The following is a 57671-nucleotide window of genomic DNA, read 5'->3' as shown; positions in this document are numbered from 1 at the left end:
AATGTATTGCATTTAAATATAGCAAATTCCGAAAGAGAGCTATTATATTCATCCAACGTTACGTTATTTGGAGTTTCTCAAGAATTAACCCTTTTTATAGATTCGGGAAATGTGTGTACAGAACCATTATCCAATGATCCTGTTCACTTTGTAGCGGCAGAAATGTTGCAAGAGATATTACCATATGAGTTATTTAAAGCAATTAGTGAATGGGAGTTTGAGGGAAGTGCTAGTTTGGATAAGATACCAAAAGAGTATGTTAGCAAATTACGATTAATACCAATTGCAACGATACAAAAACATAAAACATGGGTTATTGGTATCAAGTATGATCAGTGGTTGGTTGACGGTCAACCGTTACCTAAAGGATATATTGTGATGACGAAAGCAAAAGAAAAGTTTCCACATGAGGCGGATGGAATACTGCAAAGTTCCTCATATTTTCACTTGAAGAAAAGGAGTGTAGGCTAATGCTGATGAAATGGTTCCGTAAAGTTTATTATTGGGTACTATCATTTAGAAGAAAAAGTGTACATTATATTGGCGGCAATGAATCATTACCTAAACCATTATCGAGAGAAGAAGAAAGAGAAATGTTACTCGCATTTATGGATGGCGATGATCATGCAAGAGATGTATTAATTGAAAGAAACTTAAGGTTAGTTGTTTATATTGCGAGAAGATTTGATCAAACAAATACAAATATAGAAGATCTTATAAGTATTGGTTCTATAGGTCTTATAAAGGCAGTAGAAACATTTAATCTAGATAAAGGTATCAAGCTTGCCACTTATGCATCTAGATGTATAGAGAACGAAATTTTAATGCATTTACGAAAGACTAACCGTATGAAGTCAGAGGTTTCTTTTGATGAACCTTTAAATTCGGATTCAGATGGCAATGAACTATTATTATCAGATATTTTAGGAACTAGTGAAGATCTAATCATTGAAGATGTGGAAAAAAAACTAGAGCGCCAACATGTATTCGAAGCAATAAATTTACTTGGAAATAGAGAAAAATATATAATGCAATGTCGGTTTGGGTTAAACGGCAAGGAAGAAATGACTCAAAAAGAAGTTGCTGATCATTTAGGTATCTCACAATCATATATATCCCGATTAGAAAAGAAAATAATATTGGATTTAAAGGAGCTCTTAAACGAACCTATTGCTTAATGGTTGAAATTGGATAGTATCATAAAGAATAATCTTACCTATACCGGACAAACTGACTTAGAACAATTAAAAAGTCCGGAGGAAGATCTATGACGAGAACAAAAGTTGAATTATGCGGCATTGATACATCTAAGCTTCCTTTACTTAAGCATGAAGAAATGAAAGAATTATTTATCCGATTACAAGCTGGTGAAGAATCTGTTAAAGACGAACTAGTAATGTGTAATTTAAGGTTAGTTTTAAGTCTAGTACAAAGGTTTGCTTACAGGGGAGAGCAAGCTGATGATCTGTTTCAAGTTGGTTGCATTGGACTCATCAAGTCTATTGAGAACTTCGATCTAAAGCATAACGTTCGTTTTTCTACGTATGCAGTTCCTATGATTATTGGAGAAATAAAAAGACATTTACGTGATCACCATTCAGTACGAGTATCAAGATCTTTGAGAGATATTGCATATAAAGCTATGAAAGCAAAGGAACAGTTTATAAACGAGCATCTACAAGAGCCAACCTTGGATGATTTATCCAAAGAGCTAGATATTCCGGTGGAAGATATTTTAATTGCTTTAGATGCCATTCAGGATCCAGTGTCTTTGCAAGAACCGATATTCAGTGACGGTGGCGATGCTATTTATATGATGGACCAATTATGCGACAATGATGTATCGGAAGATCAATGGGTCACTTATTTTACTGTGAAAGAAAGTTTTCAGAAGCTAGATACAAGACAAAAGAAAATATTAACGAAGAGAATTTATTATGGTGCAACGCAAACAGAAATAGCGATGGACTTAGGGCTATCACAAGCGCAGATATCTCGATTGGAAAAGAGTGCTTTATCAACTATTCAAAGTCAATTGAATCCATAATATTACTTCAGCAAAGACGTTTTTTTCTTTATAGAAAAAAACGTTTTTCTGTTTTTTGATAAATTTAGAAACGACAATAGTTAATACGTTTTGCAAGTCGCTGGGATGGTTAATATTTCCCGGTTTGCGTGTAAAACATTGACGAAATCATGTTGTTGAATGCGTGTATTCATCCTAACAAAGCTAGTAAAAGAGTTCCCTTATGAGTAAATCCAAACAAAGGTTTCATCATAATGGAATGGGTTTTTTTCCTATTTCGTTCATATACTAAATAAAGGGGGTTAGTGATGAAATTTTCAGATGCACAGCAAAAAGAAGTAATAGAAGCGAAAAGTGGTCAATTATTAGGCTATATCGTGGATGCAGAAATTGATAAAGACACTGGTTTTATTATTTCATTTATAGTAGAGGAAAATGGCGCTTATCCAACTTTTTTTAATAAAAAAAGAGAAACGAAGAAAATAGCAGTACAAAATATAGCGATAATTGGAAAAGATGTTATAATTGTCTCAAAAATATAGTCTTACAATGTTCTTCATTGATAAAACAACTTTTCATTGATACAATAAATATAAACAATTGATGAAAAGTTGGGTTTCGAATGACAAATGTAAAACAAAATTTAGAACAAATTCAACAACGTATGCAAAGTGCTAGCAATCGAGCAAATAGAAAGTTAGAAGATATAACTCTAATTGCAGTTACAAAGGAAGTTTCTGTTAATCGAACAAATGAAGTAATCGAGAATCGTGTTATGCATTTGGGTGAAAATAGACCAGAGGGTTTAAAGAAGAAGTTAGATGCCATTTCTAGTGATGTTCAATGGCATTACATAGGGTCACTTCAAACAAGAAAAGTGAAATCAGTAATTAATCATATAAAATACCTGCATTCATTGGATCGGATGAGCCTTGCAGATGAAATTGAGAAAAGAGCTACCTCTACGAAGGATTGTTTTGTACAAGTAAACGTATCGCAAGAAGAGTCAAAGCATGGTCTTCCTTATGATGAAGTAGAAGCATTTATAGATCAACTCCACAACCATGAAAAAATTCGTGTTATTGGACTTATGACGATGGCTCCTAATACAGAAGATGACACAATCATCCGAAATGTTTTTCAAAAATTGAAGCAACTTCAAAGTAAAATAGCAGCTAAACAAATAGTTAACGCACCTTGTACAGAACTTTCCATGGGAATGTCTGGAGACTATGAAATAGCAATAGAAGAAGGTGCTACCTTTATAAGAATTGGAACAGCATTGGTTGGAAAAGAGAAGGAGGGTATTGAATAGCATGAAAAACTGGATGAAAAATTTCTTTTACTTAGATGAAGAAGAGGAAGCATCAGAAACGCAGCAGTCAAGACCTCAACAACAAAAAACGTCAGATAACAATATAAAGCAACAAACAGCAAAGTCAGTACCTAAAGAACGTAAATTCAATACCACGCCTAAGGAAATAAATACTCCTAATCTTGTTAGTATTCAAAATGTCCAAAAGTCTTCCAAAGTAATATTAATAGAGCCAAGAGTATATGCAGAAGCACAAGATATATCTGAACACTTAAAAAGTAAAAAAGCAGTGATTGTAAATTTGCAACGTATTGACAAGGAACAAGGAATTCGAATTATCGACTTTTTAAGTGGAACAGTGTACGCTTTAGGTGGAGATATACAAAGAATAGGTACGGATATATTCCTTTGTGCACCCGATTCAGTAGAAGTCGATGGAGCAATATCGGATTATTACTATAACGACCTAGATTAACAGAGGAGTAATTATACTATGGCATTAGTTTTAACTTTATTAAGTTTAGGTGTTCGAATTTATTCGTATGCATTAATTGCATATATTTTAATGTCTTGGGTACCTAGCATTCAACAATCGAGTTTCGGGAAGTTTTTAGGTAGAATTTGTGAACCATACTTAGAACCGTTTAGAAAAATTATTCCACCACTAGGAATGATTGATATTTCACCAATCGTTGCAATTTTTGTATTAAACCTAGCAATGACGGGTATATATTATATAGCTAATATAGTTCTCTAACCTCACTTCCGTGGGGTTTTTTACTATAATTGAAAGGGAAATATTATAATGGAAAATGTATTGCAACATTTTAGAAAAGAAGAACAGCCTTTTATTGAGCAGGTTGTAAGTATGATGCGGGAAGTAGAGGACCGATATGCACCTAAGTTAACGGACTTTCTAGATCCTAGGCAGCAATTTATAGTAGACTCGATTCGTAGACAATATGAAGATATTGGTTCTAGCGCTGAAGGTGCATTAGAGGATGCGGAGAGAAGAAGAGTTCTATTGTTTCCTTCCTATTATGTGCCATCGGAAATTGATTTCTCTATGAGAGTAGTTGAGGTCCATTACCCTACTAAATTTGTAACGTTAAAACATAAGGACGTGCTTGGTTCGATGATGTCCTTAGGAATTGATCGGAGTAAATTTGGAGATATACGTGTACAAGATGGTGCCATTCAGTTCGTGGTAGCTTTAGAGGTACTGGATTATGTACGAGCTAATTTTACATCTATTGGAAAAGTGAAAGTTCATATCGATGATGTAGGAAATCCACAAGACTATTTTGTTCAACAGGAGGAATGGATGACTGAGACCTTAACGGTAAGCTCACTCCGTTTAGACACTGTAATTGCCTCAATTTTTAATATTTCTCGTCAAAAGTCTGCATCTCTTATTCAAAGTGGGAAAGTGAAAGTGAACTGGTCCGAGAAAGATCAAGTATCCCTTGAATTACAAGAACTCGATCTCATTTCTATAAGAGGACATGGAAGAGTGAAATTAATCATGATGGAAGGCAGGACAAAAAAAGATAAAATTCGATTACAAATAGGTAGATTAGAACTAAAAAATTAATTTTTATAAGAATATTTCAAATATAGATGTATTCAATCTCGTAGAAATGTATAATGGGAGAAAGAATATAAGTTTAGTAAAGTGAAGGAGATGTTAAAATGCCACTAACACCACTTGATATACATAACAAGGAATTTAGTAAAGGATTTAGAGGGTACAATGAAGATGAAGTAAATGAATTCCTTGACCAAATAATGAAAGACCTTGAAATTTTGACGAAAGAAAAAAAAGAATTAGAAACAAAGCTTAAAACATCAAGCGAACAGGTTGGTCATTTTACTTCGATTGAAGAAACACTACATAAATCCATTGTCGTTGCTCAGGAGGCTGCAGAAGAAGTCCGTCGCAATTCACAAAAAGAAGCGAAGCTGATTGTGAAAGAGGCAGAGAAAAATGCTGACCGAATCGTTAATGAAGCTTTAACGAAAGCTAGAAGAATTGCGATGGAAATAGAGGATCTCAAGAAACAATCAAAAGTTTTCCGCAATCGCTTTAAAATGTTAGTAGAAGCACAGTTAGACTTGATCAATACTGATGATTGGAATCATTTAATGCAATATGATGTGGATACAGAAGTAATTGATCGACTATCTGTAACAGAAGATTAACATTTCTTGACTCATCGCCATACTTTACCTATAATAATTTCATATCATATAATATGCGTAGAAAAAGACGTCTAAATTTGTTTTTGATAAAGCGACCTGAGGATGGTGAGAGCTCAGGAATATAAACTCTTTAGATTATCACTTTGGAGCAAGGGCACTGAACTTTTTAGTAAGTGTCTTCGGTTAGTGCCCCGTTATGGCATTCTAAGCGGCGATTTTTTGAGAAATCGCAAGTAGGGTGGTACCGCGAGCATAACTCCTCGTCCCTTTTTGGGATGTGGAGTTTTTTTGTTTACGTGTAGATTAATACAATTTTTACGTTTTTACTAATTAGGAGGTAATAAGATGGAATACAAAGATACGTTATTAATGCCTAAGACAGCTTTCCCGATGCGTGGAAACTTACCAGTGAAAGAGTTAGAAATCCAAGCGAAATGGGCAGAGCAGGATATCTATAAAAAAGTACAGGATCATACTAAAGATCGACCATTTTTTGTACTGCATGATGGACCACCGTACGCAAATGGTGATCTTCATATGGGTCACGCATTAAACAAAGTATTGAAAGATATGATTGTCCGTCATAAGTCTATGACAGGTTTCCACGCACCATATGTTCCAGGTTGGGATACACATGGTCTTCCAATCGAGCAAGCATTAACAAATAAAGGTGTGAAACGTAAAGAACTGTCTTTAGCAGAGTTTAGAAAGCTTTGTGAAGAGTATGCTTATCAACAAATTGATAATCAACGCTCGCAGTTCAAACGTCTGGGTGTTCGTGGTGACTGGGAAAACCCATATGTTACATTGACTCCTGATTTTGAATCACGTCAAATCGAAGTATTCGGTGCGATGGCTAAAAAAGGATACATTTATAAAGGATTAAAGCCTGTTTACTGGTCACCTTCTAGTGAATCAGCATTAGCAGAAGCTGAAATTGAATACCAAGATAAAAAATCACCATCTATCTATGTAAGCTTTAAGGTAACGGAAGGTAAAGGAGTTCTTGAAGAAGGAACAAAGTTTATCATTTGGACTACAACACCTTGGACTATTCCTGCGAACTTAGCTATTTCTTTACATCCAAAAGTGGAGTATGCAGTTGTCGAAACGAATGGTTCTAAGTTTGTTGTTGCATTAGATTTAGTAAAAGCTGTTGCAGAAGAATTAGGCTGGGAAGAATACACAGTAGAGCGTACACTATTAGGTCAAGAAATGGATCGCTTAGTTGCAAAACATCCTTTATACGATCGTGATTCTCTTATCATTCTTGGGGAGCATGTAACAACTGAATCTGGTACTGGTTGTGTTCATACAGCGCCTGGTCACGGGGAAGATGACTTTTATGTTGGTAAAGCTTATGGATTAGATGTCCTTTGTCCAGTGGATGACCGCGGTGTTATGACTGCTGAAGCACCAGGTTTTGAAGGATTATTTTATGATACAGCTAACAAAGCAATTACAGAAGCTCTAGAAGCTGCTGGTGCACTTGAGAAACTTACATTCTTTACGCATTCATATCCACATGACTGGCGTACAAAAAAACCAGTTATTTATCGTGCTACTGCTCAATGGTTTGCTTCAATTGAGGCATTTAGAGATGAATTACTACAAGCAATTCGAGATACAAAATTTACTCCTGCATGGGGAGAGACTCGTCTATTTAACATGATTCGTGATCGTGGAGACTGGTGTATTTCTCGACAACGTGTATGGGGAGTTCCAATTCCGGTATTTTATGGGGAAGATGGAGAACCAATCCTGACAGAAGAGACGATTTCACATGTTTCTAAACTATTCCGAGAGCACGGATCGAATATTTGGTTTGAAAGAGAAGCGAAGGAATTATTACCTGAAGGATTCACTCATATTGGTAGTCCAAATGGTATCTTTACAAAAGAAACAGATATCATGGATGTATGGTTTGATTCGGGTTCATCTCATCAAGGTGTTCTAGAAGAACGGGATGATTTAGTATTCCCAGCTGACTTATACCTAGAGGGATCAGATCAGTACCGTGGTTGGTTTAACTCTTCTCTAATCACAAGTACAGCTATGTTTGGTCATGCTCCTTATAAAGGATTGTTAAGCCATGGTTTCACATTAGATGGCAATGGTCGTAAAATGAGTAAATCCTTAGGTAACGTTATCGTTCCTTCCAAAGTGATCAATCAGTTAGGTGCGGACATTGTACGTTTATGGGTAGCTTCCGTGGATTATACAGCAGATGTACGTGTTTCGGATGCGATTTTCAAACAAGTATCCGAAGTATATCGTAAAATTCGTAATACTTTCCGATTCTTGCATGGTAATATCAGTGATTTCCATCCGGTTAATAATCGTGTGGAATTTAAAGATCTACGTGAAGTCGATCAATATATGTATATGAAACTTCAAGAAGTAATTTCTACAGTAAGAGCGGCATATGATCGCTATGATTTCGCAAGTGTATATCATACGATTAATAATTTTGTATCAAGTGAGCTAAGTTCATTCTACTTAGACATTGCAAAAGATGTTGTGTATATCTATGGGGAGGATCACCCAGATCGTCGTGCAATGCAAACAGTTATGTATGATACGCTACTAGCGCTATTAAAACTATTAACACCTATTCTGCCTCATACAACAGATGAGCTTTGGGCTTACTTAGAGCATGAAACAGCAGAAAGTATTCAATTAACAGATATGCCAGAAGCCGTTAATTATCCTGAATTTAAAGAGTTAGCAGCTAAGTGGGATAAAATTATGGAATTACGTGATGATGTTCTAAAAGCATTAGAAGAAGCACGTAATGCAAAAACTATTGGTAAATCATTAGAAGCTAAAGTAGCTCTATATGTAAATGATGACTATAAAGAATTATTTGAAACAGATGCGATCGACTTTGCTCAATTGTTTATCGTTTCTAAGTTTGAATTAGGCGGGGCTCCTTCTGACGCTCCTGCTAACAGCTTGGCATTAGAACATGCTTCCGTTGTAGTAGAAAAAGCAGATGGTGAAAAATGTGAGCGTTGCTGGACAATTTCCGAAACAGTGGGAACAGTAGAAGCACACCCAACATTATGTGCACGTTGCGCAGAGGTTGTGAAGTAAATAGTACGAAGAAATGTGGTCCTATTTTATATAGGGCCACATTTTTAAATATTTCGTTTAATGAAGATAGCCCTTAAATTCAACAATATACCTCATAACTGTAATGGAAGTCTATAATACAGCCGATCTAGCGCATAATATAAATACTCCTCATAAGCTGAAGAACATTTTCTATATTGAAATTTCTCTGCTCTTTTACGAATTGTATGGTTCTGTGTTAAACTAAGTGGAGAGTGTTCAATTTTTTACTGTAAAGAATTTGTTATGTGGGGGAAATAATGTGTGGAAATTTTATGGACTAGCTGCTTTTTTCATTGCGTTAGATCAATGGACCAAATGGCTTGTCGTTAAGAATATGTCACTTGGTGAACGAATTATTTTGTGGGACCCTTACCTAGCGCTACTTTCTCATAGAAATAAAGGAGCAGCCTGGGGCATTCTGCAAGGAAAAATAGGATTCTTTACCATAGTCACTATCATTGTTATCATTGGAATTATCTATTACTTCCATAAAGAAGCAAAAGGAAAACCGATGTTTCAAGTCGGTTTGATGTTACTGCTTGGTGGAGCAATTGGGAACTTTATTGACCGACTTTGGAGAGGCGAAGTAGTAGATTTCGTCGATGTTTTAATACCTATTATCAATTATGATTTTCCTATTTTTAATGTGGCGGATGCTGCACTAACTATCGGAGTTATAATTATAATAATATTTGTATTTCAGGAAGAACGAGCTGAAAAGAAAAAGGTGAAGTAATGGAAGATTTAACATTTATTATTGAAAATGAACAAGCAAAAGAGCGTATTGATAAAGCAGTGGCATCTTTTGAATCAGATTGGTCACGTACGCAGATTCAAAACTTTATAAAAGATGGACATGTTACTGTAAACAATGAACCAGCTAAGTCCAATTATAAAGTGAAAGTAGGAGATGTTATTGTCGTAACACCTCCCGATGCTATACCACTGGATATCCAAGCAGAAAACCTAAATTTAGAAATTATTTATGAAGATGCGGATGTTGTAGTAGTTTATAAACCTCGTGGAATGGTAGTACACCCTGCACCAGGGCATACAACTGGGACCCTCGTTAACGGTTTAATGCATCAGATTAAAGATTTGTCGGGTATTAACGGAGTTATGCGACCTGGAATTGTGCATCGTATTGACAAAGATACAACAGGTTTACTGATGGTAGCTAAAAATGATGTTGCACATGTCTCTTTAGTAGATCAACTGGTTAAGAAAACAGTTACTCGTAAATACACAGCAATTGTGCACGGTCGAATAGCGCATGATAAAGGGACAATAGATGCACCTATCGCTCGTGATAAAAGAGAAAGACAAAATATGGCAGTAGTGGATAACGGCAAACATGCTGTTACACATTTCCGCGTATTAGATAGATTTGATAAATTTACGTTAGTGGAATGTCAATTAGAAACTGGACGTACTCATCAAATTCGTGTTCATATGAAATATATTGGTTACCCACTTGCTGGAGATCCAAAATATGGTCCTAAGAAAACGATTAACTTTGATGGACAAGTTTTACATGCAGGATTATTAGGTTTCATTCACCCGAAAACGGGAGAATACTTAGAGTTCTCATACCCACTTCCAGATGATTTTACTAATTTGATACAAAATTTAAAAAATCAAACGTTGATTAATGAGGAATAGTACTCTATACTAAAAACAAGCAAACATTTACTTGCTAGTAATTTAAAAACTATATAGCTTCACCTTTAATAACAGTCCAGAGAGGCTGAGAAGGTACATGTGAACGTGACTCACTATCAATCTGCGGATTTTTAGGAATCACTCTACTTAATAACGCATTTACAACCTTCTAGGCTCTCGAGTCTAGAAGGTTTTTTATTTTGTTCAAAGGAGATGAGAAAGTAATGGGAGAAAAAGCAAATATTCTAGATGAGAAAGCGATAAATCGAGCACTCACAAGAATTGCACATGAAATTATTGAACGTAACAAAGGGATTGATGAGTGTATTCTAGTGGGCATTAAAACTAGAGGAGCGTTTTTAGCGAAACGTTTAGCAGATCGGATCGAGGTAATTGAGGGCAAGCCGATAAAAACAGGAGAGCTCGATATTACACTTTATAGAGATGACTTATCGTTAAAAAATAATACCGATGAACCTTTAGTACAGCAAGTGGATATTACGCATGATGTGAAAGATAAAAAAGTTATTCTAGTGGATGATGTTTTATACACAGGTCGAACAGTACGAGCGGCAATGGATGCAGTTATGGATCTTGGAAGACCAGCTCAAATACAGTTAGCGGTATTAATCGATAGAGGGCACCGCGAGCTACCTATTAGAGCAGATTATGTTGGCAAAAATATACCTACTTCTAGTGGGGAGAGAATTGTCGTCAAAGTAACGGAAACGGACGAGGTAGATGCAGTATCCATTTACGAATAAGAATCTATTTAAAAGGTAGGGAAAATTCATGTCAAATGCCATTTTAGATGTAAATGATAAGCCGTCAAGTGGACAGCTCATCACTTTAAGTTTTCAACATATGTTTGCAATGTTCGGATCGACTATTTTGGTACCGCAACTAGTAGGTTTGAGTCCTGCAATTGCATTATTAACAAGTGGGATTGCAACAATAATCTTCTTACTCGTAACTAAATTTCAAGTTCCGGCATATTTAGGATCGTCGTTCGCATTCATCGCACCAATTCTTGTGGCAGTAAATGGCTTGAATGAAGCGGGGGATGCTATTAATCCGGGTAATGCAATGATCGGTGCGGTTTTCGTAGGATTGGTTTACGGAATTGTGTCGCTCGTAATTTGGAAAAGTGGCTATAAGTGGATTATGAAGCTGTTACCAGCAATCGTTGTTGGACCAGTCATCATGGTCATTGGATTAGGACTATCTGGTGTGGCAGTGGATATGGCGATGAATATAACAAATGCAGATTCAGGCTTAAAAGAATATAGCTTCTTACATTTCTCAGCGGCATTAGTGACATTGTTTACGGCAATTATCTGTACGGTTTTCTTTAAAAATATTATTAGTACAATGCCAATCTTAATAGGTTTAGTGGTGGGTTATATATATTCCATTATTATTGGGATTGTTGACTTTGCCCCAATTAAAGAAGCAAAATTATTTGCTTCACCAGACTTTTTGCTACCTGGGGTACATTATGACTTTGTCATTACTACGAATATTTTACTAGTAATGGTGCCAATCGTTATCGTTACTATATCCGAGCATATTGGACATCAGCTCGTATTAGGAAAAGTTGTGGAGAGAGACTACATAAAAGAACCAGGGCTGCATAGATCATTATTAGGTGATGGCTTAGGTACTTTAGTAAGTGCACTTATCGGTGGTCCACCTAAAACTACCTACGGGGAGAACATTGGAGTTTTAGCCATAACTCGTATTTATAGTGTCTATGTGATATTGGGTGCTGCTGTTGTGGCAATTCTACTATCATTCTTTGGAAAAGCGATGGCAGTTATATCAACGATACCAACAGCAGTCCTAGGTGGCGTATCTATTCTGTTATTTGGGATAATTGCAGCAAGTGGTTTACGGATGTTAGTTGATGCAAAAGTAGATTTCGGCAATAGTCGAAACTTAGTTATTGCATCCGTCATTCTCGTAATAGGAATTGGAGGAGCAAAATTCATCGTTACGGAAGCACTTAGCATTGAAGGTATGGCTTTAGCAGCAATTATCGGAGTTATACTAAATCTCATCCTACCTGGAAGAAAGCAAGCAGAAAGTACGGATTTATATCAAACTAAATAATTGGCCTTTTAAGAAGTTGAACAGTGAGTCAGCAAAAGGTTCGGATAGCAAGTTGGGATATTTCATATGATCCTGGTACTTGTCTATGCTTAAACGAACCTTCTCGAGACTTTTTCGAGGAGGTTTTCCTATTATTTGGATATTATCAAAAATGTTTGGTGGGAAAGAAAGGTAGATGTTAAATGAAAAATTTGGTATCAATGAAAGAATTATCGACAGATCAAATACTTTCCATATTAAATCAAACAAAAGCGTTTCATGATGGTACTTCCTCAACCTTGAGGAATAATTACATGGTTTCAAATCTGTTTTTTGAGCCTAGTACCAGAACGAAGATGAGTTTTGAAATGGCAGAAAGAAAGCTAAATTTAGAGGTCCTTCCATTCGATGCTGGATTCTCAAGCACCCTTAAAGGGGAAACACTTTATGACACAGTAAAAGTTTTAGAATCTATCGGTCTAGATGTATTAGTAATTAGGCATGAACAAAATAATTATTTTGAGGAACTCGTTGGAAAAGTAAAACCTGTAATTATTAACGGGGGAGACGGTACAGGAAATCATCCGACGCAAAGCCTTTTGGATATTTATACTATTTGGCAAGAGTTTGGGACCTTGCAAAATAAAGTAATAACAATTGTTGGGGATATTAGCCATAGTCGTGTTGCCAGATCAAATGCAGATGCACTTACAAGACTAGGCGCACAAGTCCGATTTGTATGTCCACCAGAATGGCAAGGAGAATTCGAAGCATTTAATAATTTCGACGAGGTAATAGAAGATAGTGATGTTCTCATGATGCTTCGTGTTCAACACGAAAGACATGATGGGAAGACAATATTTTCTAAAGAGCAATATCACCAAGCGTATGGTCTCACACTAGAACGAGAGAAAAAAATGAACAAAAGTGCAATTATCATGCATCCAGCACCATTTAACAGAGATGTGGAAATAGCCACTGAATTAGTTGAATGTAATCGTTCAAGAATCTTTAAACAAATGGAAAATGGTGTTTTTGTCCGCATGGCTGTCATTGAAATGATTTTGAAAGGGAGAGAATAACATGACAAAAATTATTCAAAACGTTCAAATAGTTAACAATGAAGGGGAATTTGAAACGACTGCTGTTTTAGTTGAAGATGGTAAGATTGCTGCAATCGGAGCCAATGTCACATCAACTGTAGCACAACAAATAGATGGTAAAGGTCTCTTGCTCTCTCCAGGGTTTATTGATGTTCATGTACATTTACGTGAGCCAGGTGGAGAGCAGAAGGAAACGATAGAAACAGGAACGAATGCTGCCGCTAAAGGGGGCTATACAACTATTTGTGCTATGCCAAATACAAGACCAGTGCCTGATACAGCCGAAAACTTCTCACATGTTTTAGATTTAGTAGAGAAAAACGCACTTGTACGTGTCTTGCCATATGGTTCTATTACTATTCGACAAGCAGGTAAAGAAAGAACAGATATTAAATCGTTGAAAAATCTTGGAGCCTTTGCTTTAACAGATGATGGTGTTGGTGTTCAAGCTGCAGGTACAATGCTGGAAGCAATGGAAGAAGCTGCGAAATTTAATATTCCAATTGTTGCGCATTGTGAAGATAACTCGTTAATCTACGGTGGAGTTATGCATAAAGGAAAACGAAGTGAAGAGCTTGGATTGAAGGGGATCCCATCAGTTTCAGAATCCGTACATATTGCGCGTGATATTTTACTCGCAGAAGCAGCAGGGGCTCATTATCATGTATGTCATGTAAGTACAAAAGAATCTGTACGAGTAATACGAGACGCTAAAAAAGCAGGTATTCACGTAACAGCGGAAGTAAGTCCTCATCATTTAATACTTTGTGAGGATGATATTCCATCTGATGAAGCAATTTGGAAAATGAACCCACCACTTAGAGCTAAAGAAGATATGATGGCACTACGAGCGGGGTTAGTAGATGGAACTTTAGATTTTATCGCCACTGATCATGCTCCTCATACAGAAGAAGAAAAATCAAATGGATTTGAAAAAGCGCCGTTCGGAATTGTCGGTTTAGAGACAGCATTCCCATTATTATATACTCACTTCGTAAAACCTGGTGAGTGGACATTACAGCAACTATTGGATTACCTAACTATTAAACCAGCCAAAGTATTCGGATTTGAGTTTGGGAAGCTAGAAGTAGGATCACCAGCGGATTTGGTTTTAATAGACTTAAAAAAAGAACAAAAAATAGATAAAGAAACATTTATATCTAAAGGGAAAAATACACCGTTTAACGGAATTGTTTGTAATGGTTGGCCACAACTGACAATGTATAACGGAGAAATCGTATGGCAGGAGGAACAAATATGAAAACAAGATATTTAATATTAGAAGACGGTACGGTGTTTAAGGGAAATGCATTTGGTAGTGATGCAGGGACAATTGGTGAAGTGATTTTTACAACTGCCATGACAGGCTATCAAGAATCTATATCAGATCCTTCTAACTGTGGACAAATATTGACGTTTACGTATCCAATGGTTGGTAACTACGGTGTAAATCCTGATGATTTTGAAGCTATTAAAATAGGTCTTTCCGGAGTGGTTATAAGAGAGCTTGCGGAACAACCATCAAATTTCAGAAGTACAGGTACTTTGAGTGAATTTTTAAAAGGGAAAAACGTTCCAGGAATTGAAGGAATCGATACGAGAAAGCTTACTCGTATTATTCGTAAGCATGGTTCTCTAAAAGGCAGACTTACAAATGCTGGTGAAGAAGTGAATGTGGATCAAGTTGTAAAAGAACTTCTCGCTACGGAAATCCCAAAAAATGTAGTGCAACAAGTTTCTATAACTCGTCCATATCCAAGTCCCGGACGAGGAAAGAGAGTCGTACTTGTGGACTTTGGTATGAAACACGGCATATTAAGAGAGCTAAATAAAAGAGATTGCGATATTATTGTTGTCCCTTATAATACATCAGCAACTGAAATTCTAGGTATGTACCCTGATGGTGTCATGCTATCTAACGGACCTGGAGATCCAACTGATATTCCAGAAGCAATTGAAATGGTAAAAGGAATTATTGGGAAAGTGCCGATTTTCGGAGTATGCCTTGGACATCAACTTATTTCACTTGCAAGTGGCGCTACATCCTTCAAGTTAAAATTTGGACATCGCGGAGGAAATCACCCAGTAAAAGATCTCAGAACTGGAAGAACAGAGTTAACTTCTCAAAATCACGGTTATGCAATTGATGCAGATTCCATCGCACAAACAGATTTAGAAATAACACATATAGCGTTAAATGATGGCACGGTTGAAGGAGTAAGACATACTAAATTCCCGGTATTCTGTGTTCAGTTCCACCCAGAAGGATCATCGGGACCAGAAGATTCAAAACATCTATTTGATGAGTTTATCGAACTAATGAATGCTGAAAGCAAAAAGGAGAGTTCACATGCCTAAACGTAAAGATATAAAAACAATACTAGTAATAGGTTCTGGTCCAATTGTAATCGGCCAAGCAGCGGAATTCGATTATGCGGGTACACAAGCATGTATCTCACTAAGAGAAGAAGGTTATAGTGTTATTTTAGTGAATTCAAATCCTGCAACTATTATGACAGATACAGAAATTGCAGATAAAGTTTATATTGAACCTCTCACGTTACCATTTGTTAGTAAAATCATTCGTAAAGAACGTCCAGATGCCATCTTACCAACACTTGGGGGACAAACTGGACTAAATATGGCAATTGAACTCGATGAGTCCGGCATTTTAGATGAACTAGGAATTGAAATATTAGGTACAAAACTGGAAGCTATTCACAAAGCGGAAGACCGAGATTTATTCCGTACGTTGATGAATGAATTAAATGAACCAGTTCCCGATAGCGATATTATTCATAATCTGGAAGAAGCAAAAGCATTTGTTGAGCGAATTGGTTATCCAGTTATTGTCCGTCCGGCATTTACAATGGGTGGAACTGGTGGGGGTATTTGTTATAACGATAACGATTTAGCTGAAATAGTGACAAGTGGTTTAAAATATAGTCCGGTTACACAGTGTTTACTCGAGAAATCCATTGCTGGATATAAAGAGATAGAATACGAAGTAATGCGTGATTCTGCGGATAATGCAATTGTTGTATGTAATATGGAAAACTTCGACGCTGTTGGGATCCATACTGGGGACTCAATTGTTGTTGCTCCTACACAAACATTGTCAGACCGAGAAAACCAAATGCTTCGAAATGTATCTTTAAAAATTATTCGTGCACTTAAAATTGAGGGTGGGTGTAATGTACAGTTAGCACTGGATCCACATAGCTTCAATTATTATATTATTGAAGTGAACCCACGAGTTAGCCGTTCTTCTGCATTGGCATCAAAAGCAACTGGCTATCCAATTGCAAAACTTGCCGCTAAAATTGCTGTTGGTCTTACATTGGATGAGATGATGAATCCAGTTACCCAAAAAACCTACGCTTGCTTCGAGCCAGCATTGGATTATATTGTTGCCAAAATTCCTAGATGGCCATTCGATAAATTTGAATCGGCAAAACGTAATCTAGGAACACAAATGAAAGCTACTGGAGAAGTAATGTCTTTAGGACGTACATTTGAGGAAGCAATTCTTAAATCAGTACGTTCACTTGAAACTGGGCACTTCCATATCGAAATGAAAAATAGTGAATCAATTACAGATGCGTGGATGGAAAAACGCATTCGTCGTGCGGGTGATGAAAGATTATTCTTTATAGGAGAAGCACTCCGCCGTGGAGTATCTGTAGAAACGATACATGAGTGGAGTCAGATCGATCAATTTTTCTTGAACAAGCTTCAAAATATCGTGAAGTACGAACAAGTAATCCAAGCAAATCCTTTCGATCAAGAAGTGTTATATAAAGCAAAACGTATGGGCTTTGCAGATAAAACTATTGCAAAATATTGGCATGTAACTGAATTAGAAGTTTATAAATTTAAAAAAGAAAATGGAATTGTACCAGTTTATAAAATGGTCGATACGTGTGCAGGGGAGTTTGAGTCTGAAACACCTTACTTTTACGGAACATATGAAGAGGAAAATGAATCTATTCGTACGGAAAAGGAAAGTGTGATTGTGTTAGGGTCAGGGCCGATCCGTATTGGTCAAGGGGTTGAGTTTGACTATGCAACTGTACATTCTGTATGGGCGATAAAAGAAGCGGGCTATGAGGCAATTATTATTAATAATAACCCTGAAACAGTTTCAACCGATTTCTCCATTTCAGATAAATTATATTTTGAACCACTCACATTAGAAGATGTTATGCACATCGTAGACTTAGAGCAGCCAAAAGGGGTAGTTGTTCAATTTGGAGGACAAACGGCTATCAACTTAGCTGCTGGGTTGGAAGAAAGAGGCGTGAAAATTTTAGGTACAACGCTAGAGGACATTGATCGTGCAGAAAATCGTAATAAGTTTGAAGCAGCTCTTCATGAAATAGATATTCCACAGCCACTCGGAAAAACTGCTGTGTCTGTAGAAGAAGCAACGACCATTGCCAATGAAATAGGATACCCAGTATTAGTGAGACCTTCATACGTACTTGGTGGGCGTGCCATGCAAATTGTCTACACCGAAGATGAGATTAAACATTATATGGAGAATGCGGTGGAAGCAAGTCCTGAAAAACCAGTTTTGATTGACCGCTACTTAACTGGAACAGAAATAGAAGTAGATGCAATTTGTGATGGTGAAAATGTGTTAATACCAGGAATCATGGAACATATTGAACGTGCAGGAGTCCATTCTGGTGACTCAATTGCTGTGTATCCGCCACAGAAGCTTTCGCAATACCAGATGGATACATTGGTAGATTACACAACAAGACTTGCAAAAGGATTGAAAATTGTTGGATTGATGAATATTCAATATGTTATTTCAAAAGATGAGGTTTATGTTATTGAAGTAAATCCACGTTCAAGTCGTACTGTACCATTCTTAAGTAAAATCACATCGATTCCGATGGCGAATATTGCAACAAAAGCGATTTTAGGTCAATCAATTATAGAACAAGGTTATACACCAGGACTTGCTCCAACTAGCCCAGGTGTATATGTAAAAGTACCAGTGTTCAGTTTTGCGAAACTTCGTCGTGTAGACATTACACTCGGACCTGAGATGAAATCTACTGGCGAAGTAATGGGCAAAGATATCACGCTTGAAAAAGCATTATATAAAGGTTTAGTAGCAGCGGGTATGGAGATTAAAGATCATGGCACAGTGCTAATGACTATCTCAGATAAAGATAAAGCAGAAGGCATCGAGATTGCGAAAAGATTCTATGCAATAGGATTCCGCATTATGGCTACTCAAGGTACTGCTGAAGCGATTAAAAATGTTGGGATTCCAGTAGATATCGTTGATAAAATAGGTTCAAAAGGAACTACTTTACTAGATGTAATTCAAAAAGGGGAAGCACAATTTATCATTAATACGTTAACAAAAGGAATGCAGCCAGAACGTGATGGATTCCGTATTCGTAGAGAATCCGTAGAAAATGGCATCCCTTGTTTAACTTCATTAGATACTGCAGAAGCAATGCTGCGTGTCATTGAGTCAATGACATTCTCAACTGAAACGATGAAACATCAGGAGGTAAAAGCATGATTAGACAAGAACAAATGCAAGTCGTAAAACAAAGTGCTATTGCGACGAACATTTTTGAACTCACATTGACTGGACAGTTAGTACTGGATATGAAACAACCAGGTCAATTTGTCCATCTAAGAGTGTCTGATCAAATGGAACCTTTGCTAAGAAGACCAATAAGTATTTCATCTATAAATGAAAAAACTTTAGAATTTACAATGATATACCGCGCAGAAGGCAGAGGGACTAAACTTCTTTCTGAAAAGAAACCAGGGGACCAAGTGGATGTACTTGGACCCCTTGGAAATGGTTTTCCGATTGATAAAGTAGAAGTGGGTCAAAAGGCTTTGCTAATAGGTGGCGGAATTGGTGTGCCACCTCTATTTGAACTATCTAAAAGGCTTGTGGAAAAAGGTGTAAAGCCTATTCATGTATTAGGATTTCAGTCGGAAGATGTTGTTTTTTATGAAAAACAATTTCAAGAACTTGGAGAAACTTATATTGTGACAGTGGACGGTAGCCATGGCTCTACTGGATTCGTAACAAATGTGTTAGAAAAGCTAGAAGATGATTTTGCAGTTTACTATAGCTGTGGACCAACACCGATGCTAGCTGCTCTAGAAAAACTATACCCAGAAAAAGAAGGTTATTTATCTTTTGAACAACGTATGGGTTGTGGAATAGGGGCATGTTTTGCTTGTGTTTGCGATACAACAGAAAAAATAGAGGCTGATTATGTGAAGGTTTGTTCAGATGGTCCAGTGTTCCCGTCAGGAGTTGTTCGAGTATGAATAGATTAGCTACCCTTTTACCGGGTCTTACTTTGAAAAATCCAATCATGCCAGCTTCTGGTTGCTTTGGGTTTGGTAAAGAATATGCGAAGTTATATGATTTATCGCAATTAGGTGCCATTATGATAAAGGCCACAACTCCTGAAACAAGATTAGGTAACCCTACACCACGTGTGGCAGAAACGCCGTCAGGAATGTTAAATGCAATTGGCCTGCAAAATCCAGGCCTAAAGAAAGTATTAGAAAATGAACTGACTTGGCTCGAACAATACGAAGTGCCAATTATAGCAAATGTTGCAGGCTATACTACAGAAGATTATGTCACGGTAGCAGAGGCAATCTCTCAAGCACCAAATGTTCAAGCGCTTGAGCTAAATATTTCTTGTCCAAATGTGAAGCAAGGGGGAATTACATTTGGAACAGATCCTCTTATTGCCGAGGAGTTAACAAAAGCGGTGAAAGCTGTTTCCTCTGTCCCTGTATATGTGAAGCTATCTCCAAATGTAACGGATATTGGAGAAATTGCAAAAGCGGTAGAAGCAGGCGGAGCTGATGGTATTACGATGATTAATACATTATTAGGATTGCGCTTAGACACTAAAACTGGTCGTCCAGTAATTGCAAATGTAACTGGTGGTCTTTCCGGTCCAGCTATTAAGCCAGTAGCACTGCGTATGGTTTATGATGTAGCCCCAAAAGTGTCTATCCCCATTATTGGAATGGGTGGTATTACTAACATTGATGATGTCGTGGATTTCTTATCGGCAGGAGCAAGTGCGGTTGCGATAGGGACAGCAAACTTTGTTGATCCATTCATTTGTCCTAATTTAATCGAACAGCTTCCAGCAAAATTAGATGAACTAGGATTTAACACCGTAACAGATTTAGTTGGAAGGAGCCATCGACTATGAAAAACAGTCCAATTATTGCATTAGACTTTGCTTCTGCAGGAGATGCATACCAATTTCTCACTCCATTTGAGCAGTCATTATTTGTAAAAGTAGGGATGGAATTATATTTACAAGAAGGGCCTTCTATTGTGTATAAACTAAAAGAGATGGGTCATGATGTTTTTCTTGATTTGAAGCTACATGATATTCCAAATACAGTAGGGCATGCGATGAAAGGTCTCGCTCGTTTAGGAGCAGATTTGGTGAATGTGCATGCGGCAGGTGGAGTAGCAATGATGATTGCAGCGCGTGAAGGATTAGATGCTGGCACTGCTGCTGGCAGTAAAAGACCTTCTATTATTGCTGTAACGCAACTAACTTCCACTTCTGAATTGCAAATGCAGCAAGAACAGCTGGTACAAACAACGATAGACGCATCAGTTGTTCATTATGCAGAGCTAGCTAAAACAGCAGCGCTAGATGGAGTCGTATGCTCCGTTTTAGAAGCCAAGAAAATTGCATCTGTCTGTGGTGAAGAATTTTTACGTGTTACTCCTGGTATTCGTTTAGCAGAAGGAGAAGCGCATGATCAGGTACGTGTTGCAACTCCAGCGAATGCTCGAATCCTTGGTTCTTCTCATATTGTGGTAGGTCGTGCAATAACAAAAGCGAATGACCCAGTACAAGCATATGAAACTATTTTAAAAATGTGGGAGGAAAATGCATGAGCTTAGAAAACAAAATTGCCAAAGCACTTCTAGAAGTTGGTGCAGTTGCATTAAAACCGAACGATCCATTCACATGGGCTTCTGGTATTAAATCTCCAATATATTGTGATAACCGTATTACGATGTCATCACCTGCTATTCGAAAAGAAATTGCTCAGGGATTAGCAGAAGCCATCGACAAAAACTTCCCAGGAACTGAAGCGGTAGCTGGTACGGCAACTGCGGGGATTCCCCATGCTGCTTGGGTGAGTGATGTACTGGAACTTCCGATGATGTACGTCCGTTCAAAAGCAAAGGAACATGGTCGTGGCAATCAAATTGAAGGTAAAGTAGTCGCAGGACAAAAAGTAGTAGTCATTGAAGATCTAATCTCGACAGGTGGAAGCAGTCTAGTGGCAGTAGAAGCCCTTCAAAAAGAGGGTCTAGAAGTACTAGGTGTTGTTAGTATTTTTACTTATGGACTACTAAAAGCAGATCAAGCATTTAAAGAAGCAGGGATTTCGTTCGTCAGTTTAACAAATTACGATGCTTTAACAACTGCTGCAAAAGAAGCAAGAATGATTAAGGAAGAAGATATTCCTATGCTTGCTAAATGGCATAGTGATTTAAAAAGTGGACTACTACAATAGACTAAGTTGTAAACGATCTCTCTACAAAAGAGGGATCGTTTTCTTATAGACAATTTTAACGTGAAACTAATTCTATTCTTACTCGTATATTTAGAAGGCTTTTTGTTAAGAGGAATTATGGGGAATTCAAAAGTTATTCATGAGTATACTGAAAAAAGGATAGAGCTATTTTGGTGGATTTTTTATCTGGTTGTTTTAACAGTAGGCTTTATTATTGGCGTAACATTAATAGTTTTTCCGATATATTTGCTTATTCAATTCGGGGCACCTTGGTTACTTATCTTATATAGTTTTATTCTTTTAGGGGTTTGGATAGATATCAAATTAGTTTACTATACCCCAAAAATGCTTTGGAATAATAATCATCTTTCCTCTTATACTTTGCTTGAGAATAAAATTGAAACGAAATGAATAGTTATGCACTTATTTTTGTTATATGATGAGTTAATGATACGGAGAGAGCGAGTGTAAGCGATGAAAATTTTAACTGTGATGGACCTTGTGAATAGATTTTCTCTAGAAGTTTTATCTGGTCACAATCAATTCCATCGGGTAGTAAAGAAAACAAAAGTACGACGTCCAGGCTTGGAGTTTATGGACAAGTTCGATTTTATAGCAACGGAACATATTCAAATCCTAGGGAAAAATGAAATAAATTATTTACACACACTCCAGATTGAAGAGTGTAAGTTACGTATAGGTAACATTATTCAATACGATCCACCTTGTATAATAATTACCTCCAACCAGGCCGAGCCTCCCGGTCTAATACAATATTGTGTAGAAAATGATATCCCACTATTGCGCACTCCTGATTCTACAAGCGCAGTAAGTGCAAAACTAGATGCATTTGTTGTAAAAGCGATGGCTCCAGAGATTTCAATTCATGGTGTTTGTGTGAATGTATCTGGTATGGGGATTTTGTTGCGGGGGAAATCTGGTGTCGGTAAAAGTGAAACAGCACATACACTAATAGGGCGTGGCCATAGGCTAGTAGCAGATGATATCGTTGTGTTAAAAAAGCTAAGTCCACAGACTCTTTTAGGTTCTCATAATGAGAAAAACAAAGAATTTTTGGCGCTACGAAGTATTGGTTTGTTGAATGTAGTCCGTCTATATGGCCGTACTGCATTTCAAGAGGAAACTCGAATCGCATTAGATATTGAGTTAACTAAATGGGAAAGCAATACATTAAACAATGAATTAGAATTAGAAACAAAATTTATAGATTATATGGGTGTTCAAATACCGCATATGCAAATCCAATTACAACCTGGCCGTGATGTTGCGGGACTTATTGAGGCAGCGGCAAATAATTGGTATTTAAAACAGCAAGGATATAGTGCTGCAGAAGAGTTTGTAAAGCGATTAGAGGAAGATTTTGAAGAGGAAGGTTAATATTAAGTGTTGGTTACATCATATTAGCAATAGGACTGTAATACTTGGTGGGATAACTGAAAACGTGCTATGTAGTCACTCGAAGTTTTCGACTGGTACTAAGCACGTTTTCAGTTTGAAGAAAGTATAGTCAAATATTGCTTATTGTAGAATGTTTGGTGTAGTTGAATTCTTATGACTTGATTTCGATACTTCTACTATGATGGATGAGTCTATATTCGAATTGTTAGATTTCCCGTTTGTATCAGTGTTTGCTATTGCGGGAGCAGCTTTCTTATCATTAGTACTAGAAGCTGATTTTGAGTTGTTTCCACTTGATGTAGCATTTTTCTTGCTAGTTCCCTCACTAGTTCCGGAAGCTTGTTTTTGCTCATTTTTAGTACCTGATGATTGTTGTGAACTTGCCATATTCGTTACTTCTTTGACTGCTTGACTTAACTGAGGGGCAATAGTTTGAGCGAGGTTACCGATTGATGGTGAATTGCTCCCCATATTACTTTGGTCAGCCGAATTGCTAGTCTGATTTCCTCCTGCGTTCTGAGAGCCAGAAGTATTTTGAGACGAATTAGCATTTGTTAGTTTTTGTGCAAGACTTCCAACCATTTGCATGATCCCACCATGCTGGTTGTCAGTATTCCCACCTGATGCATATTGTCCTGTTTGAGTTCCATTAGCCATCTGGTTACTGGAATTAGCTTGTGCACCTGATTTAGCATTTTCATTAGCTAAATTATCCATCACCGTACCAATCGCTTTCGTCGGACAAAACTTTGTTGCTCCTTCAGCAGCTTTCATAGAACCAAAAAGGACGAGCATCTTCCCGCTTCTGCTTTTAGGTTCATGTAAAAGTCGTACAGTTCCATAAGTGGTCATTACTGAACCTAACATGAACCGAAAAAAAGCAGTTCCTGGACTAAGGTTTTGTTGGTTAAATGCCATTTGTCATGACCTCCTCTTTTCATTTTTTATTTCTCGGGAAATACTTTAATGTCAAAAAACAGATAATTAATTTAATCTTATCTGTTTCAGCTTTATAATCCCCCCATCTACAGGTTTTATGCTATTGAATTGTTTTCCTTATTTATAGAGGGAATTATCTTTTCATCATTTGATCTTGCGCCATTCTAACCATTTCTTTCACCATACTCCCACCAATTGGTCCACCAATTTTGCCTGCTTGTGCTGAAGTAAGTTTACCGTTATATCCATTATTTAAGGGAATACTTAACTCTTCTGCAACTTCGTATTTTACATCGTCCGGATTATTGCTTTTTAGCTTATAACCTTGCTCCTTCATAACTCGCAACTTTAATTTATCTAACTCCTCACGTGCAGAAGGTACTAGTATTTTATTTTTTTGCGCCATTTTGTTTCACTCCTTTTTGGTAGTCTTTCCGCAAAAGGAAAGCTTATTCTTTTAAAGATAATGCCCGATGCATAAAGAATTATATATAAATAACTAGGAATTCACTTTACCCTAATATTTTAAATGATTTTAATTAATATAATTAATTTCATTAATATTGAAAAAGATACTATAATATCATTTGGCGGTAAAAACTATCGCCATTTAAATAGGATTCCTATACAATATGAGGAATATTATTCGTATGGGGGAATTGACTATGGAACTTCGCAATCTAAAGACCTTTTTAGTTGTAGCTGAATGTGGAGGATTTACTCGAGCTGGTGAGCAGTTGGGATACACACAGTCGACAGTTACAAATCATGTAAGGGCATTGGAGGAGGCTGTTGGAAATCGCCTTTTTGACCGGCTAGGAAAAACAGTTGTTCTAACAGATGCAGGGAACCATTTAGCATCGTATGCAAAGGAAATATTACATCTTTATCAGGAAGCGGTCGATTCTTCCCGATTAAATACAGAGCCTTCCGGTACAGTATTGATCGGAGCAAATGAATCTTTAATGGTATATAGACTGCCAACTATTTTATATGAATTCAAAAGGCTGTATCCAAAAGTCCAACTTATATTACAACCTTCCGAAAGTCAGGAGCTTAATAATGAGTTGAAATCTGGGAAATTTGACTTGGCTTTATTTACAAATCCTGAAAAATTAGGACCTGACATTGTTACGAATGATTTAGTAAGAGAGACGTTGGTAATGATTGCACCTGCAGGACATCGATTATGTGGTAAAGCGATGATAACTCCAAACGACTTGGAAGATGAAGTATTACTTTTAACAGAGACCGGAAGCTATCGCGATTTGCTAGAAAGATGGATTAAAGAGGAGGGTGTTGGTTGTTCACGAATAGCTTTTTGGAATATCGAAGCTATTAAACAATCAGTGAAGTGTGGATTAGGTCTTTCCTATCTCCCTTTGATGACGGTGAGAGAAGAACTAGAACGAGGCAGCTTAGTTGCTTTACCTTGGGTGCACAGTGATGAATTTGTGACTACTCAACTAGCGTATCACAAAGATAAATGGCTTACCCCAGCTATGAATAAATTAATAGAAATAATCGAGAAGCACGCAAAGAAATGGGAGTCGGAAGACCGACAGTAAACTACATAGAGTGAAACCTCCATGCGTGGAGGATTACAGCCCGTAAAAAGGGATAGAGTAGAATTTTTGCCTGGTTATTCGTAGGAGGATATACATAATATGGCACAACAACGTATGAAAGAAATATTGTTAATCATTATTGGATCATTGTTATTCGCAGTTGGGATTAACTATTTTGCAATTCCGTACAGATTATCCGAAGGTGGGGTAATTGGGGTAACGGTAATTACCTATTATCTATTTGAATGGTCACCAGGGGTTGTCAACCTGATGATTAATGCGGTCCTTTTGGCTATTGGTTATAAATTTTTTGACAAAAAGACAATGATATATACAGTAATTGGAATTGTTTTTTCTTCTCTGTTTCTGTTTCTAACAGAAGATGTAGGTCATCAATTGAATGGCGATACATTGCTAGCTGCTCTTTTCTCTGGTGTGTTTGTAGGTCTTGGTCTGGGTTTAATGTTCAGAGCAGGCGGAACTTCCGGAGGATCAGCCATTTTAGCTCGTTTAGCCAATCAGTATTTAGGATGGAGTCTAGGAAAAGGTGTTTTAGTTATTGATATTATTGTTATTGCGGGATCTGTATTTATCATTGGACAGGAAAAAGCAATGTACACGCTTGTTGCCGTATTTTTAGGTTCAAAAGTGATTGACTATGTAATTGAAGGATTAAATAGTCGAACTGCAGTGACAATTATCTCTGAACATTCGGAGGAAATTCGCCAATTTATAGTGTCCAATATGTCGCGTGGTGTAACAATTTTAGAAGGTCGAGGCGGGTACAGTCAAAACCAAAAAGAAGTTCTCTATATTGTTATAAACCAACCTGAACTAGTACAGCTGAAGCAAACTGTCAGTAGCGTAGATAAAAATGCGTTCGTTGTCGTTCACGAAGTCCGCGATGTATTAGGTAGTAGTTTTAGTGTCAATTAAAATAAAAGAAGATTTGGGTTAATAATTTTAAAGGCCACTTGATGTTAACGCATCAAGTGGCCTTTCCCATTGGTATTGATATTTCCCATATAATGTTTGGAATGAACAAGTAAAGACTAAATTATTTATGTCTTGGTTAAGCTTGTATTGAGTCTCTCATGGTTCTTAGAAAGGTTGAAAATTAAAATTCCTACTCTATAGGAAGTGTATTATCCGCTTATATTATGAATATGGTATGTAAAGACTATTTTGGCTTTAGTAAACAAAAATATTTTCTTATTTTCGGAAAGAGGTGTTCAAGATGAGTTTTAAGATTGCAATCTTAGTATGTTTAACTCTAATGTGTCTCATTGCTATAATAACTTACTATTTAGGGAAAAAGGTATCAACAAACTTATTCAAATATATCCCTGTTTTTGCTTTGGGTTTTGGTTCAATCTTTTTTTACACTAGGCTAAAATTTATATCGTACCCAAATTCCTTCGAGAGTATTTTCGATAAAGTAGCTATTTTTTTACTTTTAGTCGTGTTCACTATCGCATTGTTAGAAGCAGTCATCATAGAGATTGTAGCTAATACAGAATTATTTCGAAAAGGTTTTCTAGTTATGCGAAAAAGATTGAAATTATTAACTATAAAAAAAGAACAGGTCTGACAGAAGTAAAGATTTACTTCCAACAGACCTTTCTTTTAGCTTTTTTTAGAGATTAACATCTTTCTACTTTTTCATATTTCTAATCTTTTCTTCGTCCGGTGTGATAAATAAGGTGGTCTGTTCAAAATAGATGACAAATCCAGGTTTTGCCCCATTTGGTTTTTTCACTTGTTTAATTACCGTATAATCTACCGGAACTGAGGAAGATTCGCGTGCTTTACTAAAATATGCTGCAAGATTTGCCGCTTCTAATAGTGCTTGTTCTGACGGATTCTCTGAATGTATAACTACATGGGATCCAGGGATATCCTTTGTATGAAGCCATGTATCCGTTTTACGAGCTAATTTAAAAGTTACAAAATCATTCTGTTTATTGTTTTTGCCGACCGATATCTCGGTACCATCCGAGGCGATAAATCTTTCTGGTGTTGGCTTAACGGGCTTTTTCTTCTTTTTCGAAGCACGCATTTTCAGTAATCCTTGCTCCATTAACTCTTCTCGAATTTCTTCAATATCAGTTGGAGAGGCTTGCATTACTTGTTGGAGCAGTAACTCAAAGTAAGCAATATCATCTTTGGTAATTTCAAATTGCTGTTCTATTTTTAATAATGCAGTTTTAGCTTTTGTATAACGGCTATAATACTTTTGTGCATTTTGCGTAGCAGTTTTTCGGACATCTAAAGGAATCACAATTGTTTTTTCATTTTCATCGTAATAATTTACTAGCTCTACTTCTTTTAATCCTTTTTCAATCGCATGTGCATTTGCCATGACTAGCTCACCAAATAGTTGATAAGTTTCTAAGTTCTCTGCTTGTTCAAAGTCTTTTTGGAGTTTTTTCATTTTTAACTTCAATTTGTTTAATTCGTTTTGAAGCCATTTTTCTAAATCTCCTGCTTGCTGCTTCACACGGTCGCGTTCTGCTTTTGCAAAATAGACCCGATCCAATAAATTACCTAAACTTGCTTCATCGAATTTGTCGCCTTCCAAATGAGTTAATGCATTTGGTGAATAATAGGATTTTCCATTTACTTCTACAATTTGTTTTGTAGAGCCACCATGCGTAATCTCTTGGATAAACTCCTTATAAATCTCCACTCTATCCGTTGAACTTTGGAATCTATACATGATTTCCTTCGCATGTAATGGAGAAAAACCAGAAATTTGATCCATAATTTCTTTCGAATCATTAGCCGATTTAAGTACTGCTTCTAGTTTTTCTGAAACATCGAGTGGATTCAGCTTGTTTTGAGAAGGAGGAGCAATATAGGGCTGTCCTGGTAAAATAGTACGATAACTATTCATAGAAGGAGAGAGATGCTTTATACTTTCTAAGATTAAATTGCGAGTTGGATCTACTAAAAGCAAATTACTGTGACGTCCCATTATTTCCATATGAATTTCACGGGAAATATCATCACCGATTTCGTTTTTACTTTGTATTTGGAAAATAATAATTCGATCACTTTCATGTTGATGAATTCCAGTAATAATTCCACCTTCTAAATGCTTACGCAATACCATACAAAATAGTGGTGGTTGTGCTGGATTGTCAATTGTTTCGTGTGTAATTTGTACGCGTGAATAAGATGAATGAACTGAGAACAAAAGTTTGTAATTTTTACCTTGAGCTCTAATATGCATTAATATCTCTTGTGAATTGGGCTGGTGTATTTTAGAAATACGTCCGGACACGAGTTGTTGTAATTCTGTTGTCATAGATATAGTAAATAAACCGTCAAATGCCATAAGTACTCCTCTTTCAAATCATTATTTTTATTGTGCTGCGTGCGCCTTCTATATGTCGAGCTCGAGCACCTAGTGCCTAAAGTTACTTCATAATATCGAGGTCGTAGAATGTAGGTCATTTATTCGTGGTGACACGACGTCACTAAATTAGACGACTTCTAAAGCATCGGCGCTTGCACTTATCTAATATATCTTATCATTTTCCAGTACACTTGTGTTATAATCAGTTAAGTATGTAATTGGAAGAAGTCGTTGTAGTATGACTGTATTTGAAGGAGACGTTATGCGAAGAGAAAAAGGTATATTGATCGTTTTATCAGGTCCATCAGGAGTAGGTAAAGGGACAGTTAGAAAAGAGTTGTTTTCCGAACCCGGTACAAACTATGAGTACTCTATCTCTATGACTACAAGAAGCCCTCGTGAAGGTGAAGTAGACGGAGTAGATTATTTCTTTAAACAAAAAGCAGAATTTGAACAACTGATTGAAGAAGGTAAATTGTTAGAGTATGCAGCATATGTGGGGAATTATTATGGAACTCCTATCGACTATGTGAATGCTACGTTAGATTCGGGACGCGATGTTTTCTTGGAAATTGAAGTTCAAGGAGCAGCGCTTGTTCGCGAGAAAGCTCCAGAAGCTTTATTTATATTCCTTGCGCCTCCAAGCCTTTCTGAACTCCAACAAAGACTTATTGGCCGAGGAACGGAAACAGAAGATGTCATCAGTTCACGTATTCAAGCTGCACGACAAGAGCTTGAAATGATGCATTTATATGATTATGTAGTAGAAAACGATGAAGTGTCTAAAGCATGTGCGAAAATTAATGCAATTGTCGTAGCCGAACATTGTCGTCGTGAACGTGTAGAAAAAAGATATTCAGCTATGCTGGAAGGAGAAATTTAATATGTTATATCCATCTGTAGATTCTTTAAAAACGCAAATCGATTCAAAATATTCTTTAGTGACGGTTGCATCCAAGCGAGCTCGTCAGTTACAAGAAGAAGGCGGAGAACGTCTAACTTCATATGTGTCCTATAAAAAAGTAGGAAGAGCGTTAGAGGAAGTTGCAGCTGGTGAGTTAACTATATTATCATCAAATGATTCTGTAGTTTATGAAGACGAAGTTTAAATATTTTTGTTAGCAATGACCTCCCAAAGAATGTACGTTTCTTTGGGAGGTTGTTGTTTAGAGGAGAGAATTCATAATGTTAACTTCTAAAAAAATTCTTATCTGTGTTACTGGTGGAATTGCTGTATACAAAGCAGTTGCGCTGGTTAGTAAATTGACTCAAGCAGGCGCAAATGTAAAAGTAATGATGACAAAATCAGCAATGGAATTTGTGCAGCCGTTAAGCTTCCAAGCAATGTCTAGGAATGATGTGTATTTTGACACATTTGATGAAAAGGATTCTAGTGTAATTGCACATATAGATTTAGCAGACTGGGCTGACCTGGTAATTGTAGCACCAGCAACAGCTAATGTGATTGGTAAGTTAGCAAATGGTATTGCTGATGATATGGTCACTACTACTTTATTAGCGACTACTGCTGATGCATGGATAGCACCTGCGATGAACGTACATATGTATGATAATGCTGCGGTTATTCGCAATATTGCCCAACTTTCAAAAGATGGATTTCATTTTATAGAGCCTTCTGAAGGTTTTTTAGCATGTGGATATGTTGGGAAAGGTCGTTTAGAGGAACCAGAGAAGATTGTACAGTTGGTGGAGGGATATTTTGTCCCGAAAGAACTACCTTTAAAAGGAAAAAAAGTTGTAGTTACAGCCGGACCAACAAGAGAGAGAATAGATCCTGTTCGTTTTTTAACTAACTTTTCTAGTGGGAAAATGGGTTACGCTATGGCAGAAGCAGCAGCTAGTCTAGGAGCTGAAACAATTTTGATATCAGGCCCTGTCAGTTTAAGTCCACCACCAAATGTAACACTTGTTTCTGTAGAAAGTGCCAAAGAAATGTTAGATGCCGTTTTACTTCATTTTGATACAGCAACAATGGTTGTCAAAACTGCTGCTGTGGCAGATTACAAACCAAAGGAAGTTCATTCGCAAAAGATGAAAAAACAACCAGGGGAGTCTGTAATTGTATTAGAAAGAACTACTGACATTCTTTTGGAGTTAGGGAAACGAAAAAAAGACCAATTATTAATAGGTTTTGCAGCAGAAACCAATGATGTGATCCACTATGCTAAAAGCAAGTTAGATAAGAAAAATGCAGATTATATTATTGCTAATGACGTGACGGAGGAAGGATCTGGATTTGGAACAGATACGAATGCTGTTACGTTAGTAGGTAAAAATATAGAACAGTATTTTGGACATCAAACTAAAAAAGTGCTCGCTCTACAATTACTGCAAACTATTATTCAATTGGAGAAAGATGATGCCAAATGATAGTAGAAGTTATCGTAGATGTATCAGCTTATCCTATTGACCGTCCTTTTGACTATATAGTTCCTGATAAATTAGAGACAGTGATAGAGCGTGGAAGTCGAGTGCATGTACCCTTTGGAAATAGAAAAGTACAGGGGTTTATAACGAATATTAAAGAAAAATCTGATTTAGATATGTCCAAGCTAAAAGCGATTATCTCAATAATCGATGTGGAGCCTGTTATAACTGATGAATTATTACAGCTTTCCAAGTGGATGACACAAAAAACACTCTGTTATGAAATAGATGCACTTCAAGTGATGTTACCTGCCGCTCTTCGTGCTTCATATAAAAAAGAAATTCGATTAGTAGAACATGATGGTATAGATATAGAAACATTAGCTCTGTTTGGGTCAAAAGAGTCTATATCATACGAAATTTTTGAAAAAGCCGGCATGCTAAAACAGATGAAAAAATATCTGGAACAAGGGAAGTTCCAGTTAGATACTGTCATTAAGCAACAAGGTAAGGTAAAAACAATTACCAAGTATCGTATGGTACAGGATGAGGAATTAGTCCTATCACAACTAAATACGCTACCCAAAAATGCAATCAAACAAAAAGAACTTATTGAATGGCTTTTACTTAAGAAGCAACCCTCGTATACAATGCTAGAACTTAAAGATTCTACGCAAACAAATAATCATACGGTTAAAGCTTTAATAGATAAAGGTATCTTAGAAACAAAAAACAAAGAAATATACCGTGAAATAAACAGCCTAGAGTATAACGATGAGGATCATAGATTTAAATTGACAGACGAACAACAGGAAGCACTTACTAAAATTAATAATGCACAGGATAATAATGAACATACTACTTTTCTGTTACATGGCATTACGGGTAGCGGGAAAACAGAAATTTATTTGAATGCTATTGAAAAGTCAATAAATGAAGGCAAACAGGCAATTATGCTTGTACCTGAAATATCATTAACTCCCCAAATGACTAGAAGATTTAAATTACGTTTTGACGATCAAGTAGCTGTTATGCATAGTGGGCTATCAGTCGGAGAAAAATTTGATGAATGGCGAAAAATTTGGCGTGGGGAAGTTAAGGTTGTTGTAGGAGCTAGATCTGCCATTTTTGCACCTTTTAAAAATTTAGGTTTGATAATTCTCGACGAGGAGCATGAATCTACATATAAACAAGAAGATACACCAAGATACCATGCAAGAGATGTTGCTATATGGAGAAGTAATTTTCATCAATGTCCCGTTATTTTAGGAAGTGCAACACCTTCCCTTGAATCATATGCACGAGCTTCCAAGGGTGTATACAGTTTGTTAACATTACAAATGCGTGCAAAAGAACAGCCCTTACCAGTCGTGAATATTGTAGATATGCGTGCAGAGTTGAAAAATGGTAATCGTTCCATGTTCAGTGTAGATCTTGCGGATGCTGTAAGAGAAAAGCTAGAGAAAAAAGAACAAATCGTATTATTTTTAAACAAAAGAGGATTTTCATCATTCGTACTTTGCAGAGATTGTGGAACTGTAGTTGAATGCGATAATTGTGATATTTCGTTAACTTATCATCGAGAAGGCGAGCAACTGAAATGTCATTATTGCGGACATGAAGAACCTGTACCGAAGCAATGTCCAGAATGTCAAAGTGAGCATATACGATTTTTCGGAACGGGAACTCAAAAAGTAGAAGAGGAAATCACTAAGTTATTTCCTTATGCAAGAGTTCTACGGATGGATGTAGATACGACTAGGACAAAGGGTTCTCATGAACGGATCTTAAAACAATTCGGAGATGGAGAAGCAGACATTTTGCTCGGTACCCAGATGATTGCTAAAGGGCTTGATTTCCCTAATATAACACTGGTTGGAGTGTTAAACGCGGATACCACTCTGCATTTAGCCGATTTTAGAGCCGCTGAAAAAACATTTCAGCTGATGACACAAGTTAGTGGTCGAGCTGGTCGACACGATAAAGAGGGACAGGTATACATTCAAACTTATACCCCAGAGCATTATGCCATTGAATATTCAAAGTCACAGTTGTATGAACCGTTCTATCATAAAGAAATGCTAGTACGAAAACAGTTTGAATATCCACCTTTCTACTATTTAACACTTGTTCAAGTAACACATGAAAATGTTATGTTAGCATCGGAATATGCAAAATTAGCGACTGATTGGTTACGAGAGAATCTTTCCTCTACTACGATGGTCATAGGACCAACATCTAGCGCTATTAGTAAGATACAAAATAGATATCGTTACCAATGTTTGATAAAATACAAAAAAGAACCAATACTAGTTGAAAAACTTCAACAGTTAATAAAAATATACCGAACAGAGTGGATAAAAAAAGGAATCATTTTAACGATTGATTTAGATCCATCCACTATTTTATAAGGTGTTTGAAAAGAGGAAAAGAAATGGCAGTACGTTCAATCATTACACATCCCAATGATGTATTATTAAAGAAATGTGAAGAAGTTACCAAGTTTGACAATAAACTAGCGAAACTTTTAGACGATATGTATGACACGATGGTTGCTTCAGATGGAATCGGCATAGCTGCACCACAAGTTGGAGAGACGATCCAGGCAGCTATCGTCGACTTAGGTGAAGGGCAAGATATTATCGAAATGATTAATCCTGAGATAGTGGAAGTCGGAGGTTCAGAAATAGAAGTGGAAGGATGTCTTAGTTTTCCCGACATTTATGGAGAAGTAGAACGTCCATTTTTTGTGAAAGTAGAAGCTCAAGATCGAACAGGAGCTTTATATGAATTACAAGCAGAGGATTATGAGGCAAGAGCGATTTTACATGAAATTGACCATTTGCACGGTGTTTTATTTACGACTAAGGTTGTTCGTTACGTTGAATTAGATGAAATTGAAAATGAGGTGGAAGAAGTATGACTTCTATTATCTTCATGGGTACCCCAGCATTCTCTGCTCCTATCTTGAGAATGTTAGTAGAAGAAGGCTATAAAGTTAAGGCTGTCGTGACTCAACCAGATCGACCAGTAGGGCGGAAGAAAGTGCTAACGGCTCCACCTGTCAAAGAAGAAGCTATTAAACTTGGCTTACCTGTCATTCAACCAAACAAACTAAAGGGATCAGAAGAGCTAGAGCAAATTATTGCACTAAAACCAGATTTGATCATCACCGCTGCTTTTGGTCAGATTCTTCCAAAAGAATTGTTAGACGTTCCTGAACTTGGATGCATAAATGTTCATGCCTCGTTGCTTCCTGCATACCGTGGAGGAGCTCCAATTCATCAAGCGATTATTGATGGCCAAAGGCAAACTGGTGTCACTATAATGTATATGGAAGAGAAATTAGACGCTGGAGATATTATATCGCAAAGTGAGATATCTATTGAACATACGGATGATACCGGACTATTATTTGAAAAACTAAGTGCAGTAGGCTCTAACCTACTTAAAGAAACATTGCCTTCGATTATCGCTAAAGAGAATAATCGGATAAAACAAGATGACAGCCTAGTGACATTTGCTAAAAATATTTCTCGTGAACAAGAAAGAATGGACTGGAATAATTCAGCACTACAATTACACAATCAAGTCCGTGGGCTCCATCCGTGGCCTGTAGCATATACAACATTAGAGGGACAAGTAGTGAAGATATGGAAAGCGGATACTATTAACTCTCAAACAAACGAAAAGCCTGGAACTGTTGTAAAAATTGAGTCGGATTATTTCGTTGTACAAACTGGCAAATCAGATGCAATTCGCATTAATGAGTTACAACCAGCAGGTAAGAAGAAAATGTCCGCTGAAGATTATTTGCGCGGTGTAGGTTCGAAATTGCGAATAGGAGATACTTTTGAATGACTAAAAAAAATGAAAAGATTTGGACAGGTAATGTTCGAGATGCAGCCCTTACTATATTAATGGCTGTTGAAAAGCAACAAGCTTATAGTAACTTACTGTTACACCAAACAATCGAAAAATATACGATTGACGCTAAAGACCGCGCTTTGCTTACGGAACTAACATACGGCACACTTCAATATAAAATGACACTAGATTACTATTTGCAACCGTTTATAAAAGGTAAGTTAGATGACTGGGTGAAGCAATTACTCCGATTATCCTTATATCAAATTCATTATTTATCTCGAATTCCTGATCATGCTGCTGTGAACGAAGCAGTAGAAATCGCGAAAAGAAGAGGACATAAAGGGATTGCCTCAGCGGTTAACGGTATATTACGGTCCATTTTAAGAGAAGGCGTACGTTCAACGGAAGATATTAAGGATAGAGAAGAGAGACTTTCCATCGAAACGAGCCACCCTCTATGGATGGTGAAGCGTTTTATATCCCAATATGGTTTTGAAACAACAGAAAAAATGTTAAAAGAAAACAACGAACCACCTGTGACTACTTTGCGAGTAAACTTATTTAAACGTACCGTTGATCAAGTAATTCATCAAATGACTCAAGAAGGCCATGTAGTCGCTAAAAGTGAAATCATTCCTGAATGTATTTACCTGATCAACGGACAAGCAGCGAGAACAACTGCTTATCGAGAAGGCTTTGTGACCATTCAAGATGAAAGTTCAATGATTCCAGCCTATGTTCTTCAGCCAGAACCTGGAATGACCGTTCTAGATATGTGTTCAGCACCAGGTGGGAAAACTACTCATATTGCTGAAAAAATGAAAAATACAGGGAAACTTGTAGCAATGGATATTCACCAGCATAAATTAAAGCTAGTGAAGGAAAATGCGGAACGCTTAGGATTTAGTTTCATTGAAACAGTGGAGATGGACGGAAGAAAAGCTAGTGAAAACTTTGCAGAACAATCATTTGATCGAATACTTGTTGATGCTCCGTGCAGTGGACTTGGCGTTATGAAACGTAAGCCAGATATTAAATATACTAAACAGGAAAAAGATTTTGCTTCTCTTAAACCAATTCAAATGAATTTGCTTGAAGAAGCATATAAACTATTAAAACCAGATGGATTAATGGTCTATAGTACTTGTACAGTGGATTTAGAGGAAAATGAAGGTACAACACAACTATTTTTAGATGCACATCCAGATATGAAACTTCAGCATTTTCCAGACGTTATTAAACGTATAAAGAATCAGGAAAAAGAAGGAACGCTTCAGATTTTCCCACAAGATTTACGCAGTGATGGATTTTACGTAGCTCTATTCCAAAAACAGAAATAGAGAACACTCTTTGCCAAATTCAAAAGAGGTGAATGATAAGATGAAGTTTGTTGTGAAGACGGATGTAGGTATGAAAAGAACGGTAAATGAAGATAGAGTAGAGGTTTTTAGGCGAGAAGACGGTCGTTTGCTGGCTGTAGTTGCTGATGGAATGGGTGGGCACAATGCTGGGGACGTGGCTAGTGACTTAGCTGTTTCTGAATTTAAAAAGTATTTTGCTGCATTCAATCCATTTATAGTAAAAGCAAAAGACTGGTTAACCTATACATTTCAATCGATTAACCAAACAGTCATGAGACATTCTAAAATGAGCGTAGAGTGCGCAGGTATGGGTACAACGTTAATCGCGGGTTTGTTTGAAAATCACCAAGGGATTATTGCCCATGTAGGGGATAGTCGCGTCTATTTAATATCTCCTGCGCAAGTGCTTCAAATTACACGAGATCATTCATATGTAAATGTGCTCATCGATTCGGGTGAAATAAGTGAAGAACAAGCGAAGACCCATCCCAACAAAAATGTTCTCATGAAAGCCATTGGTACGGAACGAACAATTCAACCAGATTTCTACGATATCGAGTTCCAACCAAACTCTTATTTACTTTTTTGTACAGACGGTTTGAGTAATAAGATAAGTGAATCATTAATGCAGTCCATTTTATATTCCAGTAAGACACTGGAAGAAAAAGGTCAAGATTTAGTGGAAGAAGCAAATAGTTTAGGTGGAGAAGATAATATTTCTTTAATCCTATTATATAACAATGCTGAGGAGGTGTAAGGATGCTGTTAGGCAAACGAATAAGTGGTAGATATAAATTACTTGAAATGATTGGCGGAGGCGGCATGTCCAATGTATATTTGGCACATGATATGATTTTAGATCGCGACGTAGCGATAAAAATATTACGGTATGATTTTGCAAATGAAGAAGAATTACGCCGCAGATTCCAACGTGAGGCCCTTTCTGCAACAAGCCTTACACATCCACATATTGTCAATATATATGATGTAGGCGAAGATGAGGATATTCATTATATTGTGATGGAGTATGTGAAGGGTAAAACATTAAAAGAATACATATTGCAGAATGCACCGGTTTCACCAACAAAATCAGTATTGTTTATGAAGCAACTTACTTCAGCAATTTCTACTGCGCATAATAATCATATTATTCATCGTGATATAAAGCCACAGAACATTTTGTTGGATGAAGAGGAAAATGTAAAGGTAACTGACTTCGGTATTGCGATGGCACTTAGTGCCACATCTTATACACAGACGAACTCTGTTCTAGGTACAGTGCATTATCTATCGCCTGAACAAGCGCGAGGCGGCACAGCCACGAAACAGTCGGATATTTATGCTTTAGGTATCGTGTTATTTGAGCTATTAACTGGACAACTACCATTTTCAGGGGAGTCTGCAGTATCAATCGCCTTAAAACATTTACAAACTGAAACACCGTCTATACGGAAAATTATTCCCTCTATACCACAAAGTATTGAAAATGTCGTCTTTAAGGCTACAGCAAAAGACCCAAAAGATAGATATCTTACGGCAGAAGAAATGGCAGATGATTTAGCAACTGCTCTATCACCTGAAAGAGCAGAAGAAGCAAAATTTGCAGTAGCTATTGATGATGATGCAACGAAGGTATTGCCTGTTATTAAAGAGCCTGTGTCATTTAATGAGATAGCTGACACCCAAAAAATGTCCACATCAGATAAAGTTTCAAAACCAGGGAAGCCAAAAAGTAAGAACAAAAAAAAGAAGATATTTGGTGGGATATTAGGTGGACTAGTCCTATTAATATTATTAAGTTTCATCGTATTTCCGGGTCTCTTTAAAGCCGAAAAGGTAGAAGTTCCTGATGTTTCTAACCTAGAATTAGAAGAGGCGATTGAACAATTAGAGTCAGAAGGATTTAAAATTGGCGATGAAACATTAGAAGTTTCAGATGAAGTGGAAGAAAACAAAATTATTCGCACCACACCGGAAGCCGGTAAGTTTCGTGAAAAAAATAGTGAAATTCATTTATTTATATCGTCTGGAAAAGAATCTTTTGTCCTTGAAAATTATATCGGTAAGAATATAGATCAAGTAACTACATTGTTACCAAATTTCAATATAGAGATAAGTGAAGACTTTGATGATCAGCCAAAAGGAACTATAATAAAACAAACACCTGCTGCAGGAGAAGAGGTCATACCAGATGAAACAGATCTTCTATTTTCTGTCAGTAAAGGCCCAGATTTACGTACAGTTAGTGATTTGACTGATTGGAATGAAAAAGCTTTAAGCGATTATGAAAAATCATCTGGATTTAAGATTAAAGTTGCAAACAGAAAAAATTCGGACTCCATTCCAAAAGGAAATGTGATGGAACAATCACCGAAACCAAATGCAAAAGTAGATCCTGGAAGTACAATAAACGTAACAATTTCTGACGGTCCAAAGGCCAAGCCTACTAAATTCGTCGTGAAAACAGTTACGATTCCTTATGAACAACCTGCCGAAGAAGAGAAAGAAGAAACCGTTGAAGGCGAGGGCGATGAGGAAGAGGAAATAAAAGAAGAACCAGTTGCTCAGAAGCAAGTAGTTCGGATATACATTGAAGACAAAACACGTTCAATGTTGGAGCCTGCCGAAGAATTTGAACTTACTGAAACGGTTGTAAAACAATTGAAATTAGAAATTAGTGAAGGTCAAAAAGCAGCATATCGAATTGAGGTAAACTCTAAAACAATCTTGCAAGAAACAATTGGGTATGATGATTAAGAATAGGGAGGTTTCGGATGCCAACAGGTCAAATAAGAAAAGCATTAAGTGGATTTTATTATGTTTACGATAATGGAAAGGTTATCCAGTGTCGCGGGCGAGGTATATTTAGAAACAGAGGAGAATCACCTTTAGTCGGTGACTTTGTTGACTATACGGTGGAAGGAAATAATGATGGGACCATTACAGTTATCCATGAGAGAAAAAACAATTTAGTCCGTCCGCCTATTGCAAATATCGATCAGGCGATATTGGTTTTTTCCATTAAGGAACCAGACTTTAATACAATCTTACTCGATCGATTCCTAGTAGTATTAGAATCTTTTCATATTGAACCGATTATTTGTTTGACGAAAAGTGATCTAATGGATGAAAAATTAGAAACTCAAATTAGGGAATACATGAAGGATTACGAAAAAATAGGGTATCAATTATTTATGACATATAAAGACGATCCAGCGTTTGATGAGAAAATTACACCTCTATTGGAAGGAAAGACAACTGTTTTGGCGGGTCAATCTGGTGTGGGTAAATCTACTTTGTTGAATACCATTTTACCTTCCTTAGATTTAAAAACTGGTGTTATTTCTAATGCATTAGGGCGAGGTAAACATACGACTAGACACGTGGAACTTATCGAGGTTTGCGGAGGTCTGCTCGCTGATACACCAGGTTTCAGCTCATTTGAGTTTGACTTGATGGAAAAAGAAGAACTTTATCGGTGTTTTCCGGAGTTTGTAGTTAAGCAAAATGATTGTAAGTTTAGAGAGTGCATGCATGTTAAGGAACCGAAATGTGCAGTAAAAGAGGCTGTAGATTCTGGTGAGATTAAGGCATATCGTTACAAACATTACTTGCAATTCTTAGAAGAAATTATGGATAGAAAGCCGAGGTACTAAATTATGGTGAAAATAGCTCCATCAATATTAGCAGCAAACTTTTCTAAACTTGGAGAAGAAGTATTAGAAGTAGAAAAAGCCGGTGCAGAACTAATTCATATCGATGTAATGGATGGTCATTTTGTTCCCAATATTACAATGGGACCAATTGTTGTGGAGGCACTTCGCCCACTTACAAAATTACCTTTAGATGTTCATTTAATGATTGAAAACGCAGATCAGTATATTGAGTCATTCGCCAAAGCGGGAGCAGATTATATTACAGTTCACGTAGAAGCGTGTCCTCATTTGCATAGAACTATCCAATTAATCCGTTCATTCGGTGTTAAACCGGGCGTTGTACTGAACCCACATACCCCAATAGAAACAATCCAGCACGTACTGGAAGATATAGATATGGTTCTTTTCATGACTGTTAACCCAGGATTTGGTGGACAGAAGTTTATTCACTCGGTTGTCCCTAAAGTGAAGCAGTTATCTGATATTATCAAACAACGAAATCTATCGATTGAGATTGAAATTGATGGTGGTATAAATGAAGAAACGATTAAACCTTGTGTCGAAGCTGGAGCTACTATATTAGTAGCAGGATCTGCCATTTATAATGCCCCTGATAAAGCAAAAGCTTTGCAAGCGATCAAAGCGGCCGGTTTAAGTGTAGTACCAAAATGAAACGTGTAGTTGTTTGTTCAGGTGGGCCATCTAAGGAAGTTGTTGATTTTAAACAACTTCCTTTTCATCGAGACGAAGCTATTTTTATAGGTGCTGACCGGGGTGCATTGTGGTTGTTGAAAGAGGGCATATTACCAGATGAAGCAATCGGTGATTTTGATTCCCTAACAACAGAAGAGCTAAATTTGATGAAGACTAAAGTACAAAAAGTTACGGAACTACAATCGGAAAAGGATGAAACGGATACTCATATTGCCATCCTCACTGCTTTAGACTATAAACCCAATGAAGTAATCGTAACAGGAATAACTGGCGGACGGTTAGATCACTATGAGGCAGCTTTACATGATATTTGTCGTTTGCAATTAAAAAATCCATCCATAATATTTTCCATCCAAAACAAACAAAATATTATACAGTTTTTACCTGCAGGAACACATCAGATAAATTATGATGATCATTATAAATATGTGTCTTTTTTCTCTTTTGGAGAACAGGTAGAAAATATGACTTTACATGGATTTTTGTACAATGTTGATAAGGAATTTATGGATGTAGGGAATGCAAAATTTACAAGTAATGAACTTAAAGACCAAACAGGTACTATCTCTTTTACCGCGGGCATATGTTTAATGATAAGAAGTAGCGACTAAAAGGGAGGAATTGTGTGAAGGTCTACACATTTAGATTGCCTAAATCCGTAAGTAGTTTTGTGAAGGTTTGTATACGGCTATTTAAAAAAGAAGAAAAGAAGAAATGAAAAAATGAAAAAATGCCAGGTCGACGAAAGTCGGTCTGGCATTAATTATGAGTGCGATTAAACGCGCTCAATTTTTCCTGATTTTAAAGCTCTCGCAGAAACCCATACACGTTTTGGTTTACCGTCTACAAGAATGCGTACTTTTTGAAGGTTAGCTCCCCATGTACGTTTAGTAGAGTTCATTGCGTGAGAACGAGCATTACCCGAACGAGCTTTACGCCCAGTGATTGCACATACTTTTGGCATTATATTTCCTCCTTTAAAAAAGAAGCTGAAAGATTTTTCAGTTCGATATTTCACATACTTTAATAATTTACCACAGACCTTAATGAAGTGCAAGACTTATCAAGAAAAAAACCTTTACAGTATAAAAAAGTGTAAGCGCCTATGCAAGCCCCGAAAAGCGCTGGAGGGATTTCAAGAAAAGGCGTCCTTTGCCTTTACTGAAATTCTGAAGCGACTCGAGGGGCTAGGCGCTGGAACTAGCCGGTATAAAAAAGCGTAAGACGCCGTTTAGCAGCGAAAATCACTGGAAGACTTAGTTTAAGAAAAATAATAGTGCCGCTGTGATTTCCACTTCAGGCGGACGCTTTCCGTGGGCGTTGCCTCAGTCTCCTCGCTTCGCTGCGGGTCTTTGCCTAACGCTGTTCCCACTGGAGTCGCCACCTTACGCTACGATCAATAAGTATGTAGTAATATATTATAAGATTTAACAAAGCTTATCGCTTAAATGTTAAGGTTGGTAAAATTTTAGAAAGTGTTATTTGTAACCGCTTTTGAAATAGAAATGTTATTACCCAATAATAGTTGAAGATTGCATACTCCCTTTATACTAGTGGCAATAAAGGAAGTAGTAAGTGTTTGCCCTCTAGAGAAGTATTATAACTCCCGAAATTATATCTTCGAGAGCTTCCGCTATGTATAGAAATGTATCTTTTCTCTAGTTATCCGAAAATGTACTAACCTGTTTCTAAGAGTTAATGTAGGGTGTAAGACAGACAAATGCTATAAAATTACCTATACAAAGAAGTGATAAAAACAGGTTGTATAAAACTAGCACATTTTCCCAAACTGTTGAAAAAGTGGACGAAAGTAAACGTCTCTTTTATAATTTTAATGGGTGTAGTACAATAAAAGATAGTCAAAAAGACTTGGAGGTCTTATCATGTCAATTGAATTGAAAAATGAATTCGGACTAATTGATATATCACAAGATACAGTTGCTCAAATTGCTGGAGGAGCCGCTATTGAATGTTATGGAATAGTTGGTATGGCTTCAAAGCATCAAATTCGCGATGGATTAACAGATATATTAAGAAAAGAAAACTTCACTAAAGGTGTTTTAGTGAGACAAGAAAAAGAAGATTTACATATTGATATGTATATTATAGTTAGCTATGGCACGAAAATTTCAGAAATAGCCTACCAAGTACAGTCAAAAGTCAAATACACACTAAACAAATCTCTTGGTATGTCAGTGAAATCCGTTAATGTGTATGTTCAAGGAGTTCGCGTGGCAAACGTGTAAATAAGGAGAGAAAATAATGAAATCAATCAATGGTATCCAATTTGCAGACATGGTTCAGATGGGAGCACATCATCTTTTCCAAAATGCTGATTACGTAGATGCATTAAATGTATTTCCTGTACCAGATGGTGACACAGGGACTAATATGAATTTATCCATGACTTCAGGGGCAAAAGAAACAGCAGCCCATACTCATGATCATATTGGAAAAACAGCTCAAGCACTTTCTAAAGGGTTACTTATGGGTGCTCGTGGAAATTCAGGAGTAATTTTATCTCAATTATTCCGTGGCTTCGGTAAATCAATCGAACAGTTAGATGTATTAAATGCAAAACAATTTGCTGATGCACTTAACTATGGTGTGGAAACTGCATATAAAGCGGTTATGAAGCCGGTTGAAGGTACTATCTTAACTGTTGCAAAGGATTCTGCTCGAAAAGCTGTAGAGGTTAGCGAAGATGTGGATGACATCCGTGAGCTAATGGAAGCGATAGTAGATGAAGCCAAAAAATCATTGGATAGAACGCCTGATCTTCTACCCGTCCTAAAAGAAGTAGGAGTAGTTGACAGCGGTGGACAAGGACTAGTGTTTGTTTATGAAGGATTTTTAGCGAGTCTAAAAGGGGAAGCATTACCGAGTAAGACGGTAGGGTCTTCAATGGATGATCTTGTTAGCGCTGAACATCATATGAATGTTCAAGGATTTATGGATACTGCTGATATTGAATTCGGCTTTTGTACAGAATTTATGGTTCGTTTTGAAGAAGGAAAAAAATCATTTGATGAAACGGCTTTTCGTAATGATTTAAGTGAATATGGGGATTCTTTACTAGTTATTTCGGATGATGAAATTGCAAAAATTCATATTCATTCAGAAACACCAGGTGAGGTTTTAACATATGGACAACAATATGGTGACCTTATCAAGATTAAAATTGAAAATATGCGTCAGCAACATACAGAAATCGTGGGAGAAGGATATTCCACTGGAGCAGCAACGAAAAAAACAGAGGTTCATCCATATGCAATTGTTACTGTAGCGATGGGGACTGGCGTTTCTGAACTATTAAAAAGCTTAGGTGCATCAGCAGTTATCGAAGGTGGACAAACGATGAATCCATCTACTGAAGATATTGTCAAAGCTGTACAAGCGGTTGGAGCAGAGCGCGTATTAATCTTACCTAACAACAAAAATATCGTAATGGCTGCCGAGCAAGCTGCGGAAATACTAGGTATCGAAGCTGCTGTGGTTCCTACTAAAACAATCCCGCAAGGAATGGCTGCAATATTAGCCTTTAACCCGCAAGCAACTGTCGAAGAAAATAAAAACAATATGACCGAAGCATATGCACATGTCAAAACAGGACAAGTAACATTTGCTGTTCGAGATACATCTATTGATGGAGTCGAGATTAAAAAAGATGATTTCATGGCGCTTGCAGAAGGTAAGATTGTACTTTCTAAACCTTCCTTAAAAGAAGTAACTACTAGCTTGATCAAGTCATTAATGGATGAAGAGTCCGAAATAGTTACGGTCATTTATGGAGAAGATGTAAGTGCAGAGGATGCGAACGAATTCGCAGCTTTTATTGAAGAACATTATAAAGATATAGAAGTAGAAGTGTATAATGGGAAACAACCACTTTACCCATATATCTTATCTGTAGAATAATTTAGAAACCATGTAGAGCTAATCTTCTCTACATGGTTTTTTTATGTTTATAATTTAGAGCGGAAAATATTATACAAGACCACATTAACTATTTAAGGTCTGGAACCCATATTTTATAAAGGATATTAGATTGGCTCTCTCTGTGCCATGAATGGTTTGGTTCGTATCCTAATACATACACTAGAAAATATATCCCCGTATCTAATTGCCGAAGTTTACTAGATAAAATATAATACTTTGTTTATTTTGAGGTTAGAGTGTAAAATGGGGGTACTAAAACATCATGTGGAGGTTTAATCAGTGAAATTTAAATCTGTTTTTGATATTATCGGGCCAGTTATGATAGGTCCGTCCTCCTCCCATACTGCTGGGGCAGCTCGTATAGGGCGAGTAGCTAGGGACTTATTTGGAAAACAGCCTACATGGGCAAGAATATATTTATACGGATCTTTCGCAGAAACATATAAAGGTCACGGAACGGATAAAGCAATTGTTGGTGGTTTGCTAGATTATGATACTTTTGATGAACGTATTAAAACAGCATTTGAGGACGCGAAGCAAGCTGGTTTAACATATGAATTTATACCAGAGACCGCACATACAGAGCATCCGAATACTACACGGATCGTCATTGGTGACGAAAGTCGTGAAATGTCTATGGTCGGAATTTCTATTGGCGGCGGAAAGACGGAAATTACAGAGTTGAATGGTTTTCCACTACGTCTTTCAGGTGAACTAGCGGCTATTTTAGTAGTTCACGAGGATCGTTCAGGGTGTATTGCAAGTGTGTCAAACTGTTTAGCAAAATATGATATTAATATTGGACATATGGAAGTTTCGAGACGGGAAAAAGGAAATATGGCTTTGATGGTTATTGAAATCGATCAAAATGTGAATGAACAAATATTAAATGAAATTAGTGAATTGCCTAATATTACGCAAGTAACAAGAATCGCCGATTAAGGGGGAATACAAATGGAAGTTCTATTTCGTAACGTTCGTGAATTAGTAGAGCGAGCAACCCGGGAAAACAAACTGATCTCTGAAATAATGATAGAACAGGAAATAATGATTACAGATCGTTCTAGAGAAGATATAATGGCTCAAATGGATCGTAATTTGACGGTTATGGAAGAGGCTGTTGAAAAAGGCCTTCGTGGTGTTCAATCTACTTCGGGTCTCACTGGTGGAGATGCAGTTTTACTACAAAACTATCTTAAAAAAGGAAATACTCTTACAGGAGGGCTTATGTTAGATGCTGTTAGTAAAGCAGTGGCAACTAACGAAGTTAATGCTGCTATGGGAACGATATGTGCAACGCCAACAGCGGGTTCGGCGGGAGTAGTTCCTGGTACTTTATTTGCAGTAAAAAACAAATTGAATCCTACTAGAGAACAGATGATACGGTACTTGTTCACATCTGGTGCTTTTGGATTTATAGTAGCGAATAATGCTTCTATTTCAGGAGCAGAGGGCGGTTGTCAGGCAGAAGTTGGTTCTGCTTCAGGAATGGCGGCAGCAGCAATCGTAGAAATGGCGGGAGGATCTCCTGCTCAATGTGCGGAAGCTTTTGCGATAACATTAAAAAATATGCTTGGCTTAGTTTGTGATCCAGTAGCTGGATTAGTAGAAGTACCTTGTGTGAAAAGAAATGCGATGGGTGCCGCTAATTCATTAGTGGCAGCAGATATGGCGCTAGCGGGTGTAACTAGTCGAATTCCATGTGACGAAGTAATAGATGCAATGTATCGAATTGGTCAATCGATGCCCTCTACTTTAAAAGAAACGGGTCAAGGCGGTCTTGCAGCAACACCTACTGGTAGATGGTTAGAGTCTAAAATTTTTGGTGGAGCAGTAGTTGGAAGTGGAAACTAATAAGCATGATTTAGTCGCTTCTCTAAAGGGAGTGGGAAGTAGTACAGCAAACGCCTTGCAAGACCTAGGTATTGTTACTTTAGAGGATTTAGTTATGACATTCCCTTATAGACACGAGGATTTCCGACTAAAAAATTTGGCAGAGACTGCGCATAATGAACGAGTGACAGTAGAAGGAAGGGTCGAAAGTGAGCCTTCCCTTCTTTTTTTAGGGAAAAACAAATCCAGAATGCAAGTTCGAATACTTGCAGGACAACACTTAATAAAGGCTGTATTTTTCAACCAAGGCTATTTAAAAGATAAGATAATTCCAGGTTCTATTGTAACCGTATCGGGAAAGTGGGATCGAGGTAGACAGGTCATTAATGTCTCTACTTTTTCGATTGGACCAAAAACGGATTTACAAGATTTTGAACCGGTATATTCTTTAAAAGGCTCGATCAATCAAAAAACATTTCGTAAGTTTATGAGGCAAGCATTGGATCATTTAAAGGGATCTTTAGTAGATCCACTACCAGATTCTATTCGATTACCTTACCGTTTACCAGGTATCTCTGATGCTTTAGAAGGTATTCATTTCCCTTTGGATGCAGAACATTCCAAAGATGCAAGAAGGCGTTTTGTGTATGAGGAATTATTAGTTTTTCAATTAAAAATGCAGGCTATTAAAAAGGTTCGAAAAGAACAAAATGTAGGAAATGGGATTGCCTTTCATAATGATCTAGTTAAGAAGTTAATCGAAACTTTGCCATATGAACTTACAGATGCTCAAAAAAGAGTCGTTAATGAGATATGTCGAGACTTACGGGAACCTCATCGTATGAATCGCTTACTTCAGGGGGATGTTGGGTCTGGAAAAACAATAGTCGCCGCAATTTGTTTATATGCCGTAATTACAGCGGGGTATCAAGGGGCATTAATGGCTCCTACCGAAATCTTAGCTGAGCAGCATGCTAGTTCACTTGACGAATGGTTAGCTCCTATAGGTGTCCGAATTGCTTTACTGACCGGTTCAACAAAAACTAAAGCTAGAAGAGCAGTCTTAGAAAATCTAGCAGCTGGGACTATAGATCTTTTAATAGGGACGCATGCATTAATTCAACCAGATGTTGTATTTAAAAAGCTTGGGCTTGTCATAACCGATGAGCAGCATAGATTTGGTGTGGAGCAGCGGAGAGTCCTAAAAGACAAAGGGGAAAATCCAGATGTTCTTTTTATGACCGCGACTCCTATTCCTCGTACTTTAGCTATTACGGCTTTTGGGGAAATGGATGTTTCTATTATCGATGAAATGCCTGCAGGTCGTAAGAAGATTGAAACACATTGGATGAAACCTAATCAGCTACATAAATTGATAGCTCGATTAAAAAGTGAACTGGCTACCGGAAGACAAGCTTATATAATTTGTCCATTAATCGAGGAGTCTGAAAAGCTTGATGTCCAAAATGCGGTAGATGTGTATAACATGATGACAGAAGAACTGAAGGGCACCTCCACAGTTGGTTTAATGCACGGAAGACTCCATTCGGATGAGAAAGAACAAGTAATGAGAGATTTCTCAGAAGGGGCTATCCAGGTATTAGTTTCCACTACAGTTGTAGAGGTTGGTGTAAATGTTCCGAATGCAACATTTATGATAATTTTCGACGCAGAGCGTTTTGGTCTAGCCCAGTTACATCAACTACGAGGTCGAGTTGGTCGAGGCGAACATCAATCATTTTGTGTATTGTTAGCTGATCCAAAGTCCGAAGAAGGAAAAGAGCGAATGGTTTCCATGACCGAGACTAATGATGGCTTTATACTAGCAGAAAAAGATTTAGAACTTCGAGGTCCTGGTGACTTTTTTGGGAAAAAACAAAGTGGACTTCCAGAATTTAAAGTAGCAGATCTTGTGCATGATTATCGTGCTTTAAATACTGCTAAAGTGGATGCTGAGAGGTTATTAGACTCTAAAGAATTTTGGGATTCGAGTGAAATGGCGGGACTCCGCGAGATGCTGATAAATTCAAAAGCTATGGATGGAGAACGAATTGATTAAAGAGAATGTAAGAAGGATTTTGAATCTATTCTTGCATTCTTTTTTTAATATTTATATACTGATATTAGTACCAAGTGCTAAAATGGTGGTGAGGATATGAAATACTCCAAAAAGGATAGGCAGAAATTACTTTTAGAAACATTAGATAAAAACCCGTTTGTGACGGATGAAAATTTAGCTTCTACTTTTCATGTAAGTGTTCAAACTATCAGACTGGATAGAATGGAATTATCTATTCCGGAATTGCGAGAACGTATTAAGTCAGTTGCTGCTCATAATTTTGGAGAAGACGTCAAGTCTCTTCCAATTGACGAAGTAATTGGAGAGATTATTGATATAGATTTGGATAAACAAGCGATTTCCATATTAGATATTACACATGATCATGTTTTTGCTAGAAATGGTATAGCAAGAGGACACCATTTATTTGCTCAGGCCAATTCATTAGCCGTTGCGGTTATAAATGATGATTTAGCGCTTACTCGAAAGTCTAATCTTACATTTGTCAAACCTGTAAAAGTAGGAGATCGTGTAATTGCTAAAGCAGTCGTGACATCCAGTGATGTCGAAAAGAATAGTACGTTAATAGAGGTTACTAGCAAGGTAGAAAATGAGACGGTTTTCGTTGGTCAATTTAGCATGTACCGAGTAACGATGTCATAAAAAAGGTGATTAATAATGAAAATTTCAATAGATGCAATGGGTGGGGACAATGCTCCTCATGAAATAGTAAAAGGCGTTTACGAGGCGTTAGAAGCGTTCCAAGATATAGAAATTCAGTTATATGGTGATGAGGAAAAGCTTGCCTCGTTAATAACAAAACATCAACGTTTAACAGTTATACATACAGATGAAGTAATTGAAGGGACGGATGAGCCTGTTCGTGCAATTAGAAGAAAGAAAAACTCCTCCTTGGTTAAAATGGCTGAATCTGTGAAAAGTGGAGATTCTGATGCTTGCGTGTCAGCGGGGAATACTGGCGCTTTAATGGCGGCTGGATTATTTATAGTTGGTCGTATCGATCAAGTAGATCGTCCTGCTTTAGCACCGACATTACCTACGCTTGATGGAAAAGGGTTTGTTATGTTGGATTTAGGTGCCAATGCCGATGCAAAACCTGAGCATTTAGAGCAGTTTGCGGTTATGGGTAGTATATATGCTGAGAAAGTTCGCGGTATTTCGAATCCTCGAGTGGGGCTGCTGAATATTGGGACAGAAGATATTAAAGGAAACGAGTTAACTAAAGCTGCCTTTAAGCTTTTAAAAGACGCACCTATTAATTTCGTGGGTAATGTTGAATCTAGAGATTTACTTACTGGAGTAGCGGACGTGGTTGTGACGGATGGTTTTACTGGAAACATGGTACTTAAAACGATTGAAGGTACAGCTTCGGGCATATTTACTTTATTGAAGGAAGCTTTTAACACATCTGCTAAAACAAAAATATCTTATTTACTGGCAAAAAATGAACTTAAAGTGTTAAAAAACACATTAGATTACTCCGAATATGGAGGAGCAGGATTATTCGGTCTGAAAGCTCCAGTTATTAAAGCGCATGGTTCCTCGAACGGTCGAGCTATCTATCATGCCATCAGACAGGCTCGTACAATGGTGGAGCATAATGTTGCGGACATAATTTCAACTACATTACGAAAGGAATCACCCAATGACTAAAATTGCTTTTATCTTCCCTGGCCAAGGTTCACAAACAGTGGGCATGGGTCAACAATTAGTAGAGAATAATACAGATTGTCATCATTTTTATGAACAAGCAAATGAAGTGTTAGGATTTTCTTTGAGTGAGCTTATGTTGAATGGACCTGCAGAGGAACTTACCAAAACCTATAATGCACAGCCGGCATTACTCACTACAAGTTCCATGATTGCACACAAACTAAAACAAGCTGGAATCATGCCTAATTTTACCGCTGGTCATAGTTTAGGTGAATATTCTGCCCTAGTTGCGTCAGATGTTCTAAGCTTTGCAGATGCAGTTTTATTAGTTCATCAACGAGGTTTATATATGAATGAAGCGGTACCTGCCGGAAAAGGTGCGATGACTGCGATTCTCGGATTAGGCAAAGATGAATTAGCAGCTGTTACTCATGATGTCACTTCAAACGGTGAGGTTGTGCAAATAGCTAATTTAAATTGTCCAGGTCAGATTGTTATTTCGGGAACTGCTGCAGGAGTATTAGAAGCATCAAGTAAAGCAAAAGAAGCTGGTGCTAAAAGAGCGATTCCTCTAGTAGTTAGTGGACCATTCCACTCCGAACTAATGAGACCTGCAGCGCAGCAATTAGATGCTGCAATTTCAGCAATTGAACTAAAGCAAGCTTCTATACCTGTCATTTCAAATGTAACTGCTGAACCAGTTACAGAAGCTAGCCATATTAAAAATTTACTAGTTGAACAATTGTATTCACCTGTTCGTTGGGAAGAATCGATTCAACAGATGATAGAGCAAGGAACGACTATTTTTGTAGAATGTGGTCCTGGTAAAGTCTTAAGTGGTTTAGTGAAAAAGATCGATCGATCTGTAACTACTTATTGTGTGCATGATGAAGAGACATTACAGCAAGTTATTACTGAGCTAGGAGTTGAGCAACATGGGTAAATTAGATGGGAAATCTGCAATTGTAACTGGTGCTTCTCGCGGGATAGGAAAAGATATTGCTTTATACCTTGCGAATGAGGGAGCTAAGGTTGCTGTTAACTATAGTGGGAGTAAAGAGAGAGCAGAAGCTGTGGTAGAAGAAATTAAAGCTTCAGGTGGAGAGGCTTTTGCTATTCAAGCGAATGTAGACAAAGCAGATGATGTTCAAAATCTAATAAGCTCCACTTTAGAGAAATTTGGTTCGATTGATATTTTAGTAAACAATGCTGGTATCACTCGTGATAATCTACTTATGCGTATGAAGGAACAAGAGTGGGATGATGTGCTTAATACGAATTTAAAAGGTGTCTTTCTTTGTACAAAAGCAGTGACAAGACAAATGATGAAACAACGAGCAGGGAGAATTATTAATATTACGTCGATTGTTGGAGTTTCTGGGAATGCAGGGCAGGCCAATTATGTCGCTGCTAAAGCTGGGGTTATCGGTCTAACTAAGTCATCTGCTAAAGAATTGGCCAGTCGTAATATAACAGTGAACTCGGTTGCACCTGGATTTATAACAACAGATATGACAGATGCTTTACCGGAGGATATTAAGTCTCAAATGTTAAGCCAGATTCCACTAGCTAAATTTGGAAATCCGGTAGACATCGCTAAGGCGGTTGCATTTTTAGCCTCGGAAGACGCAAATTATATAACTGGTCAAACAATTCATGTAAATGGCGGCATGTATATGTAAGGCTCCAGTCTATATAGGAGTTTTATGTATAAATTGTAGTAGCACTTTCATTACAAAGCAGTTTTTTGTATAATCATTGAGGGGAGGTGACTAATGTGTCAACTGTTTTAGAACGCGTAACTAAAGTAATCATCGATCGTCTAGGAGTAGATGAGAACGAAGTAAAATTAGAAGCATCTTTTCGTGAAGATTTAGGTGCAGACTCTCTAGATGTGGTAGAATTAGTAATGGAATTAGAAGATGAATTCGATATGGAAATTTCAGATGAAGATGCTGAACAAATTTCTACTGTAGGTAGTGCAGTTAAATATATTGAAAGCAAACAAGGTTAAATATTATGCAGTAGGAAGTCTACTACATAAAATTTAATAGTAGCAGAGGCGTTCTACTTATTCCATGTGAATAAGAGAACGTCTCTATTTCTTTTTGCACATTAGGCTAGAAACGGGTAAACTTAGATGAACATATGATAAGTGGAAAGGCAGATAATTCATGAAAGTAAATCGCAAAAAAAATAATATTCGCAGAGTAATTTTTTCAGAAACTGTAAAAGAACAATTTGAGCAGTTTCAGGAGCATTTCCAAATAAGATTTGAAAATCCAACATTATTGTATCAAGCCTTTACCCATTCATCTTATGTGAATGAGCATCGTCGTAAATTTTTTGCCGATAACGAACGTCTAGAGTTCCTTGGAGACGCAGTATTAGAATTGTCCGTTTCTCAATATTTATTTCAAAAATATACTGGCATGAGTGAAGGAGAGTTAACTAAACTCCGAGCGGCCATCGTTTGTGAGCCATCTCTTGTATTGTTTGCAAATGAGTTGAACTTCGGCAAATATGTATTGTTAGGAAAAGGGGAAGAGCTAACGGGCGGTCGTGAAAGACCTGCACTTTTAGCAGACGTTTTTGAAGCATATATCGGTGCATTATATTTAGATCAGGGATTAGAAACAGTTATAGAGTTTTTAGAAAAAATTGTTTTCCCCAAAATCGAACTCGGTGCTTTTTCGCATGTGATGGATTATAAAAGTCAATTACAAGAAATTATTCAACAACAAAATATTGGTACGTTAAGCTATGAAATAGTAGAGGAAAAAGGACCGGCTCATAATCGTACTTTTGTTTCTCGGGTTATTTTAAACACTAAAGAACTGGGTATCGGCGATGGTCGTTCTAAAAAAGAGGCAGAACAACAAGCTGCAAGACTTGCTATACTCGCATTAAGGGATTCAGAACAGGGGGAATAGTCATTGTTCCTTAAAAGATTAGAAATTATTGGATTTAAATCTTTTGCAGACCGTATTGGAATTGATTTTGTTCCAGGAGTTACTGCAGTAGTAGGGCCAAATGGTAGTGGAAAAAGTAATGTTACAGATGCAATAAGATGGGTTTTAGGAGAGCAGTCTGCTAAGTCTCTTCGAGGTGCAAAAATGGAGGATGTCATTTTTGCCGGAAGTGATTCTAGAAAAGCATTGAACTTTGCAGAAGTGAACTTGATATTAGATAATGCAGACCAACGGGTAGCTCTTGATTTTTCGGAAATTAGTGTGACTAGAAGAGTGTTCCGTTCTGGTGACAGTGAATACTTGTTAAATAAACAAACATGCAGATTGAAGGATATTACGGACTTATTTATGGATTCAGGGCTTGGAAAAGAAGCGTTTTCTATTATTTCTCAAGGTCGGGTCGACGAAATACTAAATAGTCGACCTGAAGATCGCCGTACTATTTTTGAAGAAACTGCAGGTGTTTTAAAGTACAAGCAACGAAAAAAGAAAGCTGAATTTAAGCTAATTGAAACAGACGATAACTTAAATCGTGTTCTCGATATTTTGCATGAATTGGATAGTCGAATGGAGCCTTTGCAGATTCAATCCTCTCTGGCGTCCGATTATTTAATGATGTCTGCAGAACTTAAGGATATTGAAATTGCAGTTATCGCTCATGATTTAAGGGATTTTGTTCAAGAAAATATGGAATTAAAAACAAAGTTAAGCGAACTTCAGCACATCAAACAGTCTCTACTTTTACAAATTGACGAGCTGGAAAAAAATATTCAGCAAGACAGAAAAGTAATGACCGCTATTGATGAAAAGTTGGATACAGAGCAAAGTGAACTAGTAGAATCCAGTTCTGAATTAGAACGCTTGGAAGGCAGAAAGCTGCTTTTGGCGGAGAAACAACAAAATGCTAGTCAACAAATATCGCAGCTTAAAAAGGCGCTAGCAGAAGAACGATATAAAGTTCAAACGCTAGAAGAGCAAATGAAAACGAATAACAAAGAAAAATCTAATAAACAAGCTCAACTTAAAGTACTTCGTGCTAAAAAGGTTCAAATCGATCATGTGTTGAGTAAATCTGCTTCTGAAATGGAAGAAGAAATTGAAGATTTGAAAAGTACATATATCGATTTGCTAAATGAAGAAGCAACTATGAAGAACGAGATGAAACATATGGAGCAACAACTTCACTTTGAACTCGTTACTTCAGAAAAAATGGTTGCAGACTACCAAGAAATCAAAAACGAATTAGAAAAGCTAACAATCCGCAAAAACGAGTTAGACCCGTTATTGTCAAAATGTCAAAAGGATCTACAAGCAAGACTTACGGATTATAAAACAAAAAGAGAAGTTTCAGAACGTCTAGAAGGTTCCTTTGAAGAGCAACAAACAATGCTTCAAAAAGCCTATCAGATGAAACACCAAATGCAAGCAAGAAGAGATTCATTGGAAGAGTTAGAATCTGAGTTTTCCGGGTTTTTCCAAGGAGTTAAAGAAGTTCTTATTGCTCGAGATAAGAAGGAACTAAAAGGTATTCACGGAGCAGTTGCTGAACTAATTCAAATACCAGAATCATATATGACGGCAATTGATACTGCTATTGGTCCGCAATCTCAGCATATAATTACGGATAGTAGCCAGGATGCTAGAATTGCAATAGATTGGTTAAAGAAGAAAAGGGTAGGCCGAGCAACATTCCTACCACTACAGGTTATGAAATCTCGTAAAATAAACGAGTTCACACTCAATTCTATTCAAGACCATCCATCTTTTGTAAATACAGCGGATAAACTTGTTAATTATTCTGAAGGCTATCAAATTATTGTAGAAAATCTTCTTGGTAATATTATAATTGCCAAAGATTTAAAAGGGGCCAATGAAATGGCTGCTCGACTGCAATATAAATTCCGTTTCGTTACATTAGATGGAGATGTAGTAAATGCCGGAGGATCTTTAACAGGGGGGTCTGTTAAACAGCAGTCTTCTTTATTTACTCGTAAAGCAGAGCTTGAACAACTTAATGTCAAACTAGTTGAACTAGAAAAATCTGTTTTAGAAGCAGAAGTTTCTGTTTCTAGAAGAAAACAAGAAGTACAAGACTTGAAAATAGATTTAGAAGACACTCGAATTTCTGGTGAGCAACTAAGAGAATTAGAGCATAAACTTCTTTCAGAATCTAGAGAATGTGCTGCTATAATTTCTAGATTGACAAGTCAGTTATTGGAATATGACGAGGAAAAAACAGAGAAGAATCATCTCCATGAAGGCTTAGTTCAGAAAAAAGCCCAAACTGCTGCCAGAAGTAAAGAAATTAACGAGTCATTGATTTCTATTCAGAAAACAATTGATGAACTACAGTCATTGAAGCAACAATCTTTGCAAGAGAAAGATAAATTCCAAAATGAGTTAGGCGAATTACTTTCTCTTATCGCTGTTGTCAATGAACAACTATCTCAACTTGAGAAAGAAAAAGTTCTTTTGGAACAGTCTAGTACGGTGAGTGTACAAAAAGTGACAACCTTACAAAAGGAAATCGCTTGGTATGAAAATGATGACCAAGGGGAGACATCTCCGGAAGAATTAATAGATCTAATCGAACAACATAAAAAGAAAAAAGAGTATTTAATCGTTCAAATACAATCAGGTAAAACTAAGCGGTCAGAACTTGCGCAATTAATATTGCAAGCAGAACTGTCATTAAAACAATTGCAACAACAAGCTAATATACATCTTATGGATGAACGAACGTTAGACATAAAACAAAGTAAAATTGAAGTAGAAATGAAGTCGTTACAAAATCATTTAGAAGAAACCTATGAAATGACATTAGAAGATGCAGAGCAGGATTATCCATTTGACATGGACGAGGATTTGGCCCGTAAAAAGGTCAAATTATTAAAGCGCTCTATTGAAGAATTGGGTCCGATAAATCTTAGTTCCATTCAGGAGTTTGAACAAGTAAACGAACGTCATTCATTCCTAACTGAACAAAGAGAAGATTTGTTATCTGCTCAAGAGACATTACATGAGGTTATTAAAGAAATGGATGAAGAGATGACCATTCGTTTTGAAACAACCTTCAATGAAATTCAACGTCATTTTAAAGTAGTGTTCCGAGAACTATTTGGTGGTGGTCAGGCAGATTTGTTATTAACAGACCCAACGTCGTTACTTGATACGGGGATAGAGATTCTGGCTCAACCTCCAGGGAAAAAACTACAAAACCTTTCTTTATTATCTGGTGGAGAACGAGCACTTACAGCCATTGCGTTACTATTCTCGATTTTACGAACACGTCCAGTTCCATTTTGTATTTTGGATGAAGTGGAAGCAGCACTTGACGAGGCTAATGTCACACGTTATAGCGATTATTTAAAGAAATTCAGCAACGATACACAGTTTATCGTGATTACACATCGTAAGGGTACAATGGAAGGCGCGGACGTCCTATATGGTATTACCATGCAGGAATCTGGTATTTCTAAATTAGTTTCTGTTAAATTAGAAGAGGAATTAGTAACTTAAAAGGAGTTTATATATGAGCTTTTTTAAAAAATTCAAAGAAAAAATGTTAGGTTCTACTCCAGAAGCAGAAGAAACAGTTTCTATTACAAATAAGTTTAAAGAAGGTCTTTCCAAAACAAGAAACCAGTTTACATCAAAGGTGAATGATCTAGTAGCCAAATATCGTAAAGTGGACGAAGACTTTTTTGAAGAACTAGAGGAAATATTACTGCAAGCGGATGTAGGTTTCGAAACAGTTACAGAATTGATGGATTCATTACGCTTTGAAGTACAACGCAAAAATATTAAAAATACTTCTGGTATTCAATCGGTTAT

Annotated in this window: 56 protein-coding genes and 1 other annotated feature (2 of these 57 running past the window's edge); of the genes, 52 read left to right on the top strand and 4 right to left on the bottom strand. The window is 37.1% G+C overall.

The window, feature by feature from the left end; translation table 11 throughout:
* From BM260_RS04255 to hprK, 24 genes are all read left to right on the top strand, one after another.
* A protein-coding gene (locus tag BM260_RS04255) for a sigma-E processing peptidase SpoIIGA (protein WP_093535306.1) crosses the window boundary here: on the top strand, positions 1–471 show its 3' portion. It extends 372 nt beyond the left edge of the window; 471 of the gene's 843 nt are visible here — the last part of the coding sequence; its start codon lies beyond the left edge, outside the window; the stop codon is at positions 469–471.
* Positions 471–1178: an RNA polymerase sporulation sigma factor SigE gene (gene sigE / locus BM260_RS04250; RefSeq protein ID WP_093535304.1), complete on the top strand. Its 708-nt coding sequence runs from the start codon at positions 471–473 to the stop codon at positions 1176–1178. Before BM260_RS04255 ends, sigE begins: the two co-directional genes overlap by 1 nt.
* Before the next feature lie 89 nt (positions 1179–1267).
* The gene (gene sigG, locus BM260_RS04245) at positions 1268–2047 is read left to right on the top strand and encodes an RNA polymerase sporulation sigma factor SigG (RefSeq protein WP_093535302.1); all 780 of its coding nucleotides are present in this window, start codon (positions 1268–1270) and stop codon (positions 2045–2047) included.
* Positions 2048–2334: 287 nt separating this feature from the next.
* On the top strand, positions 2335–2568 hold the full coding sequence (locus tag BM260_RS04240) for a YlmC/YmxH family sporulation protein (RefSeq protein WP_093535300.1): 234 nt from the start codon (positions 2335–2337) through the stop codon (positions 2566–2568).
* A gap of 80 nt (positions 2569–2648) precedes the next feature.
* A complete protein-coding gene (locus tag BM260_RS04235) occupies positions 2649–3341 on the top strand; it encodes a YggS family pyridoxal phosphate-dependent enzyme (protein WP_093535298.1) in 693 nt (230 codons plus the stop codon).
* Position 3342: 1 nt separating this feature from the next.
* Complete coding sequence (locus BM260_RS04230; RefSeq protein ID WP_093535296.1) at positions 3343–3816, top strand: cell division protein SepF; 474 nt, start codon at positions 3343–3345, stop codon at positions 3814–3816.
* 18 nt (positions 3817–3834) lie between these two features.
* A complete protein-coding gene (locus BM260_RS04225) occupies positions 3835–4098 on the top strand; it encodes a YggT family protein (protein ID WP_093535294.1) in 264 nt (87 codons plus the stop codon).
* A gap of 48 nt (positions 4099–4146) precedes the next feature.
* Entirely contained in the window at positions 4147–4935 is a 789-nt protein-coding gene (locus BM260_RS04220; RefSeq protein ID WP_093535292.1) for a YlmH family RNA-binding protein, read from the top strand.
* A gap of 98 nt (positions 4936–5033) precedes the next feature.
* Positions 5034–5543, top strand: coding sequence for a DivIVA domain-containing protein (locus BM260_RS04215; protein ID WP_093535290.1), 510 nt, complete (start codon positions 5034–5036; stop codon positions 5541–5543).
* 49 nt (positions 5544–5592) lie between these two features.
* Positions 5593–5814: a binding site (T-box leader), on the top strand.
* A 74-nt stretch (positions 5815–5888) separates the two neighbouring features.
* On the top strand, positions 5889–8639 hold the full coding sequence (gene ileS / locus BM260_RS04210) for an isoleucine--tRNA ligase (protein ID WP_093535288.1): 2751 nt from the start codon (positions 5889–5891) through the stop codon (positions 8637–8639).
* 280 nt (positions 8640–8919) lie between these two features.
* The gene (lspA, locus tag BM260_RS04205; protein WP_093535286.1) at positions 8920–9396 is read left to right on the top strand and encodes a signal peptidase II; all 477 of its coding nucleotides are present in this window, start codon (positions 8920–8922) and stop codon (positions 9394–9396) included.
* Positions 9396–10322, top strand: a complete 927-nt coding sequence (locus tag BM260_RS04200; RefSeq protein ID WP_093535284.1) for an RluA family pseudouridine synthase — start codon at positions 9396–9398, stop codon at positions 10320–10322. The genes lspA and BM260_RS04200 overlap by 1 nt, the downstream gene beginning before the upstream one ends.
* Positions 10323–10546: 224 nt before the next feature.
* Positions 10547–11086 carry a bifunctional pyr operon transcriptional regulator/uracil phosphoribosyltransferase PyrR gene (gene pyrR / locus BM260_RS04195; protein WP_093535739.1) on the top strand — a complete coding sequence of 180 codons (540 nt, stop codon included), beginning with the start codon at positions 10547–10549 and terminating at the stop codon, positions 11084–11086.
* A gap of 28 nt (positions 11087–11114) precedes the next feature.
* The gene (locus tag BM260_RS04190) at positions 11115–12434 is read left to right on the top strand and encodes a solute carrier family 23 protein (protein ID WP_093535282.1); all 1320 of its coding nucleotides are present in this window, start codon (positions 11115–11117) and stop codon (positions 12432–12434) included.
* A 182-nt stretch (positions 12435–12616) separates the two neighbouring features.
* A complete protein-coding gene (locus BM260_RS04185) occupies positions 12617–13495 on the top strand; it encodes an aspartate carbamoyltransferase catalytic subunit (RefSeq protein ID WP_093535280.1) in 879 nt (292 codons plus the stop codon).
* Position 13496: 1 nt separating this feature from the next.
* Entirely contained in the window at positions 13497–14777 is a 1281-nt protein-coding gene (locus tag BM260_RS04180) for a dihydroorotase (RefSeq protein ID WP_093535278.1), read from the top strand.
* The gene (locus BM260_RS04175; RefSeq protein WP_093535276.1) at positions 14774–15874 is read left to right on the top strand and encodes a carbamoyl phosphate synthase small subunit; all 1101 of its coding nucleotides are present in this window, start codon (positions 14774–14776) and stop codon (positions 15872–15874) included. The genes BM260_RS04180 and BM260_RS04175 overlap by 4 nt, the downstream gene beginning before the upstream one ends.
* A complete protein-coding gene (gene carB, locus BM260_RS04170) occupies positions 15867–19064 on the top strand; it encodes a carbamoyl-phosphate synthase large subunit (protein ID WP_093535274.1) in 3198 nt (1065 codons plus the stop codon). Before BM260_RS04175 ends, carB begins: the two co-directional genes overlap by 8 nt.
* Positions 19061–19837, top strand: a complete 777-nt coding sequence (locus BM260_RS04165) for a dihydroorotate dehydrogenase electron transfer subunit (RefSeq protein ID WP_093535272.1) — start codon at positions 19061–19063, stop codon at positions 19835–19837. The genes carB and BM260_RS04165 overlap by 4 nt, the downstream gene beginning before the upstream one ends.
* Positions 19834–20748: a dihydroorotate dehydrogenase gene (locus BM260_RS04160; protein WP_093535270.1), complete on the top strand. Its 915-nt coding sequence runs from the start codon at positions 19834–19836 to the stop codon at positions 20746–20748. The genes BM260_RS04165 and BM260_RS04160 overlap by 4 nt, the downstream gene beginning before the upstream one ends.
* The gene (pyrF, locus tag BM260_RS04155) at positions 20745–21455 is read left to right on the top strand and encodes an orotidine-5'-phosphate decarboxylase (RefSeq protein WP_093535268.1); all 711 of its coding nucleotides are present in this window, start codon (positions 20745–20747) and stop codon (positions 21453–21455) included. Before BM260_RS04160 ends, pyrF begins: the two co-directional genes overlap by 4 nt.
* On the top strand, positions 21452–22084 hold the full coding sequence (gene pyrE / locus BM260_RS04150) for an orotate phosphoribosyltransferase (protein ID WP_093535266.1): 633 nt from the start codon (positions 21452–21454) through the stop codon (positions 22082–22084). The genes pyrF and pyrE overlap by 4 nt, the downstream gene beginning before the upstream one ends.
* Before the next feature lie 60 nt (positions 22085–22144).
* Positions 22145–22495: a hypothetical protein gene (locus BM260_RS04145; protein ID WP_139219895.1), complete on the top strand. Its 351-nt coding sequence runs from the start codon at positions 22145–22147 to the stop codon at positions 22493–22495.
* 63 nt (positions 22496–22558) lie between these two features.
* Complete coding sequence (gene hprK / locus BM260_RS04140; RefSeq protein ID WP_093535262.1) at positions 22559–23482, top strand: HPr(Ser) kinase/phosphatase; 924 nt, start codon at positions 22559–22561, stop codon at positions 23480–23482.
* Between the two features lie 141 nt (positions 23483–23623).
* Here hprK and BM260_RS04135 read toward each other — a convergent pair whose 3' ends face one another.
* Entirely contained in the window at positions 23624–24421 is a 798-nt protein-coding gene (locus tag BM260_RS04135; protein WP_093535260.1) for a hypothetical protein, read from the bottom strand.
* A 154-nt stretch (positions 24422–24575) separates the two neighbouring features.
* Entirely contained in the window at positions 24576–24848 is a 273-nt protein-coding gene (locus BM260_RS04130; RefSeq protein WP_093535258.1) for an alpha/beta-type small acid-soluble spore protein, read from the bottom strand.
* 259 nt (positions 24849–25107) lie between these two features.
* Here BM260_RS04130 and BM260_RS04125 point away from each other — a divergent pair, with 259 nt between their 5' ends.
* Positions 25108–26010 carry a LysR family transcriptional regulator gene (locus BM260_RS04125; protein WP_093535256.1) on the top strand — a complete coding sequence of 301 codons (903 nt, stop codon included), beginning with the start codon at positions 25108–25110 and terminating at the stop codon, positions 26008–26010.
* A 99-nt stretch (positions 26011–26109) separates the two neighbouring features.
* Positions 26110–26946, top strand: coding sequence for a YitT family protein (locus tag BM260_RS04120; protein WP_093535254.1), 837 nt, complete (start codon positions 26110–26112; stop codon positions 26944–26946).
* 718 nt (positions 26947–27664) lie between these two features.
* On the opposite strand, the gene BM260_RS04110 is transcribed toward BM260_RS04120, so the two are convergent.
* Positions 27665–29350, bottom strand: a complete 1686-nt coding sequence (locus tag BM260_RS04110; protein WP_093535250.1) for an Rqc2 family fibronectin-binding protein — start codon at positions 29348–29350, stop codon at positions 27665–27667.
* Positions 29351–29633: 283 nt separating this feature from the next.
* Here BM260_RS04110 and gmk point away from each other — a divergent pair, with 283 nt between their 5' ends.
* From gmk to spoVM, 13 genes are all read left to right on the top strand, one after another.
* Positions 29634–30254: a guanylate kinase gene (gene gmk, locus BM260_RS04105; RefSeq protein WP_093535737.1), complete on the top strand. Its 621-nt coding sequence runs from the start codon at positions 29634–29636 to the stop codon at positions 30252–30254.
* Between the two features lies 1 nt (position 30255).
* Complete coding sequence (gene rpoZ, locus BM260_RS04100; RefSeq protein ID WP_093535248.1) at positions 30256–30480, top strand: DNA-directed RNA polymerase subunit omega; 225 nt, start codon at positions 30256–30258, stop codon at positions 30478–30480.
* A gap of 76 nt (positions 30481–30556) precedes the next feature.
* On the top strand, positions 30557–31762 hold the full coding sequence (coaBC, locus tag BM260_RS04095) for a bifunctional phosphopantothenoylcysteine decarboxylase/phosphopantothenate--cysteine ligase CoaBC (RefSeq protein ID WP_093535246.1): 1206 nt from the start codon (positions 30557–30559) through the stop codon (positions 31760–31762).
* On the top strand, positions 31759–34170 hold the full coding sequence (priA, locus tag BM260_RS04090; protein ID WP_093535244.1) for a primosomal protein N': 2412 nt from the start codon (positions 31759–31761) through the stop codon (positions 34168–34170). Before coaBC ends, priA begins: the two co-directional genes overlap by 4 nt.
* A gap of 23 nt (positions 34171–34193) precedes the next feature.
* On the top strand, positions 34194–34682 hold the full coding sequence (gene def / locus BM260_RS04085) for a peptide deformylase (protein WP_093535242.1): 489 nt from the start codon (positions 34194–34196) through the stop codon (positions 34680–34682).
* On the top strand, positions 34679–35620 hold the full coding sequence (fmt, locus tag BM260_RS04080; protein WP_093535240.1) for a methionyl-tRNA formyltransferase: 942 nt from the start codon (positions 34679–34681) through the stop codon (positions 35618–35620). The genes def and fmt overlap by 4 nt, the downstream gene beginning before the upstream one ends.
* Positions 35617–36969 (top strand): 16S rRNA (cytosine(967)-C(5))-methyltransferase RsmB, encoded by a 1353-nt coding sequence (rsmB, locus tag BM260_RS04075; RefSeq protein ID WP_093535238.1) that lies wholly within the window; start codon positions 35617–35619, stop codon positions 36967–36969. Before fmt ends, rsmB begins: the two co-directional genes overlap by 4 nt.
* A gap of 40 nt (positions 36970–37009) precedes the next feature.
* Positions 37010–37747, top strand: coding sequence for a Stp1/IreP family PP2C-type Ser/Thr phosphatase (locus tag BM260_RS04070; RefSeq protein ID WP_093535236.1), 738 nt, complete (start codon positions 37010–37012; stop codon positions 37745–37747).
* 2 nt (positions 37748–37749) lie between these two features.
* On the top strand, positions 37750–39747 hold the full coding sequence (gene pknB, locus BM260_RS04065) for a Stk1 family PASTA domain-containing Ser/Thr kinase (protein WP_093535234.1): 1998 nt from the start codon (positions 37750–37752) through the stop codon (positions 39745–39747).
* Positions 39748–39764: 17 nt separating this feature from the next.
* Positions 39765–40646: a ribosome small subunit-dependent GTPase A gene (gene rsgA, locus BM260_RS04060; RefSeq protein WP_093535232.1), complete on the top strand. Its 882-nt coding sequence runs from the start codon at positions 39765–39767 to the stop codon at positions 40644–40646.
* 3 nt (positions 40647–40649) lie between these two features.
* Positions 40650–41318 (top strand): ribulose-phosphate 3-epimerase, encoded by a 669-nt coding sequence (gene rpe / locus BM260_RS04055; protein ID WP_093535230.1) that lies wholly within the window; start codon positions 40650–40652, stop codon positions 41316–41318.
* Complete coding sequence (locus tag BM260_RS04050; RefSeq protein WP_093535228.1) at positions 41315–41971, top strand: thiamine diphosphokinase; 657 nt, start codon at positions 41315–41317, stop codon at positions 41969–41971. The genes rpe and BM260_RS04050 overlap by 4 nt, the downstream gene beginning before the upstream one ends.
* A 14-nt stretch (positions 41972–41985) precedes the next feature.
* Positions 41986–42078, top strand: a complete 93-nt coding sequence (gene spoVM, locus BM260_RS18920) for a stage V sporulation protein SpoVM (protein WP_093535226.1) — start codon at positions 41986–41988, stop codon at positions 42076–42078.
* A 57-nt stretch (positions 42079–42135) separates the two neighbouring features.
* Here the strand turns inward: spoVM and rpmB are convergent, their stop codons facing one another.
* Positions 42136–42324, bottom strand: coding sequence for a 50S ribosomal protein L28 (gene rpmB, locus BM260_RS04040; protein ID WP_090562690.1), 189 nt, complete (start codon positions 42322–42324; stop codon positions 42136–42138).
* A 919-nt stretch (positions 42325–43243) separates the two neighbouring features.
* On the opposite strand from rpmB, the gene BM260_RS04035 reads away from it, so the two are divergent.
* The 13 genes from BM260_RS04035 to ftsY all read left to right on the top strand — a co-directional run.
* Positions 43244–43606, top strand: coding sequence for an Asp23/Gls24 family envelope stress response protein (locus BM260_RS04035; RefSeq protein WP_093535224.1), 363 nt, complete (start codon positions 43244–43246; stop codon positions 43604–43606).
* Between the two features lie 16 nt (positions 43607–43622).
* Entirely contained in the window at positions 43623–45278 is a 1656-nt protein-coding gene (locus BM260_RS04030) for a DAK2 domain-containing protein (protein WP_093535222.1), read from the top strand.
* A 300-nt stretch (positions 45279–45578) separates the two neighbouring features.
* A complete protein-coding gene (sdaAB, locus tag BM260_RS04025; RefSeq protein ID WP_093535220.1) occupies positions 45579–46241 on the top strand; it encodes an L-serine ammonia-lyase, iron-sulfur-dependent subunit beta in 663 nt (220 codons plus the stop codon).
* 12 nt (positions 46242–46253) lie between these two features.
* Positions 46254–47153 carry an L-serine ammonia-lyase, iron-sulfur-dependent, subunit alpha gene (gene sdaAA, locus BM260_RS04020; RefSeq protein WP_093535218.1) on the top strand — a complete coding sequence of 300 codons (900 nt, stop codon included), beginning with the start codon at positions 46254–46256 and terminating at the stop codon, positions 47151–47153.
* Positions 47143–49191 (top strand): ATP-dependent DNA helicase RecG, encoded by a 2049-nt coding sequence (gene recG, locus BM260_RS04015; RefSeq protein WP_093535735.1) that lies wholly within the window; start codon positions 47143–47145, stop codon positions 49189–49191. The genes sdaAA and recG overlap by 11 nt, the downstream gene beginning before the upstream one ends.
* A gap of 96 nt (positions 49192–49287) precedes the next feature.
* Positions 49288–49854, top strand: coding sequence for a transcription factor FapR (gene fapR / locus BM260_RS04010; RefSeq protein WP_093535216.1), 567 nt, complete (start codon positions 49288–49290; stop codon positions 49852–49854).
* Positions 49855–49869: 15 nt separating this feature from the next.
* Positions 49870–50865 (top strand): phosphate acyltransferase PlsX, encoded by a 996-nt coding sequence (gene plsX / locus BM260_RS04005; RefSeq protein WP_093535214.1) that lies wholly within the window; start codon positions 49870–49872, stop codon positions 50863–50865.
* Positions 50858–51808, top strand: a complete 951-nt coding sequence (gene fabD / locus BM260_RS04000; RefSeq protein WP_093535212.1) for an ACP S-malonyltransferase — start codon at positions 50858–50860, stop codon at positions 51806–51808. The genes plsX and fabD overlap by 8 nt, the downstream gene beginning before the upstream one ends.
* Positions 51801–52547, top strand: coding sequence for a 3-oxoacyl-[acyl-carrier-protein] reductase (gene fabG / locus BM260_RS03995; protein ID WP_093535210.1), 747 nt, complete (start codon positions 51801–51803; stop codon positions 52545–52547). Before fabD ends, fabG begins: the two co-directional genes overlap by 8 nt.
* Positions 52548–52642: 95 nt before the next feature.
* Positions 52643–52879 carry an acyl carrier protein gene (gene acpP, locus BM260_RS03990; RefSeq protein WP_093535208.1) on the top strand — a complete coding sequence of 79 codons (237 nt, stop codon included), beginning with the start codon at positions 52643–52645 and terminating at the stop codon, positions 52877–52879.
* A 160-nt stretch (positions 52880–53039) separates the two neighbouring features.
* Complete coding sequence (gene rnc / locus BM260_RS03985; RefSeq protein ID WP_093535206.1) at positions 53040–53798, top strand: ribonuclease III; 759 nt, start codon at positions 53040–53042, stop codon at positions 53796–53798.
* Between the two features lie 3 nt (positions 53799–53801).
* Positions 53802–57356 carry a chromosome segregation protein SMC gene (gene smc, locus BM260_RS03980; RefSeq protein ID WP_093535204.1) on the top strand — a complete coding sequence of 1185 codons (3555 nt, stop codon included), beginning with the start codon at positions 53802–53804 and terminating at the stop codon, positions 57354–57356.
* 13 nt (positions 57357–57369) lie between these two features.
* A protein-coding gene (gene ftsY / locus BM260_RS03975) for a signal recognition particle-docking protein FtsY (protein WP_093535202.1) crosses the window boundary here: on the top strand, positions 57370–57671 show its start. 727 nt of this gene lie beyond the right edge of the window; the window shows 302 of its 1029 coding nt (coding positions 1–302); its start codon is at positions 57370–57372; its stop codon lies off the right edge, out of view.

Origin of the sequence: Psychrobacillus psychrotolerans (assembly GCF_900115805.1) — a bacterium.
GTDB lineage: Bacteria > Bacillota > Bacilli > Bacillales_A > Planococcaceae > Psychrobacillus > Psychrobacillus psychrotolerans.
This window is presented reverse-complemented; position numbering and strand designations above follow the sequence as displayed.

Bases quoted from the DNA above. Each gene is read 5' to 3' on its own strand.
- sigE (WP_093535304.1), top strand. From the start codon at position 471: ATGCTGATGAAATGGTTCCGTAAAGTTTATTATTGGGTACTATCATTT.
- sigG (WP_093535302.1), top strand. From the start codon at position 1,268: ATGACGAGAACAAAAGTTGAATTATGCGGCATTGATACATCTAAGCTT.
- BM260_RS04240 (WP_093535300.1), top strand. From the start codon at position 2,335: ATGAAATTTTCAGATGCACAGCAAAAAGAAGTAATAGAAGCGAAAAGT.
- BM260_RS04235 (WP_093535298.1), top strand. From the start codon at position 2,649: ATGACAAATGTAAAACAAAATTTAGAACAAATTCAACAACGTATGCAA.
- BM260_RS04230 (WP_093535296.1), top strand. From the start codon at position 3,343: ATGAAAAACTGGATGAAAAATTTCTTTTACTTAGATGAAGAAGAGGAA.
- BM260_RS04225 (WP_093535294.1), top strand. From the start codon at position 3,835: ATGGCATTAGTTTTAACTTTATTAAGTTTAGGTGTTCGAATTTATTCG.
- BM260_RS04220 (WP_093535292.1), top strand. From the start codon at position 4,147: ATGGAAAATGTATTGCAACATTTTAGAAAAGAAGAACAGCCTTTTATT.
- BM260_RS04215 (WP_093535290.1), top strand. From the start codon at position 5,034: ATGCCACTAACACCACTTGATATACATAACAAGGAATTTAGTAAAGGA.
- ileS (WP_093535288.1), top strand. From the start codon at position 5,889: ATGGAATACAAAGATACGTTATTAATGCCTAAGACAGCTTTCCCGATG.
- BM260_RS04200 (WP_093535284.1), top strand. From the start codon at position 9,396: ATGGAAGATTTAACATTTATTATTGAAAATGAACAAGCAAAAGAGCGT.
- pyrR (WP_093535739.1), top strand. From the start codon at position 10,547: ATGGGAGAAAAAGCAAATATTCTAGATGAGAAAGCGATAAATCGAGCA.
- BM260_RS04190 (WP_093535282.1), top strand. From the start codon at position 11,115: ATGTCAAATGCCATTTTAGATGTAAATGATAAGCCGTCAAGTGGACAG.
- BM260_RS04185 (WP_093535280.1), top strand. From the start codon at position 12,617: ATGAAAAATTTGGTATCAATGAAAGAATTATCGACAGATCAAATACTT.
- BM260_RS04180 (WP_093535278.1), top strand. From the start codon at position 13,497: ATGACAAAAATTATTCAAAACGTTCAAATAGTTAACAATGAAGGGGAA.
- BM260_RS04175 (WP_093535276.1), top strand. From the start codon at position 14,774: ATGAAAACAAGATATTTAATATTAGAAGACGGTACGGTGTTTAAGGGA.
- carB (WP_093535274.1), top strand. From the start codon at position 15,867: ATGCCTAAACGTAAAGATATAAAAACAATACTAGTAATAGGTTCTGGT.
- BM260_RS04165 (WP_093535272.1), top strand. From the start codon at position 19,061: ATGATTAGACAAGAACAAATGCAAGTCGTAAAACAAAGTGCTATTGCG.
- BM260_RS04160 (WP_093535270.1), top strand. From the start codon at position 19,834: ATGAATAGATTAGCTACCCTTTTACCGGGTCTTACTTTGAAAAATCCA.
- pyrF (WP_093535268.1), top strand. From the start codon at position 20,745: ATGAAAAACAGTCCAATTATTGCATTAGACTTTGCTTCTGCAGGAGAT.
- pyrE (WP_093535266.1), top strand. From the start codon at position 21,452: ATGAGCTTAGAAAACAAAATTGCCAAAGCACTTCTAGAAGTTGGTGCA.
- hprK (WP_093535262.1), top strand. From the start codon at position 22,559: ATGAAAATTTTAACTGTGATGGACCTTGTGAATAGATTTTCTCTAGAA.
- BM260_RS04135 (WP_093535260.1), bottom strand. From the start codon at position 24,421: ATGGCATTTAACCAACAAAACCTTAGTCCAGGAACTGCTTTTTTTCGG.
- BM260_RS04130 (WP_093535258.1), bottom strand. From the start codon at position 24,848: ATGGCGCAAAAAAATAAAATACTAGTACCTTCTGCACGTGAGGAGTTA.
- BM260_RS04125 (WP_093535256.1), top strand. From the start codon at position 25,108: ATGGAACTTCGCAATCTAAAGACCTTTTTAGTTGTAGCTGAATGTGGA.
- BM260_RS04120 (WP_093535254.1), top strand. From the start codon at position 26,110: ATGGCACAACAACGTATGAAAGAAATATTGTTAATCATTATTGGATCA.
- BM260_RS04110 (WP_093535250.1), bottom strand. From the start codon at position 29,350: ATGGCATTTGACGGTTTATTTACTATATCTATGACAACAGAATTACAA.
- gmk (WP_093535737.1), top strand. From the start codon at position 29,634: ATGCGAAGAGAAAAAGGTATATTGATCGTTTTATCAGGTCCATCAGGA.
- rpoZ (WP_093535248.1), top strand. From the start codon at position 30,256: ATGTTATATCCATCTGTAGATTCTTTAAAAACGCAAATCGATTCAAAA.
- coaBC (WP_093535246.1), top strand. From the start codon at position 30,557: ATGTTAACTTCTAAAAAAATTCTTATCTGTGTTACTGGTGGAATTGCT.
- priA (WP_093535244.1), top strand. From the start codon at position 31,759: ATGATAGTAGAAGTTATCGTAGATGTATCAGCTTATCCTATTGACCGT.
- def (WP_093535242.1), top strand. From the start codon at position 34,194: ATGGCAGTACGTTCAATCATTACACATCCCAATGATGTATTATTAAAG.
- fmt (WP_093535240.1), top strand. From the start codon at position 34,679: ATGACTTCTATTATCTTCATGGGTACCCCAGCATTCTCTGCTCCTATC.
- rsmB (WP_093535238.1), top strand. From the start codon at position 35,617: ATGACTAAAAAAAATGAAAAGATTTGGACAGGTAATGTTCGAGATGCA.
- BM260_RS04070 (WP_093535236.1), top strand. From the start codon at position 37,010: ATGAAGTTTGTTGTGAAGACGGATGTAGGTATGAAAAGAACGGTAAAT.
- pknB (WP_093535234.1), top strand. From the start codon at position 37,750: ATGCTGTTAGGCAAACGAATAAGTGGTAGATATAAATTACTTGAAATG.
- rsgA (WP_093535232.1), top strand. From the start codon at position 39,765: ATGCCAACAGGTCAAATAAGAAAAGCATTAAGTGGATTTTATTATGTT.
- rpe (WP_093535230.1), top strand. From the start codon at position 40,650: ATGGTGAAAATAGCTCCATCAATATTAGCAGCAAACTTTTCTAAACTT.
- BM260_RS04050 (WP_093535228.1), top strand. From the start codon at position 41,315: ATGAAACGTGTAGTTGTTTGTTCAGGTGGGCCATCTAAGGAAGTTGTT.
- rpmB (WP_090562690.1), bottom strand. From the start codon at position 42,324: ATGCCAAAAGTATGTGCAATCACTGGGCGTAAAGCTCGTTCGGGTAAT.
- BM260_RS04035 (WP_093535224.1), top strand. From the start codon at position 43,244: ATGTCAATTGAATTGAAAAATGAATTCGGACTAATTGATATATCACAA.
- BM260_RS04030 (WP_093535222.1), top strand. From the start codon at position 43,623: ATGAAATCAATCAATGGTATCCAATTTGCAGACATGGTTCAGATGGGA.
- sdaAA (WP_093535218.1), top strand. From the start codon at position 46,254: ATGGAAGTTCTATTTCGTAACGTTCGTGAATTAGTAGAGCGAGCAACC.
- fapR (WP_093535216.1), top strand. From the start codon at position 49,288: ATGAAATACTCCAAAAAGGATAGGCAGAAATTACTTTTAGAAACATTA.
- plsX (WP_093535214.1), top strand. From the start codon at position 49,870: ATGAAAATTTCAATAGATGCAATGGGTGGGGACAATGCTCCTCATGAA.
- fabD (WP_093535212.1), top strand. From the start codon at position 50,858: ATGACTAAAATTGCTTTTATCTTCCCTGGCCAAGGTTCACAAACAGTG.
- fabG (WP_093535210.1), top strand. From the start codon at position 51,801: ATGGGTAAATTAGATGGGAAATCTGCAATTGTAACTGGTGCTTCTCGC.
- rnc (WP_093535206.1), top strand. From the start codon at position 53,040: ATGAAAGTAAATCGCAAAAAAAATAATATTCGCAGAGTAATTTTTTCA.